The organism is Candidatus Ponderosibacter sp. Uisw_141_02 (genome assembly GCF_048087665.1).
GTDB lineage: Bacteria > Pseudomonadota > Alphaproteobacteria > Puniceispirillales > Puniceispirillaceae > UBA3439.
The window spans coordinates 115344-171695 of the sequence record NZ_CP159807.1 but is presented as its reverse complement, the minus strand read 5'-3'; the positions used below and the strand labels follow the sequence as shown (position 1 = coordinate 171695).

General features: G+C 51.2%; 57 protein-coding genes (2 of these 57 running past the window's edge). 28 read left to right on the top strand and 29 right to left on the bottom strand.

Going from position 1 to position 56352, the window contains the following annotated elements; genetic code table 11:
• The 4 genes from ABXT40_RS00865 to ABXT40_RS00850 all read right to left on the bottom strand — a co-directional run.
• Positions 1-666 carry the 5' portion of a quaternary amine ABC transporter ATP-binding protein gene (locus tag ABXT40_RS00865; RefSeq protein WP_443645961.1) on the bottom strand. 381 nt of this gene lie to the left of the window's left edge, so the window shows 666 of its 1047 coding nt (coding positions 1-666); it begins with the start codon at positions 664-666; the stop codon falls past the left edge of the window.
• Positions 659-1549, bottom strand: coding sequence for an ABC transporter permease (locus ABXT40_RS00860; RefSeq protein ID WP_443645960.1), 891 nt, complete (start codon positions 1547-1549; stop codon positions 659-661). The genes ABXT40_RS00865 and ABXT40_RS00860 overlap by 8 nt, the downstream gene beginning before the upstream one ends.
• A gap of 79 nt (positions 1550-1628) precedes the next feature.
• Positions 1629-2639: a glycine betaine ABC transporter substrate-binding protein gene (locus ABXT40_RS00855; RefSeq protein WP_443645959.1), complete on the bottom strand. Its 1011-nt coding sequence runs from the start codon at positions 2637-2639 to the stop codon at positions 1629-1631.
• 182 nt (positions 2640-2821) lie between these two features.
• Positions 2822-3556 (bottom strand): class II aldolase/adducin family protein, encoded by a 735-nt coding sequence (locus tag ABXT40_RS00850; protein WP_443645958.1) that lies wholly within the window; start codon positions 3554-3556, stop codon positions 2822-2824.
• Between the two features lie 184 nt (positions 3557-3740).
• Between ABXT40_RS00850 and betB the strand changes: the two genes are divergently transcribed.
• The 3 genes from betB (at position 3741) to ABXT40_RS00835 (ending at position 7463) form a co-directional block, all read left to right on the top strand.
• Positions 3741-5171 carry a betaine-aldehyde dehydrogenase gene (gene betB / locus ABXT40_RS00845; RefSeq protein ID WP_443645957.1) on the top strand — a complete coding sequence of 477 codons (1431 nt, stop codon included), beginning with the start codon at positions 3741-3743 and terminating at the stop codon, positions 5169-5171.
• A gap of 147 nt (positions 5172-5318) precedes the next feature.
• Entirely contained in the window at positions 5319-6254 is a 936-nt protein-coding gene (locus ABXT40_RS00840; RefSeq protein ID WP_443645956.1) for an NAD-dependent epimerase/dehydratase family protein, read from the top strand.
• A gap of 123 nt (positions 6255-6377) precedes the next feature.
• Entirely contained in the window at positions 6378-7463 is a 1086-nt protein-coding gene (locus tag ABXT40_RS00835; RefSeq protein WP_443645955.1) for a glycosyltransferase family 4 protein, read from the top strand.
• Here the strand turns inward: ABXT40_RS00835 and ABXT40_RS00830 are convergent.
• On the bottom strand, positions 7440-7901 hold the full coding sequence (locus tag ABXT40_RS00830; RefSeq protein ID WP_443646936.1) for an Lrp/AsnC family transcriptional regulator: 462 nt from the start codon (positions 7899-7901) through the stop codon (positions 7440-7442). The two genes, ABXT40_RS00835 and ABXT40_RS00830, sit on opposite strands and share 24 nt — an antisense overlap.
• Positions 7902-8203: 302 nt before the next feature.
• Here ABXT40_RS00830 and ABXT40_RS00825 point away from each other — a divergent pair, with 302 nt between their 5' ends.
• Positions 8204-9142: a class I SAM-dependent methyltransferase gene (locus ABXT40_RS00825; RefSeq protein ID WP_443645954.1), complete on the top strand. Its 939-nt coding sequence runs from the start codon at positions 8204-8206 to the stop codon at positions 9140-9142.
• Positions 9143-9180: 38 nt separating this feature from the next.
• Here the strand turns inward: ABXT40_RS00825 and ABXT40_RS00820 are convergent, their stop codons facing one another.
• Positions 9181-10008 carry a TrmH family RNA methyltransferase gene (locus ABXT40_RS00820; RefSeq protein ID WP_443645953.1) on the bottom strand — a complete coding sequence of 276 codons (828 nt, stop codon included), beginning with the start codon at positions 10006-10008 and terminating at the stop codon, positions 9181-9183.
• Between the two features lie 260 nt (positions 10009-10268).
• Between ABXT40_RS00820 and ABXT40_RS00815 the strand changes: the two genes are divergently transcribed.
• Positions 10269-11258, top strand: a complete 990-nt coding sequence (locus ABXT40_RS00815; protein WP_443645952.1) for a GlxA family transcriptional regulator — start codon at positions 10269-10271, stop codon at positions 11256-11258.
• 25 nt (positions 11259-11283) lie between these two features.
• On the opposite strand, the gene ABXT40_RS00810 is transcribed toward ABXT40_RS00815, so the two are convergent.
• The 3 genes from ABXT40_RS00810 to ABXT40_RS00800 form a co-directional block, all read right to left on the bottom strand.
• Positions 11284-11721 (bottom strand): SufE family protein, encoded by a 438-nt coding sequence (locus tag ABXT40_RS00810; RefSeq protein WP_443645951.1) that lies wholly within the window; start codon positions 11719-11721, stop codon positions 11284-11286.
• A 112-nt stretch (positions 11722-11833) separates the two neighbouring features.
• Entirely contained in the window at positions 11834-13990 is a 2157-nt protein-coding gene (scpA, locus tag ABXT40_RS00805) for a methylmalonyl-CoA mutase (protein ID WP_443645950.1), read from the bottom strand.
• Positions 13990-15717 carry a methylmalonyl-CoA mutase family protein gene (locus ABXT40_RS00800; protein WP_443645949.1) on the bottom strand — a complete coding sequence of 576 codons (1728 nt, stop codon included), beginning with the start codon at positions 15715-15717 and terminating at the stop codon, positions 13990-13992. Before ABXT40_RS00800 ends, scpA begins: the two co-directional genes overlap by 1 nt.
• 68 nt (positions 15718-15785) lie before the next feature.
• Between ABXT40_RS00800 and ABXT40_RS00795 the strand changes: the two genes are divergently transcribed.
• Positions 15786-17282 carry an ArnT family glycosyltransferase gene (locus tag ABXT40_RS00795; RefSeq protein WP_443645948.1) on the top strand — a complete coding sequence of 499 codons (1497 nt, stop codon included), beginning with the start codon at positions 15786-15788 and terminating at the stop codon, positions 17280-17282.
• A gap of 255 nt (positions 17283-17537) precedes the next feature.
• Here the strand turns inward: ABXT40_RS00795 and mntR are convergent, their stop codons facing one another.
• The gene (gene mntR / locus ABXT40_RS00790; RefSeq protein ID WP_443645947.1) at positions 17538-17957 is read right to left on the bottom strand and encodes a manganese-binding transcriptional regulator MntR; all 420 of its coding nucleotides are present in this window, start codon (positions 17955-17957) and stop codon (positions 17538-17540) included.
• Positions 17958-18229: 272 nt separating this feature from the next.
• Between mntR and ABXT40_RS00785 the strand changes: the two genes are divergently transcribed.
• The 5 genes from ABXT40_RS00785 (at position 18230) to ABXT40_RS00765 (ending at position 21717) form a co-directional block, all read left to right on the top strand.
• Positions 18230-18529 carry a DUF1244 domain-containing protein gene (locus ABXT40_RS00785; protein ID WP_443645946.1) on the top strand — a complete coding sequence of 100 codons (300 nt, stop codon included), beginning with the start codon at positions 18230-18232 and terminating at the stop codon, positions 18527-18529.
• A gap of 9 nt (positions 18530-18538) precedes the next feature.
• Entirely contained in the window at positions 18539-18790 is a 252-nt protein-coding gene (locus ABXT40_RS00780) for a DUF2312 domain-containing protein (RefSeq protein WP_443645945.1), read from the top strand.
• Between the two features lie 42 nt (positions 18791-18832).
• On the top strand, positions 18833-19735 hold the full coding sequence (gene pyrF, locus ABXT40_RS00775; RefSeq protein ID WP_443645944.1) for an orotidine-5'-phosphate decarboxylase: 903 nt from the start codon (positions 18833-18835) through the stop codon (positions 19733-19735).
• A 163-nt stretch (positions 19736-19898) separates the two neighbouring features.
• Positions 19899-20345: a cold-shock protein gene (locus ABXT40_RS00770; RefSeq protein WP_443645943.1), complete on the top strand. Its 447-nt coding sequence runs from the start codon at positions 19899-19901 to the stop codon at positions 20343-20345.
• A gap of 166 nt (positions 20346-20511) precedes the next feature.
• A complete protein-coding gene (locus ABXT40_RS00765; RefSeq protein ID WP_443645942.1) occupies positions 20512-21717 on the top strand; it encodes an MFS transporter in 1206 nt (401 codons plus the stop codon).
• Positions 21718-21805: 88 nt separating this feature from the next.
• Here ABXT40_RS00765 and trxB read toward each other — a convergent pair whose 3' ends face one another.
• Complete coding sequence (gene trxB, locus ABXT40_RS00760; protein ID WP_443645941.1) at positions 21806-22768, bottom strand: thioredoxin-disulfide reductase; 963 nt, start codon at positions 22766-22768, stop codon at positions 21806-21808.
• A 122-nt stretch (positions 22769-22890) separates the two neighbouring features.
• Between trxB and ABXT40_RS00755 the strand changes: the two genes are divergently transcribed.
• Both ABXT40_RS00755 and ABXT40_RS00750 read left to right on the top strand, forming a co-directional pair.
• Positions 22891-23766, top strand: coding sequence for a M23 family metallopeptidase (locus tag ABXT40_RS00755; protein ID WP_443645940.1), 876 nt, complete (start codon positions 22891-22893; stop codon positions 23764-23766).
• 23 nt (positions 23767-23789) lie between these two features.
• The gene (locus tag ABXT40_RS00750; RefSeq protein ID WP_443645939.1) at positions 23790-24638 is read left to right on the top strand and encodes an NAD(P)-binding domain-containing protein; all 849 of its coding nucleotides are present in this window, start codon (positions 23790-23792) and stop codon (positions 24636-24638) included.
• 3 nt (positions 24639-24641) lie between these two features.
• On the opposite strand, the gene fba is transcribed toward ABXT40_RS00750, so the two are convergent.
• The 6 genes from fba to ABXT40_RS00720 all read right to left on the bottom strand — a co-directional run bounded on the left by fba (position 24642) and on the right by ABXT40_RS00720 (position 30144).
• The gene (gene fba, locus ABXT40_RS00745) at positions 24642-25703 is read right to left on the bottom strand and encodes a class II fructose-bisphosphate aldolase (protein WP_443645938.1); all 1062 of its coding nucleotides are present in this window, start codon (positions 25701-25703) and stop codon (positions 24642-24644) included.
• A gap of 37 nt (positions 25704-25740) precedes the next feature.
• Positions 25741-26697 (bottom strand): class 1 fructose-bisphosphatase, encoded by a 957-nt coding sequence (locus ABXT40_RS00740; RefSeq protein WP_443645937.1) that lies wholly within the window; start codon positions 26695-26697, stop codon positions 25741-25743.
• A gap of 144 nt (positions 26698-26841) precedes the next feature.
• Positions 26842-27561 (bottom strand): Bax inhibitor-1/YccA family protein, encoded by a 720-nt coding sequence (locus ABXT40_RS00735; protein WP_443645936.1) that lies wholly within the window; start codon positions 27559-27561, stop codon positions 26842-26844.
• 134 nt (positions 27562-27695) lie between these two features.
• Positions 27696-28841: a 23S rRNA (adenine(2503)-C(2))-methyltransferase RlmN gene (gene rlmN, locus ABXT40_RS00730; protein WP_443645935.1), complete on the bottom strand. Its 1146-nt coding sequence runs from the start codon at positions 28839-28841 to the stop codon at positions 27696-27698.
• Positions 28838-29359 carry an invasion associated locus B family protein gene (locus tag ABXT40_RS00725; protein ID WP_443645934.1) on the bottom strand — a complete coding sequence of 174 codons (522 nt, stop codon included), beginning with the start codon at positions 29357-29359 and terminating at the stop codon, positions 28838-28840. The genes rlmN and ABXT40_RS00725 overlap by 4 nt, the downstream gene beginning before the upstream one ends.
• A 245-nt stretch (positions 29360-29604) precedes the next feature.
• Positions 29605-30144, bottom strand: coding sequence for an arylesterase (locus ABXT40_RS00720; protein ID WP_443645933.1), 540 nt, complete (start codon positions 30142-30144; stop codon positions 29605-29607).
• A gap of 32 nt (positions 30145-30176) precedes the next feature.
• Here ABXT40_RS00720 and ABXT40_RS00715 point away from each other — a divergent pair, with 32 nt between their 5' ends.
• The 4 genes from ABXT40_RS00715 (at position 30177) to ABXT40_RS00700 (ending at position 35094) form a co-directional block, all read left to right on the top strand.
• A complete protein-coding gene (locus ABXT40_RS00715) occupies positions 30177-30332 on the top strand; it encodes a hypothetical protein (protein ID WP_443645932.1) in 156 nt (51 codons plus the stop codon).
• Between the two features lie 163 nt (positions 30333-30495).
• Complete coding sequence (locus tag ABXT40_RS00710) at positions 30496-31218, top strand: ABC transporter ATP-binding protein (protein ID WP_443645931.1); 723 nt, start codon at positions 30496-30498, stop codon at positions 31216-31218.
• Positions 31215-33788, top strand: a complete 2574-nt coding sequence (locus ABXT40_RS00705) for an ABC transporter permease (protein WP_443645930.1) — start codon at positions 31215-31217, stop codon at positions 33786-33788. Before ABXT40_RS00710 ends, ABXT40_RS00705 begins: the two co-directional genes overlap by 4 nt.
• Positions 33789-33876: 88 nt before the next feature.
• Positions 33877-35094 carry an argininosuccinate synthase gene (locus tag ABXT40_RS00700; protein ID WP_443645929.1) on the top strand — a complete coding sequence of 406 codons (1218 nt, stop codon included), beginning with the start codon at positions 33877-33879 and terminating at the stop codon, positions 35092-35094.
• Positions 35095-35098: 4 nt separating this feature from the next.
• On the opposite strand, the gene ABXT40_RS00695 is transcribed toward ABXT40_RS00700, so the two are convergent.
• A complete protein-coding gene (locus tag ABXT40_RS00695) occupies positions 35099-35323 on the bottom strand; it encodes a hypothetical protein (protein WP_443645928.1) in 225 nt (74 codons plus the stop codon).
• A gap of 236 nt (positions 35324-35559) precedes the next feature.
• Positions 35560-36159, bottom strand: coding sequence for a superoxide dismutase (locus ABXT40_RS00690; protein ID WP_443645927.1), 600 nt, complete (start codon positions 36157-36159; stop codon positions 35560-35562).
• A 168-nt stretch (positions 36160-36327) separates the two neighbouring features.
• Between ABXT40_RS00690 and ABXT40_RS00685 the strand changes: the two genes are divergently transcribed.
• Positions 36328-36909 carry a gamma carbonic anhydrase family protein gene (locus ABXT40_RS00685; RefSeq protein WP_443645926.1) on the top strand — a complete coding sequence of 194 codons (582 nt, stop codon included), beginning with the start codon at positions 36328-36330 and terminating at the stop codon, positions 36907-36909.
• A 140-nt stretch (positions 36910-37049) separates the two neighbouring features.
• Positions 37050-38501 carry an NAD-dependent succinate-semialdehyde dehydrogenase gene (locus ABXT40_RS00680; protein ID WP_443645925.1) on the top strand — a complete coding sequence of 484 codons (1452 nt, stop codon included), beginning with the start codon at positions 37050-37052 and terminating at the stop codon, positions 38499-38501.
• Between the two features lie 81 nt (positions 38502-38582).
• Here ABXT40_RS00680 and ABXT40_RS00675 read toward each other — a convergent pair whose 3' ends face one another.
• Positions 38583-39452: an NAD(P)-dependent oxidoreductase gene (locus ABXT40_RS00675; RefSeq protein ID WP_443645924.1), complete on the bottom strand. Its 870-nt coding sequence runs from the start codon at positions 39450-39452 to the stop codon at positions 38583-38585.
• 176 nt (positions 39453-39628) lie between these two features.
• On the opposite strand from ABXT40_RS00675, the gene hpt reads away from it, so the two are divergent.
• Positions 39629-40174, top strand: coding sequence for a hypoxanthine phosphoribosyltransferase (gene hpt / locus ABXT40_RS00670; protein ID WP_443645923.1), 546 nt, complete (start codon positions 39629-39631; stop codon positions 40172-40174).
• Positions 40175-40206: 32 nt separating this feature from the next.
• Here the strand turns inward: hpt and ABXT40_RS00665 are convergent, their stop codons facing one another.
• On the bottom strand, positions 40207-41535 hold the full coding sequence (locus tag ABXT40_RS00665; protein WP_443645922.1) for a M24 family metallopeptidase: 1329 nt from the start codon (positions 41533-41535) through the stop codon (positions 40207-40209).
• Between the two features lie 121 nt (positions 41536-41656).
• Complete coding sequence (locus tag ABXT40_RS00660; protein ID WP_443645921.1) at positions 41657-42655, bottom strand: MDR family oxidoreductase; 999 nt, start codon at positions 42653-42655, stop codon at positions 41657-41659.
• A gap of 246 nt (positions 42656-42901) precedes the next feature.
• Between ABXT40_RS00660 and ABXT40_RS00655 the strand changes: the two genes are divergently transcribed.
• From ABXT40_RS00655 to ABXT40_RS00640, 4 genes are all read left to right on the top strand, one after another.
• Positions 42902-43303: a rhodanese-like domain-containing protein gene (locus ABXT40_RS00655; protein WP_443645920.1), complete on the top strand. Its 402-nt coding sequence runs from the start codon at positions 42902-42904 to the stop codon at positions 43301-43303.
• Positions 43263-43544 carry a hypothetical protein gene (locus ABXT40_RS00650; RefSeq protein ID WP_443645919.1) on the top strand — a complete coding sequence of 94 codons (282 nt, stop codon included), beginning with the start codon at positions 43263-43265 and terminating at the stop codon, positions 43542-43544. The genes ABXT40_RS00655 and ABXT40_RS00650 overlap by 41 nt, the downstream gene beginning before the upstream one ends.
• Positions 43545-43949: 405 nt before the next feature.
• Entirely contained in the window at positions 43950-44528 is a 579-nt protein-coding gene (locus ABXT40_RS00645) for a tetratricopeptide repeat protein (RefSeq protein WP_443645918.1), read from the top strand.
• Positions 44529-44690: 162 nt separating this feature from the next.
• Complete coding sequence (locus ABXT40_RS00640; protein WP_443645917.1) at positions 44691-45248, top strand: hypothetical protein; 558 nt, start codon at positions 44691-44693, stop codon at positions 45246-45248.
• Here ABXT40_RS00640 and ABXT40_RS00635 read toward each other — a convergent pair.
• Both ABXT40_RS00635 and pyk read right to left on the bottom strand, forming a co-directional pair.
• Positions 45232-46188, bottom strand: coding sequence for an NAD(P)-dependent oxidoreductase (locus tag ABXT40_RS00635; RefSeq protein WP_443645916.1), 957 nt, complete (start codon positions 46186-46188; stop codon positions 45232-45234). The genes ABXT40_RS00640 and ABXT40_RS00635 overlap by 17 nt on opposite strands.
• 103 nt (positions 46189-46291) lie before the next feature.
• Entirely contained in the window at positions 46292-47716 is a 1425-nt protein-coding gene (pyk, locus tag ABXT40_RS00630) for a pyruvate kinase (RefSeq protein WP_443645915.1), read from the bottom strand.
• Between the two features lie 391 nt (positions 47717-48107).
• Here pyk and ABXT40_RS00625 point away from each other — a divergent pair, with 391 nt between their 5' ends.
• Entirely contained in the window at positions 48108-49010 is a 903-nt protein-coding gene (locus ABXT40_RS00625) for a dihydrodipicolinate synthase family protein (protein WP_443645914.1), read from the top strand.
• Between the two features lie 45 nt (positions 49011-49055).
• On the top strand, positions 49056-49457 hold the full coding sequence (locus ABXT40_RS00620) for a hypothetical protein (protein WP_443645913.1): 402 nt from the start codon (positions 49056-49058) through the stop codon (positions 49455-49457).
• 16 nt (positions 49458-49473) lie between these two features.
• On the opposite strand, the gene ABXT40_RS00615 is transcribed toward ABXT40_RS00620, so the two are convergent.
• Positions 49474-50709, bottom strand: a complete 1236-nt coding sequence (locus ABXT40_RS00615) for a CaiB/BaiF CoA transferase family protein (RefSeq protein ID WP_443645912.1) — start codon at positions 50707-50709, stop codon at positions 49474-49476.
• A gap of 214 nt (positions 50710-50923) precedes the next feature.
• On the opposite strand from ABXT40_RS00615, the gene ABXT40_RS00610 reads away from it, so the two are divergent.
• Positions 50924-52084, top strand: coding sequence for an acyl-CoA dehydrogenase family protein (locus ABXT40_RS00610; protein ID WP_443645911.1), 1161 nt, complete (start codon positions 50924-50926; stop codon positions 52082-52084).
• Between the two features lie 3 nt (positions 52085-52087).
• On the opposite strand, the gene ABXT40_RS00605 is transcribed toward ABXT40_RS00610, so the two are convergent.
• The 3 genes from ABXT40_RS00605 to ABXT40_RS00595 are packed head-to-tail and all read right to left on the bottom strand — an operon-like array spanning position 52088 to position 54628.
• Entirely contained in the window at positions 52088-53167 is a 1080-nt protein-coding gene (locus ABXT40_RS00605; protein WP_443645910.1) for a dipeptidase, read from the bottom strand.
• On the bottom strand, positions 53164-53625 hold the full coding sequence (locus ABXT40_RS00600) for a YtoQ family protein (RefSeq protein WP_443645909.1): 462 nt from the start codon (positions 53623-53625) through the stop codon (positions 53164-53166). Before ABXT40_RS00600 ends, ABXT40_RS00605 begins: the two co-directional genes overlap by 4 nt.
• Positions 53626-53680: 55 nt before the next feature.
• Positions 53681-54628 (bottom strand): NAD(P)-dependent oxidoreductase, encoded by a 948-nt coding sequence (locus tag ABXT40_RS00595; RefSeq protein ID WP_443645908.1) that lies wholly within the window; start codon positions 54626-54628, stop codon positions 53681-53683.
• 248 nt (positions 54629-54876) lie between these two features.
• On the opposite strand from ABXT40_RS00595, the gene ABXT40_RS00590 reads away from it, so the two are divergent.
• Positions 54877-56202: an MFS transporter gene (locus tag ABXT40_RS00590; protein ID WP_443645907.1), complete on the top strand. Its 1326-nt coding sequence runs from the start codon at positions 54877-54879 to the stop codon at positions 56200-56202.
• Positions 56203-56243: 41 nt separating this feature from the next.
• Here the strand turns inward: ABXT40_RS00590 and ABXT40_RS00585 are convergent, their stop codons facing one another.
• Positions 56244-56352, bottom strand: partial view of a thiamine pyrophosphate-binding protein gene (locus tag ABXT40_RS00585; RefSeq protein WP_443645906.1) — the end only. 1553 nt of this gene lie beyond the right edge of the window; only the last 109 of its 1662 coding nucleotides appear in the window; the start codon falls outside the window, past its right edge; its stop codon occupies positions 56244-56246.

Sequence of the window (56352 nt, the reverse complement as noted above, 5' to 3'; positions counted from 1 at the left end):
GATAAAGACAATCGTTTTATGCAATTCTTCTTGAAGATCGAGAAGGATGTTCTGCATATCGGTTCGGATCAATGGATCAAGCGCCGAAAAGGCTTCGTCCATCAGCAGGATTTCCGCATCGGTTGCCAGCGCACGGGCAAGGCCGACACGCTGTTGCATTCCACCAGATAGCTGCGCTGGGAAATGCTGTTCAAAACCAGCAAGACCAACACGGTCAATCCAGCGCTGGCTTCGTTCGGTTGCTTCACCCTCACTAATGCCCTGAATGCTAAGGCCATACGCCACATTCTGCGACACTGTTCGATGCGGCAAAAGTCCAAAACGCTGAAACACCATTGATGCTTTATGACGCCGGAAGTCACGCAACTCCTCGATCGACATTGCCAACACATCGTCGCCATCGACAATGACTTCGCCTTCGGTTGGCTCGATCAGACGGTTAATATGCCGGATCAAGGTTGATTTCCCCGAACCTGACAATCCCATAATCACCTGAATCCGCTTCGACTTGATCTTGATATTAATATCGCGGAGGCCAAGAACATGACCATGCTTGTCAAGCAAATCTTGTTTGCTAAGACCAGCATGAACATGCTTCATTGCCGCTTCGGGATTGCTACCAAAAACTTTATACAGGTTCCGAATTTCAATTTTGGTATCAGTCATTGCTGTGTCCCTTGCGATAAGCCTGCAAACGCTGGCCATATTTCTGCGAAACACGGTCAAAGATAATGGCAATAGCAACAATGGCTAAGCCGTTCATCAAACCTAGCGCAAGATACTGGTTTGAAACCGCCTGCAAAACCGGCACTCCAAGTCCGCGAACACCAATCATTGATGCAATCACAACCATCGCAAGTGCCATCATAATTGTCTGGTTCACTCCAGCAAAAATATTCGGCAGAGCCAGCGGAATCTGAACACCCCAAAGACGTTGTTTATAGTTGGCTCCAAAAGCATCAGCTGCTTCGAGCACCTCTTCATCAACAAGCCGAATGCCAAGATTGGTCAGGCGCACAATTGGCGGGGCAGCATAAATACATACCGCAATCAGCCCAGGCACCTTGCCAATGCCCAAAAGCATCACAACAGGGATCAGATAAACAAAGCTTGGGATGGTCTGCATCACATCAAGAATAGGCGTGATAGTTGATTGAACACGGTTTGATTTGGCCATCCAGATACCAAGTGGAATTCCAAGCCCGATACAGATAAAGGTCGCCACCGAAATAATGGCAAGAGTGGCCATGGTGTTTTCCCACATGCCAAAATAGCCAATAATTATGAAACAAATAACTGACCCTAGAACCAGTTTCCAGCTTCGTGAGCCAAGCCAAGCCAGCGCAGCAATAACCGCCAGAATAACTGGCCAAGGCGAATTAATCAGAAGCTTTTCAAACCAGATCATAAAATGGAGCAATGGATCAAAAAAACTTTCAAGCTCGTCACCGTAAGCGCGCGAGAAACTGCGGAATCCAAAATCTACAGCCTTCTTGAAATCACGCAGGTCCTCTCGACCCAACTCTGGAAATTCGCTAAACAACTCCATAGATTTACCCTTCCCGTGGCGCGTTAATGCGCCTGCCAACATTTGCCAACGGGCGCATTTGAGTCGGTGTTATTTAGCCTTAGAGACCAGCTTTGATTTTCTTCGCGGCGTCTGAACTTACCCAATTCGTCCAGATGTTTTCATGCTTTGTCAAAAACTCAATAGCCGCATCTTCACCCGTGGCCTGTTGATCTGCCATGAATGAAAGTGTTGCATTCATGATCGGGCCTGGAAAGATTCTTTTTCCAAAGTAATCACTGACTTCTGAACCAGCACGCTTTTTGAAATCATCAGAAATGACTGTGTTAACCTCTGATTTGGTCCAAGCAGATGGTTTAGGATCGGAACAATCCTGCTCGGATTTAACGATACAGTTATCCCAGTTATCTTTTCCAGCAAACGGAATGCCAAAGTCCATCATATTCAAGCTATACTTGCCCACGATTGATGTAGGCGACCAGTAGTATCCAAACCAATTTTCTTTCCTGTCAGATGCTTTGGCAATTGATGCGTCAAGACCTGCTGCTGATCCCGGATCAACCAAACGCCAGCCCTTTTTTTCCATTTCAAAAGCGCGAAACAAATTTGCATTTGCCAACTGACAACCCCATCCTGACGGGCAAGTGTGGAAACCACCTTTTGATGGATCTTCAGGATGTGGGAACAAATCAGGGCGCTTTAATATGTCTTGAACTGTTTTCAGTTCTGGATGTTTTTCCATCGTGTGAGGAAGCAACCACCAGCCTTCACCAAGCCCAGTAATAGGATCGGAGACGGTGTGAAGACGACCTTCAGCTTTTGCTTTTTCAAGTGGGACAGCAACGGCATTAATCCACATTTCCCCGGCGACATCAGGCACGCCTTTCTCGTTCATTGAGGTGAACGTTGGCATAGTGTCACCTGGGACAATGTTCACGTCACAGCCGTATCCCTTGCTTAAAATGATTTTGTCAACATTGGCCAATAACTGTGCTGAAGCCCAGTTCATTTCAGCGATAGACACAGTGCCACACGCCGCCGAAGCCTGGCCTGAGACCCCTAAAATGGTTCCTGCAGCAACTGCCGACGCAATAAGTAATTTCTTCATCATAACCCCTCCCAAGGATTTTTGCATTTTTATTTCTACCAGATATGGAACTTTAAGCCACGCGTCCCAGTCTGTTCACAATGCGACATTTGTTAGATTAATAATAGTGTTTTTTCATTCAAATGTTGTTTGTCCTAAGCAAACCATCATCTTTTAATTTTTTATTTCCTAAGTTATTTTGTAACTCAAAGCCTGTAGTCAGGCTCTTCTTCATCCAAAATTCTGCGAATTGCGGCAAGATGTTGGTCAACTGTTTGATCCTGGGCTTCCCATTGTTTTGCAGTTTTCTCAGCAATTTCATTCGACAGGACAGACAGCTCTAACCCAGACCCTTTTGCAGTTAAATAAGTCCGACAAGCTCGCTCGTAATAATAGGCCAGATCGAAAGCTAAGGCTGGTGATTCGGCAACGGTCATGAAACCGTGATTGCCCATCATCACCATCCGTTTATTGCCAAGAATGGTTGATAACCTCTCAGCTTCATCATCCAGCCCCATGCCATCAAATCCAGAATCTACCGCAACACGGTTAAAGAATCGGCAACTCGTTTGATCTATCGGCAGCAAAGTCGGGTCTTTGAGTGCGCTAAGCGCAGTGGCATAATGCGAATGCAAATGCACAATACAACGCGCTTGCGGATTATTGCGATGCATTGCGCCATGAATCCACCATGCGGTTGGGTCAACCTTTTGCCCATAATCAGAAGGCGTTTTACCAGCATCGAGAAGCAGCAGATCACTTGCCCGCATTTTCGAAAAATGCACGCCATAAGGATTCATCAAAAACTGTTGGCCATCAGCCGATATGGCATAGGAAAAATGATTGGCAATGCCTTCATGCATCGATTCGTGTGCCGTCCAGCGAAAAATCGCCGCAAGATCACGGCGCGCTTCATCAGTATCAACAATGATTTCAGACATGATTACCCCCAATAGCCGCCACCAAACGGCATCAAAACCCGGCATCTAATCAAGCCTGACTGATTCACTGGCAAGATCAAATGCTTTTTTAAATTCTTTGAACTATGTTAGGCATCGATAGAAACAAAGTCATCCCTTGTGTCGATCGGTAAATTAGCTGACCAAAAAGGCGGAGGAATCGCGCATGCAAATCTGTCAGTCACTCATTGGCGGCAAGCCCGTAAAAAGCCATCTGCCAATCATCGAAAAGCGGTATCCGGCAACAGGCGAAGTGATTGCCCATATCGAACCGGCAAGTGATGCAATGCTGGATGAAGCAGTTGCGATTGCCAACCAAGCCCAGATTTCATGGGCCAAAACCGATGCATTTGACCGCGCCAAAATTCTGCATAAAGCTGCCAATCTGATGCGCGAGGCAAATGACGAATTAGCGCATCTTGAAGTGCGTGATGTTGGCAAGGTCTTTAGCGAAGCTGTCAGCGGCGATGTGCCATCAGGAACCGATGCGTTTGACTATTTTGCCGCCTGTATCACCGTACAAAATGGTGATTTCAACAAATGGGACAAGGCCATTGGCTATAGCGTGCGGGTGCCGCTTGGGGTTTGCGCTGGCATTGGCGCGTGGAATTATCCAATGCAGATTGCCTGCTGGAAATCAGCCCCAGCATTAGCCGCAGGCAATGCCTTCATTCTAAAGCCATCCGAAGAAACCCCCTTTGTTGCCCATAAGGTTGCCGAATTGCTGCAAGCCGCCGGCCTTCCTGACGGCTTGTTTCAAATCATTCATGGTGACCGTGACATTGGTGCTGCGTTATGCGCACATCCGGGCATTGCCAAAATATCGCTAACAGGCGGTGTTGAAACAGGGCGGTTGATCATGGCGCAATCAGCGCAATCACTCAAAAAGATCACGCTAGAGCTTGGCGGAAAATCGCCTTTGCTGGTGTTTGATGATTGCGATTTTGACCTTGCCGTTCAGACCGCGCTTGATGCGAATTTCTATACTGGTGGCGAGGTTTGCTCGAACGCCACACGGGTCTTTGTCCAGCGCAGCATTGCCGATGATTTCATCGCCGCCATGACCGCCCGCACCGAGGCCATGCGGGTTGGCGATCCAATGGCAAGCGATATCCAGATGGGGGCGCTGATCTCCAAGCGCCATCTTGCCAAGGTTCTCGATTACGTCAAAATTGGCGTGGCTGAAGGCGCAACAATCGCGACAGGCGGCAACGCGCTACAGCCACAAGGCTTTGAAAATGGCTATTTCATGCAGCCGACCATTTTGACCAATTGCCATGATGATATGCAGGTTGTTCGCGAAGAAATTTTTGGGCCGGTCATGTCGGTTCTGATCTTTGATGATGAGGATGAAGCCATCCGCCGCGCCAACAGCACCAATTTCGGTCTTGGCGCTGGGGTCATGACACAGGATCTGGCACGGGCGCACCGCGTTGCCGATGCGCTTGAATCCGGCAATGTCTGGGTGAATAGCTATAATCTATTGCCACCGGGCCTGCCATTTGGTGGGGCGAAACATTCCGGTTTTGGCCGTGAAAATAGCGCCTATACACTTGATGCCTATAGCGAAATCAAATCGGTTTATATTCAGCTGTAAAGCTTTTTGGACAATGACGGTATGATTTGCACCATCATGCAATCCGCTATGGCCAACCATAAGCCAGCCAAAATATTCAATGGCAAAATCAACGAGATATGTTTATGGTCTGCGAATTCGGAAATCATAGGGTTTAGGTAAGAAAAAATGCGATACGTTGTGACAGGTGGCTGCGGTTTTATCGGCGCTCACGTTGTTAATCTTTTACAGTCCAAGGGTAAAAAAGTTGCGATTGTCGATAAGATTACCAACCGGAAAACGATCGACAGCGCATTTCTGAACGAGGGCGCACAACATTTCTACATGGATATCAGCGACCCGCAACTGATGGAAAAGGCCTTATTGCCTGATGATGTGGTCATTCATCTTGCTGCCCAATCGCATGTTGATGTATCTTTCAAAAACCCTGTTTCAACAACCATTTCCAATGTTGTTGGCATTCATAGCCTGCTTGCCGCCTGCGTCAAAAAAGGTGTGAAAAAACTAATCGTCATGAGCACGGACGAGGTGTATGGGTCAACCGATGAGATTGTTGATGTTCGCCTGCTTGATCCGGCCAACCCCTATAGCGCATCCAAAGCCGCCGCCGACATGATTGTCAGCGCCTATCAAAAGATGCATCCCGAATTAACGATTACGACGCTGCGATCAAACAACATCGCTGGCCCGGGTCAGTTCATCAATAACATCATTCCCCGCTTTTCAGTTCTTGGGCTGCTTGACAGGAAATTCACCCTGCATGGCGATGGGTCCGTACGCCGGCGCTATCTATGGGTCAAGGATGCGGCGATGGCGATCTATCTTTTGGCGGAACATGCCACCAAAAGCCATATTTACCATATCGGCCATGAACAGTCATTTTCCAACCTGGAGATTGCCGAGACGATTGGTAGCTATCTAAAGCTAGAAGATTATATCTCATTTGAAAAAGACCGTCTGATCAATGACACGATCTATCCCGCTGATAGTCTGGATATGCTTCGTGATTTCGATTGGAAGCCAACGCGCGATCTTGACGATTTCCTGCCTGAAACAATTGAATGGTATCGAACGCATCTCGATCATTTTCGTGATCTGGTTTAATCGGTTCACGGCCAAGAAACTGCCGGTGGACAGGTTCGGTATCAGCGCCGGTGACGGGCACCCGATCGACCGCCAGGCCAAAATTAACCACCGTCAGGCCAAAAGCAAAGAATGGCGCAATCCATGAAAATTCTTCATATCATTGCTGGGGCAAAACAGGGCGGTGCCGAATCCTGTGCGGTTGATACGATCCGCGCACTTGCTGCCGCTGGCATTGAACAAATTGTGATTTGCCGCCCGCATCCAGCCTTTTTGAAATTGGTTGATGATTGCAATCTTGAGCATCATTTTTTGAGCTTTCACCCGATGTTGAAATGGGTTCAAAAGGCCAAAATCAACGCCATCATAAAGCGTGAAAAGCCCGATCTGGTGCATTCTTGGATGAATCGTGCTGCCAGCTTTACACCAAAACAAACCCAAATGCCGGTGCTTGGCTGGTTTGGCGGCTATTATGATTTGAAATATTACCAATCCTGCGATTTTCATATGGGCGTCACCAGGGATATTGTCGCGCATATCGCCGCTGCCACCAACCAGCCAGACAAGGCCTATGTTGGGCATGTCTTTGGCACTTTGGAACCAATGGGCGAGATTAAAAAATCGGACTACGGCATTTCCGAGGCGTCAAAAGTTGTTTTACTGCTGTCGCGAATGCACTGGAAAAAAGGTGTTGATCTTTTGATCGACGCGGCGGCAAAAATGGATAATGAGGTGGTTTTTCTGCTTGCTGGAGACGGGCCTGAAATCGACACATATAAAGCGCAAGCAAAGGCCCTAAATCTGGAAGATCGGGTCATTTTTGCCGGATGGTGTACCGACCGGCTGGGGCTTTTAGGCATTGCCGATGTGTGTGTTTTGCCATCGCGCTATGAACCTTTCGGGATTGTCATTGCCGAATCATGGTTTGCCAATGTCCCGCTTGTTGCCACCAAGGCCGCGGGTGCCAAACATTATGTCCATGATGGACAGGATGGCTTGCTTGTCGAAATTGATGATTGTGACGGGTTGGTAACAGCGCTTGACCGCGCACTGAATGACAAGCCCCTTCGCGCCGAGCTCGTCAAGGGCGGGCAGCAAACCTATGAAAAGCTGTTCAGCCGCGATTCAGTCATTGCGACCCTGATCGAGTCCTATAACAATATGATCAAACGATATGCCAAGGACAAAGCAGCCAGCACCGGCAAGCTAATTAATCTCGGGAAGCGGTAGCGCCGTTGTATATTTAATTTCTTCCATCGCAAATGAAGAGCTGACATCGGTTAGCTGCACATTGGCAATCAGCTTGCGATAAAAAGTGTCATAGGTCGCCATATCCGGAACCACAACCCGAAGCAAATAATCGACCTCGCCACTCATCCGGTAAAATTCGACAACTTCCGGCATATCAGCAACCATACTGGCAAAATCCTGCAACCATTCGGCATTATGCTGATCCGTCCGAACGGCAACAAATACCGACATGCCAACACCAATTTTCTGTGGGTCAAGCAAGGCAACGCGTTTGCGGATCAAACCAGTTTCTTCCATCCGTTGAATCCGGCGCCAGCAAGGCGTTACCGACAGCCCAACTTTGCGTGCGATATCGGCAACCGGCTGGGCGGCATTGACCTGTAATTGAGCAAGAATCTGTTTGTCTATCTGATCCATGGCATGTTCTGCTTTCATCTCCATGACAGCCTTGTCAGCGGCAGCCAGATTTTAATGGGGCGTTTACCGTGCCCAGAATAGTGATTTTTCCAAAAAATAAAAGCTTTCCCAAAATATTTTGCGTGATTTATTCCATTTTCTCAAAACCACGATAAATTTTACTAACTCAAATTAATTTTTTGAAAATTTTCTCTAGTGTCATAAATCTTGGTGATGATCATCATCACGATGGCAATAGCGCCCCCAAACATGGGCTGATTGATCGGTTGCAATCTTAATCGTCTATCGGCAATATCGCCCGCATGAAACAGCGTCAATTATCATTGATTACAAGCTCAAACTGGCAGGATTACGAATTGCTGGACAGCGGCAATTTGCGGAAATTCGAGCGGTTTGGCCAGCATCGTTTTATCCGCCCCGAACCACAGGCTATGTGGCAACCGCGACTTGGCGAAGATGATTGGGTTGCTGATGGCGTCTTTGTACCCGGCAAGAATGAACAGGATGACGGTGAAGGTGGCGGCTGGCAGCTTTCAAGCGGGTTGCCGCCAAACTGGCAGCTTGGTTATCACTCATTGCGTTTTCTGGCGCGGCCGACACCCTTTCGTCATTTGGGATTTTTTCCCGAACAGGCAGCGCATTGGGATTGGTGCGCCGCGGCAATCAAGGCTTTCATCCAAACGCATAAACGCCCGCCACGCATTTTGAATCTGTTTGCCTATTCCGGTCTTGCCAGTCTTCACGCCGCCGCCGCAGGTGCCGAAGTCACGCATCTTGATGCCAGCAAAAAAGCCGTGGCGCAGGCGTTTGAAAATCGTGATCTATGTGGCATGCAATCCGCCCCAATCCGGTTTATCACTGATGACGCAACCGGCTTTGTCGATCGCGAATTGCGCCGCCAGAAAAGCTATGACGGCATTATTCTTGACCCACCAAAATATGGGCGTGGGCCAAAAGGCGAATTTTGGCGCATCGAAGATGATTTGGCTCCCTTGCTGCAAAAATGCCACCAGCTTTTATCCGAAGATGCGCTGTTTATGGTTTTGACCATCTATGCCATTCGCGCCTCGTCACTTGCGGCGCATTATGCGCTTGCCGATCTTTTTGACAATCAACGTGGCTATCTTGAATCAGGTGAATTGGCGATCCAAGAAGCGCCACTGAAATCCGGCAAGACCGATTTATCACGCTATGTGGCACAGGCCAATTTTGCTCGCTGGTGTTCGGATATCGCCATCTAGCTTACATAATAACCTAGCGTGCAAATGGAGTATCGCCGCTAGTTACTGTGACCACGCTTGGCAAGCGCCTCATAAAGTGCAACGCCAGTAGCCACCGCAAGATTGAGCGAGTCAGACCGTCCCAGCATCGGAATCTTGATCAATTGCGTGCAAACCTTCATCAAATCGGGGGTTAGGCCAGCCTGTTCATTCCCCATCAACATGATCAATGATCCGGCGTAGTCAGCCGTGCGATAATCCACCGCTGCCGGAAGTGCCGTGCCGATAATATGGCCCGGCCAACCGGTGGTAAATTGTAAAAATTCAACCTCACTACAGGTAATGATCCGCACATTGAAAACCGCCCCCATTGACGCGCGCACCGCCTCAACCGAATAGGGGTCAGTGCAATCACCAACCAGAACCAGCCCCTTGGCACCAACCGCATCAGCCGTACGCATAACCGTGCCAAGATTGCCCGGATCACGAACCCGATCAAGCGCAACCCAACATTCGTCTGGCGTTCGGCCAACTTGATCCAGATCATCCCAGCGCTGGCCAAAGGCACCAAGCACCATTTGCGGATTATCTTTACGGCTGATTCGCTGCAACAGCGATTCGGTCATTGGCAAGGCGCGCCCCTTTGACTCGACAAGGCCAGATAGCAAGGTTCTGACCTGCCGGTCATCTTCGCGACCAGCAACAAATGCCAACCGATGCATCGCCCAACCAAGCGCAACCGCCTCATGGCAAATCCGCGCCCCTTCAGCCAGAAACCAACCCGTCTGTTTCCGAAATTTACGTTCGTGAAGCGCGCGAAGACGCTTCACCTCATCATTTGCAGCGCTGGTGATCATGTCAGGAATAGAGACGGGATATTGGCTCATAATGATCGCTGCATAGCAAAGTTTTGGCCGCAGGAATAGATTTGATTTCCAAACCCGCCTTGCAAAATTGTGTGAAATTGGCCAAACCACGATGTCAATGCATCAAAAAAATTTCAAAAAAGAAATATTTTGTTTCAATTCCGACAATTTGCAGCGTAATGAGAAGTTATACAAATTGCTGGCATGAAACCAGCTGGCTGGTGCAACATTTTAATTGGGGTGATGGGCCGATAAAATGCCCATTGCGGAAAAGATGCTATATGGGCGAAAACACGATTAAATCCTTGCTTCGCGCCGAAAACAATGCGGAGCCCCAAAAAATTGGATTTCTTCTTTTAAACGAATTTTCAATGATTGCCTTTGCATCGGCAATCGAGCCGCTTCGCGCCGCCAATCGCCAGTCCAATCAGGCATTGTTTGACTGGGTGGTGGCAAGCACAGAAGGTAATGCCAGCACCGCCAGCAACGGCATGACCGTACAAACCGCCACCGAACCTGACGCATTGCAAAGCTGCCGCATGGTTTTTGTTTGCTCGGGCGTCAGGGTGCGCGAAAACACCAATAAATCGATTTTGAATCTGATCCGCCGCCTTGATCGAAATGGCGCGATCATTGGTGCCATTTGCACCGGAACCTATGTGATGGCCGCTGCCGGTCTTCTTGATGGGCGGCGTTGCACCATCCATTGGGAAAATATCGACGGGCTTGCGGAAGAATTTCCGCATCTTGATATCACCAATGATCTATTTGAAATTGACGGCAACCGCGTCACCTGCTCAGGCGGCACGGCATCGCTTGATATGATGCTGAATCTAATTACGCAAACGCATGGATCAGCCTTGGCAGCCGAAGTTTCAGACCAGTTTATCCATGACCGAATCCGCGAACCAACCGATCGGCAGCGCATGGAGCTTCGCGCCCGCCTTGGGGTTAGTCACCCCAAATTGCTGGCGGTTGTCAAAACCATGGAAGACAATCTGGAAGAACCATTGGCGCAAACCGACATTGCCCGCATGACCAACCTGTCAACGCGCCAGCTCGAGAGATTGTTCCGCAAATATTTGGACACCACCCCAACCCGCTATTATCTGAATTTGCGGCTAGCTCGTGCGCGCCATCTGTTACGCCAGACATCAATGTCAATTCTATCTGTGGCTTTGGCTTGCGGATTTGTTTCTGCATCGCATTTTTCGAAATGTTACCGCGAATGCTATGGGCGGACACCACGCGCCGAACGCAGCCCAGAATAGACGCCCCCGCTTTTTGCCGGTGTGATTATTCAGCCGCCGCTGATTTAATCGCATTTAACATGCTGGCAAGGCCGTTTTTCCGCGTTGCCGATAAATGCGAGTCAAGACCGATCTTGGTTAGAAATTCAGGCTCAGTCTCACGAATCTCTTTTGCAGTTCGGCCTGAATAGACGCGCAAAAGCAATGCAACAAGCCCCTGAACAATGGCCGCATCTGATTGCGCCATGAAAGTTATTTTATCCGCGTCATCGCGTTCGGCGGCAAAATAGACAACCGATTGGCAACCGCGAAGCCGAAAATCATCATGCCGATACTTTTCGGGCAAAGGCGTCAATTTCCGACCCTGATCAATCAACATTTGATAGCGGTCTTCCCAATCGTCAAAAAAGCCAAATTCATCAGCAATCGCTTCGGCTTCGGCACTGGCATTATTGGTCGACATGATCAGATCCACTTTCAACATGATTCATTGCAACATGAGTCATCGCAATATGATTAATTACGGTACGGATTTCAAAACAGGCCATCAACAGTCATAGCCACCCTAAACGTCATTGGCTTTGCCGGACATAGGTCTAACTGATATTCCGCCGCCGCGCTAGAAGGTCAAGAAGTCGCATTGCCGCATCGGTTGATTTTGTACCGGGAAGAAATACCGCGGCGGCACCGTCACGCTCAAGAATCGGAATGTCACCTGGTGGAATAACCCCGCCAACGACAAGTTCGATATGACGGCCAGCCCCTGCATCCAGCTTTTTGCGAAGCTGGGGTACCTGACTTAAATGCGCCGCAGCAAGCGTGGAAATACCAACGGCGTCAACATCATGGCTGATGGCAAGGTCATAAACCTCGTCAGGCGTTTGGAATAAGGGACCGGTCACAACCTCAAATCCCAGATCGGCAAAGGCCGAGGCAATGACTTTTTGCCCACGGTCATGTCCATCCTGGCCAAGCTTGGCAACAAGAATACGCGGCGCACGGCCAAGCGCATTGCTAAATTCATCGACACGGTCTTTCAGTAAATCCATATCGGCGCTGGCTTGCATATGCTGTTTCCAGACACCTCGCACCCCTTGAATGGTGGCGCGGTGACGGCCAAATTCACGCGCCATCGCGTCGGACATTTCGCCAATTGTGGCACGCTGGCGCGCCGCTTCAATGGCAAAAGGCATCAAATTTTCAGTACCCGCAGCCGCTTTTTGCAAGGCATGTAATGCAGCATCAACCGCCGCCTGATTGCGCGTTTTGCGAAGCGTTTTCAACCGTGCAATTTGCTGGCTTCGCACTTCGGAATTGTCAATTCGCCTAACCTCGACTTGTTCTAACTCACCGCTATCTTGCGGCTGATATTTATTCACCCCAACAATTGTTTGGCTGCCCGAATCAATCCGCGCTTGTGTTGCCGTTGCCACCTCTTCAATTCGCAGCTTTGGCACGCCCGCCTCAATCGCTGCAGCCATCCCGCCAAGCCATTCGGCCTCGGCAATATGCTGGCGCGCTTTATCGACAAGCTGTTGGGTTAAATCTTCAACAAGATAACTGCCGCCAAAAGGATCGATAACATGCGCCATATTCCCTTCATGCTGAAGGTGAAGCTGGGTATTGCGGGCGATGCGAGCGGCATAATCGGTTGGCAGACCCAAAGCCTCATCAAGCGAATTTGTGTGCAAAGATTGCGTATGGCCAGCAACCGCCGCGGCCGCCTCGATACAGGTACGCGGCACATTATTGAACACATCCTGCGCCGCAAGCGACCAGCCAGATGTCTGGCAATGGGTGCGAAGCATCAGTGATTTTGGGTTTTTGGGGGCAAAATGCTGCTGCATCAATTCAGACCATAACAAACGCGCCGCCCGTAATTTTGCCACTTCCATGAAAAAATTCATGCTTGCGCCGAAAAAGAACGATAGGCGCGGCGCAAAATCATCAACATCAAGCCCCGCAGCGACACCCGCCCGAATATAGGCGAGCCCGTCAGCAAGCGTATAGGCAAGTTCAAGATCAGCCGAAGCACCGGCTTCTTGCATGTGATAACCCGAAACCGAAATGAAATTGAATTTGGGCATTTCGGCAGCGCAATAGGCAAAAATATCCGACACGATCCGCATTGATGGCACCGGCGGATAAATATAGGTGTTGCGCACCATAAATTCTTTTAACACGTCATTCTGGATTGTACCGGCCAATTGATCGGGGCGAACGCCCTGTTCCTCAGCCGCAACAATAAATAAGGCAAGTACCGGAAGCACCGCCCCGTTCATCGTCATCGACACGCTCATCCGGTCGAGTGGAATCGCGTCAAACAATTCGGCCATGTCGGCAATTGAATCAATCGCGACACCGGCAAGGCCAACATCATCCGCCACAAGCGGATTGTCCGAATCATAACCGCGATGCGTTGGCAGATCGAACGCCACCGACAGCCCCATTTGCCCAGCTGCCAAATTGCGGCGGTAAAAATGATTGGATTGCTGCGCTGTCGAAAAACCGGCATATTGCCGAATCGTCCAGGGGCGTGTTGCATACATGCTTGGATATGGGCCGCGCAAAAAAGGTGCAAATCCGGGCTGGCTATTGGCAGCAAATCCCTGCTGGTCGGCTTGGCCTACAGCAAGAGCAGGAACCACAATCTGTTCGGCATTTTCCGGCGTTGCAGGCAAGGCACCCGTTTGCACGCGCATCTCGTGCGATGGCGGTAAATCAATCTTAGTAAAATCGGGAAAATGCTGCATTACGCATCTCCTTTGCGAAACAAGTCAAGCGATAGCCCGACAAGGCTGGCCAGCCTTTCAATTGGCGCTGCATCACCAAGCAATGAATCACCAGTCAATGCCTTGCCAGCACCCAGCAGACCCGAAAGCGCCGTTTGCATTGCCTCATCAAGCGAGCCAAAATCACCATCAAGCAAGATTACCAGATCAGGCCGCGCCAGATCAACAGCATCAGCATTTGTGCCATCAAGCCGCATATGCACTGGCTGCATGCCGCCAATTGCAAAAAGCCCACGCAATTTGGCAAGCTGCGGCACCGGATCAGCCTGCTGCTGCAAAATCAGAATACGCGGCGGGTTTTGCGCCGCGGTGCGCCGAACCATCTCAACCGCCGCTGCCGGCCGCCGGATCATCTGCCAATAGGGCAGAACCGTGTCAAAGGCGCGGCTATCGGGCTGTAAATTCACCCCAACAAGCGTTAGATCACCAGCAGCAAACCTTGCATAACGCTGGCTTGCTGCGCGGCGCGCCATGGCGGTAAATTGACCTGTCTGATGCGCCGCGATCGCGCCGCCATCTGCCTCAATTTGCTGAAAGGCCGACCATGCCGCAAGGCCAAGCTGACCGGTACGATCTTCGATGAAGCCCGCCCCACCTGCCGGATCAAGGCTGCGCGATAGCCCGCTTTCATCAATCAGAAGATGCTGCTGCATGCGCGCCAAACGGCGACCCAGAAGATCATCCCCGGTCAAACAATTATGTGCATGCGCCGATAATTGATCTGCCCCGCCAATCGCCCCGCCAAGAAGCGCTGTTGTCGTGCGAAGCATATTGACCTCGCTATCGACCGTTGAAAACATGCGGATTGATACTGCCCCATGAATGCATAGACGATGCGCGTCGGGGTCAAGACCAAGTGCGCTGACAATGCCGCCCCAGCCACGCCGCAAAGCACGACATTTCGCGATGCCCTCAAATAAATCCGCCGGCAGCGCAAGCGATGCTGACATATGCTTTGCCAAATGCGCCGGATCAATATTTCTGTCCATGCCTTGGCGCAAAATCTCGGTCAGTGACGCCAGAATATAGGCAAGCTCCTGAACCGCGGTCATGCCCTGATTATGCCATTGCCATCCCTGGGCGCGAAACATATCGGGCGGCACATCACCAGCATTTGCCGACATGAAATAGGCAAGCGCGCTTGCCAGCAAATCAGTATCAGCTGCCGGGGCAAACGGATCAATATTGGCATGAAAGCGCGATGCCGCCAGATTGGTATCGGCCTTTTTGGCAAAATCGGCAAAGGCCACAATCTGCGCCATGACATCATTGCCAGCGTCAAGATGAATGCCTGCTGCCGCGAAAACAACATCCTGCATCATTGCTGGTAAATGACCCGCTAAATCGGCGGTTTGCAGGCTTTGAAGCCAGATCGTGCCAACCCCATCCTGCAATTCATCAAGAACCAGCCGGTTAACATCCTTTGCTGACCCATTGGCCATGACCGGTTGGCAGATATCCCATCCATGCGCAATATGGCTTGCCGGATTTACCGGCAGGCGGGTAATGGCACACGCATCGGGAGAGGCCACCGCATAAGAGGCAATGTCATATAGAGCCTTGATTGCAAGCCCGTCTTCATCAAGCCGATCAAGGCTTTGTGGGTCGCCACCTTTCAGGGCGGCACTGACCAGCGCATGCCAATCTTCACGGCTTGCAGACGGAAACTTACTTTGGGTAGATGACATGATAGACCTTTTTTCTCTATAGTCGCGCTGAAATTAGCAGCGCTGCCACCGCAAATCAAGGAAACTGCATGAAGGCCGATCACCAACAGACCAAGATAGAGCCGCCTATCGCTTTTGCTTCGAACCGCCTTGTTCTGCTGGTTCTGCTTGGGCTGACGTTGCTTCGCACCGCAGCGGTAGCAATCAGCCCGCTTGAGCTGGGGGTTGATGAAGCCCAATATTGGCTTTGGAGCCAAAGTCCTGATTTTGGCTATTTCACCAAACCGCCATTAATTGCTTGGATCATTGGCGCGGCGCATTGGGCGTTTGGTCATAGCGCCATGGCGGTTCGGCTTCCGGCCTGTTGGTTGCAGCTTGCAACCGCATTGGTGCTCTGGCAAACCGCATCATGGCTTTATGGGCCCCGCGCTGGCCGCCTGACCGCGCTGATCTGGATCAGCCTTCCCGCAGTCGGGCTTGGCAGTTTTCTGATCTCAACCGATACGCCGCTTTTGCTGGCAATCGCTCTGGCCTTGCTGGCGCTTGCTGGATCGGTTTGCGGGAAAATTCCACGAGCGCGCGCGATGATTTATGCCGGAATCGCGCTTGGGGTCGGCATGCTTGCCAAATATGCCGCCCTTTACGGCCTTTTCGGCTTCATGCTGATCTGGGCTTCGGGTCGTCACCATCCAAATCCAATCATCCAAGGGCGGCATCTTTTGCTGATCATCGCCGCCTGTCTGATCACGGTAAGCCCGAATCTTATCTGGAATGTGATGCATGATTTTTCGACCATGCGGCATCTTGGCGATAATGCCAATCTTGCCAAGCAAACGCATGATATACGGCAAATCCTGATCTTTTTGATTGGTCAAGCTGGCGTCGCCGGCCCATTAGTATTTTTCCTGATGCTTGGCATTATTTTTGCCGCACGCCGTGAAAAGCATGCTGGTTGGCTTGTCTGGATGGCGGTGCCGGTGATTGGCCTGATCAGCCTGCAAGCCTATCTAAGCGAGGCCAATGCCAATTGGGCGATGGCAGCCTATCCGGCACTATCGGTTTGGCTTGGCGGCTGGCTTGGCAGTGATGGCGCTCAAAAAACGCTTTTGCGGTTGCAGCGCAAATGGCTTGGGATTGCTGCGGTTGGTCTGAATTTTACCCTGACCATCGGGTTGTTGCTGGCCACAATGGCCGGCAGCCTTGGCTCTTTAACACCAGCATCCGATCCACTTCGCCGGTTACGCGGCTGGCAGGCATTGGCACAAGATATCGAGCCGCATCTTGCCGCGCATCAGGCAAGCCGCATCATCGCTGACCGCCGCGCCACCGCCGCGCTGTTAAGCTGGCATTTCCATGGTCAGGACGTGACCATCATGATCCATGATCGTGATGGCATGCCAAGCAATCATTTCGAAGCCAATCACAGCTGGCAAAATCGCGCCGGATCGCCATTATTGGTTTTATCTGGATCATCAACGCCGCCAATCATGCCGCCAATCAAATGGCAAGGCAGTCCAAGCCAAAGCAAAATTATGATCGGCCGCAATAAAAGCCGCGATCTTTACATTCATAAAGGCATTGAATAGTGGTCATGCCGATCTTGCCAGCCAGTCTTGCCAGCCAGTCTTGGCAGCTAGTCTTGGCAGCTAGTCTTGGCAGCTAGTCTTGGCAGCTAGTCTTGGCAGCTAGTCTTGGCAGCTAGTCTTGGCAGCTAGTCTTGGCAGCTAGTCTTGGCAGCTAGTCTTGGCAGCTAGTCTTGGCAGCTAGTCTTGGCAGCTAGTCTTGGCAGCTAGTCTTGGCAGCTAGTCTTGGCAGCTAGTCTTGGCAGCTAGTCTTGGCAGCTAGTCTTGGTTGGTAATTTTGGCAAACACCGTTAAGGTTTCGGCACTGACATGATGTTCGATTCCTTCGGCATCTTCCTCGGCAATCGTTTCGGGAACGCCGATCGCCACCAGAAAATCGCGAACAACGCGATGCCGGGCACGCGCTTCTTTGGCAAGCGCATGCCCGGCATCGGTTAAAAAGATTGAACGGTAAGGGCGGGTCTCAACAAGGTCTTCACGCTGTAACCGTTGGATGATGGCATTGACCGTCGGGCTGGTTACGCCAAAGCGCGCCGCAAGGTCAACCGTTCTGGCCTCGCCGGTTTCGGCAATCAGATCGGCAATCATTTCGACATAATCTTCGGCGACCTCGGATTGATGCGCCCGCCTGATCCGGTCAAATTTTGCAGCGCTTTCGGCAATGGCCTTGCGGGGCATGTTACGATCCTGTCTCGGCCTTGGCCGTATACTGACTTTGCTTTGATGAAAATATAAAGAAAACCAAAATTTTTAGCCATACCAAAATTTTTAATGGAACCATCGATTACTTGATTTCCAGCAAGATCAGCAAATCAGGCAGTTATCACCAATCAATGGCAGAAATAGCGCGGCAATTATGGGCAATTAGGTTGCACCAGCTAGTGGCAATGGGCTAGAGTGACGGCCGGTTTGATATCGATTTAACACCACAACAGACAAGCGGAACCATTATGGACAAAGCCACAACAACCGAGCTTGAAGCCGCCGCATTCCGGCGCCTTGTTGCCCATTTGCAAGAACGTACCGATGTTCAAAATATTGATATGATGAATCTTTCCGGATTTTGCCGGAATTGCATGTCGCGCTGGTATCGCCAAGCTGCGGAAACATCAGGCCTTGAAATGACCGACGGAGAAGCCCGCAAGCTTATCTACGGCATGGAATATGCTGATTGGAAAGCGCAATACCAAACCGAGGCAACGCCCGAACAAAAGGCGCAATATCTAAAAACCCATAACCACGACGATTAGGATAATCGCATGACCGTTATTCCCGGAGCTGGCGCAGGCGCCGAGCAGCTAAGCCAATATATTGAGCGTATCGAACGTCTCGAAGAAGAAAAGCGCGCCCTGATGGCTGATATCAAGGATGTCTATGCCGAAGCCAAAGCCACCGGATTTGAGCCAAAAATCATGCGCCAAGTTGTGCGATTGCGGGCTATGGATCGCGACCTTCTAAGCGAGCAGGATGCGCTTTTGGACACATATCGCGATGCGCTTGGCCTTCGCTAGCCACGGCATTATCCAGCCCTAACCAAACCGGAGCGTGATCTCATGACCCATTTTGGTGACCGCCTAACCGAGGCAAACCGCCGCACAGCCACTCCGCTTTGCATGGGAATCGACCCACATGCCAGCATGATTCCGGCTATTTTCGGCGATGCGCAAGACGGTGCCGCCAGTGATGCCGCCATACGCGCCATTAATGATTTTTCCATGGCTTGCCTTGAACAGGCCATTGGCCATGTTGCCGCAATCAAGCCGCAAGCTGCGTTTTTCGAACAGCAAGGCCCTGCTGGCATGCAGATTTTGCAAAATCTTGGCCGCGCTGCCATTGATGCTGGCCTGCTTGTTATCATGGATGCCAAACGCGGCGATATCGGCAGCACTTCCACCGCCTATGCCGCTGGCTGGATTGGGCATGACGCGCCATTTCCAAGTGATGCGCTGACGGTGAATCCATGGCTTGGCATCGACACGCTTGCGCCTTTTCTTGATCGTGCCGATGCAACCGGAAGCGGCCTTTTCATCTTGAACCGGACAAGTAATCCGGGGGCTGGCGATCTTCAGGATCAAATGGTTAATGGGCAACCGCTATACCGGCATCTTGCCGCCTTGCTGGCACCGCTTGCCACTGCGCGCAAGGGAACATTGGGCATATCGTCACTTGGCATCGTTGCTGGGGCGACATGGCCCGAAGAAGCCGAAGCGCTTCGCTCAGCACTTGTCGATGCCCCCTTTCTTATCCCCGGATTTGGCGCACAAGGCGCTGGCGCGGAAAAAGCCACAAGCGGCCTAACCCGTGGCAAGCATGGCTGGGAAGGCGGGCTGATCAATAGCACGCGCGGCCTGATCTTTCCAAAAAAGGCCGCTTCCGCAGGATCAATTGACGAATGGCGTCATGCAATTGCTGAAACCATCGCTGAAAATAAAACAATCTTGGATCGCGTTTTCTAAGCGGTGTTTTAACGCTTACCTTTTGACTAGCCGACAATAAATCACGCAATCTTGAATATCGTAAACGGTTTTTCGATTGGCGGTATTTGTTAACCCTTACCAAGATGTTCTGTTGTTTTAATCATTTGAAAAAAACTGTTCAGCCGTGGTTGAGAGGTTTAACGTGACAAAAAATGAAGTCAAAAATGGCGAAGTCATCTGGTATAATGAGCGCAATGGATATGGCTTTGTCAAAATTGATAATGCTGAAGTTTTTCTTCACCGTTCGACCCTAGACAGGTTTGGCCTTATTCGCTTGTTAACCGGTGATCAGGTTTCAGTTTCTCTTGCCACCAACGAACATGGTCAGGTCATTCAAGATTTATTGACCATTGAACGACCCGCCAATCCAGCACCACCCACCGCATCCGAACCTGACGAGGGCGAGATGCGCGCCGTGGTCAAATTCTTCAACGACATTCGTGGCTATGGTTTTGTGACCGCCGAAGATTTAAGCGAAGATGTTTTCGTTCATTCGCGGGTTTTGAATGATTGCGGATTTCACTCGTTGATGCAGGTACAAAAACTGCTGATCCGCATTGATGACTCAGGCCGCGGCCCGCAGGTTTAGGCCGTTCGGCTTCTCGATGATTAACTTGAGAAACAAAATCATCGCGTGTAGGTTTTTGAAGTCGCAATCGGAATTATTGTTGGCATAGCGCTATCCCGCTTGGCTTACTAGTTTGATTCCAAATATGCGTATCAAGCCTTTTTGCACGCTATGGGAAATGCCATCCATGTCATCAACAACACCGCAATTTCGCTGGGTCATGATCATGTTATCCGCCGCCGCTCTGGTGTCGGTAACCTTTGGTGTCAGACAGGTTTTTGGCCTGTTTCTTGTGCCGATTTCAACCGCGCTTGATGGCGGCGTCCAGATTTTTTCATTAGCCATTGCCGTGCAAAATCTGATCTGGGGGCTTTCATCACCCTTTTTTGGCGCGGCGGCCGACCGGTTTGGCGCATGGCGAGTGGCCGCTTTTGGCGTTTTGATCTATGCGGTAGGGCTTTTATCAATGGCCTTTGTCGTAACCGAATCCGGCATCTTTTTCGGACAGATTCTGATTGGCATGGGGCTTGGCAGTGCTGGCATTTCAATTGCCGTTGGCGCGGTTGCGCGCGCCGCACCGCCAGAAAAACGCTCATTGGCAATGGGGCTTGTCACCAGCTTTGGATCTTTTGGCCAATTCGCGCTGGTGCCGGTTGCGCAAATCATGATGAACGAACATGGCTGGCAATTCGCCATTGTGATTTTATCGGCAATTGTTGCCTCAATGGTGGCGGTGACGCTTGGCATGCGGGTACCGGCTGGCGGTGCGCGCCCGCTTGAAGGGATCACCCAAAGTGCCGGAAGCGCGCTTCGTCAAGCCACCAGCAGCCGTGATTATATCCTGCTGACAATCGGCTTTTTTGTATGTGGTTTGCAGCTGGTCTTTATCACAACCCATCTTCCGACCTATCTTCAAGATGCTGGCTTGAGCGCGGAAATCGCAAGCTGGTCGCTTGCGCTGATCGGGCTATTTAACATCATTGGGGCGTTTTTGTGCGGCTGGCTTGGCGGCATCGTGTCAAAGAAGAAAACCCTGGCAATTGTCTATCTTTTACGCGGGTTGATCATTGCTAGTTTTATCAGCCTGCCAGCAAGCCCAGCAATGGCGCTGTTTTTTGGGGCGGCAATGGGGCTTTTATGGCTTGGCACCATTCCGCTGACAAGCGGTTTGATCCTTGCCTTTTTCGGGCCACGCCATTTAAGCATGCTTTATGGTTTGGTGTTTTTATCGCATCAGATCGGGTCATTTGCCGGCGCGTGGCTTGGCGGCATCTGGTATGATGTTTTTGGCAATTACGAAGCCATGTGGTGGTTGAATGCTGCGGCTGGTTTTTTTGCCTTTGCGGTGAATTGGGCGATCCGCGAACCGAAACCTGCCGCCGTGCCAGCCTAGGCCATCACGCCTGACCGGCTCTTATTGTTTCGGCAAATTTATTGCCGCGCAAAGATCATTACCAAGCCGCCGTGATGAAACGGCAAGCCTATTCCTGCTCACCAAGCCAGCGTTCGGCATCAAGCGCGGCCATACAACCCATGCCAGCGGCCGTTACAGCCTGACGATAGATTTTATCAACACAATCGCCCGCAGCAAACACCCCATCAACCGAGGTTCGTGTGCCGCCTGCCTCGGCAATGATATAACCTTCATCATCCAATGCGACCGCATCAGCAAAGGCCTTGGTTGCCGGATCATGGCCAATCGCAACAAACATGCCATGAACCGAAATCACCTTGTCATCATCATTGCCGGTCGAGGATAAACGCAATCCGGTAACGCCAGTTTCATCGCCAAGAACCTCGGCAACGGCACGGTTCCATTCAACGGTGATATTATCCTTTTTCAACAACCGATCCTGCATGATCTGTTCAGCCCGAAGAGAATCACGCCGGTGAACCAGCGTTACCGACCGGCAAATATTGGCAAGATAAAGGGCTTCTTCAACAGCGGTATTGCCGCCGCCTATAACGGCGACATCGCGGTCTTTATAGAAAAACCCATCGCAAGTGGCACAGGCCGAAACGCCGCGGCCATTAAAGGCTGATTCAGACTCAAGGCCAAGCCAGCGCGCCTGCGCGCCGGTGGCAAGAATCACCACATCAGCGGTCATTACTTTTCCCGAATCCAGTTTCATGCGGAACGGCCGCGCCGATGTATCAAGATCAGTCACCAAATCATAAATGACACGCGCGCCAACATTTTCGGCTTGTGACTGCATTTCGGTCATCAGCCACGGCCCTTGAATAACCTCGGCAAAGCCCGGGTAATTTTCAACATCGGTGGTGATTGTCATCTGCCCACCCGGTTGCAATCCGGCAAGGATAACCGGCGACAGATTGGCGCGGGCAGTGTAAATGCCGGCGGTCAAACCGGCGGCACCTGCCCCGATGATAACAACATGTTCATGAAGGGCGGCGTCGGCTGTTGCGCTGGCATGATCGGTCATTTTCTGGCTACTCTTTCATCTTTGGCGTTCGGCTTTATCAAGGCAGGCTATGTGAAGGGGATAACACCCAACAGCTTGTGTTTTCAAGTGTCATTTACACAACATCATGTTAGCCTTTGCCCATGAAACTTCATAGCCCCATTGCCACTTATCTGTGTTTTTACCGCGTCCGGCTTGTCGCGGTCTTGGTTTTGCTGATTGCGCTTGCTGCCCCGGCAAAGGCACTAGATATTGATGGTGCCGAAATCCTGACGGGAAACGCGGTTGAAGGCGGGCTTATTATTGCCCGCACCGATCCAGCCAATCAGATCATGCTTGATGATAGCGCAGTTGAAATTGGTGAAAATGGCGTTTTCGTGATTGGGTTTCATCGCGATTCTGACGCGCCAGCGACGCTTCGCATCATTGCGCCAGATGGAAGCGTCAAAACCAACCTTTTGGCACCGCGCCAACGCGACTATAACATCCAGCGCATTGATGGGCTGAAATCAACAATGGTCACGCCGCCAGCTACCGTTCTGGCGCGAATCAAATCTGATGGTGACGCGGTTCGCGCCGCCCGCCAGCGCCAAACCCCGCTTGGCGATTTCTGGCGCGGTTTTGATTGGCCAGCCCTTGGGCGGATTTCAGGCATCTATGGCAGCCAGCGCATTTTAAACGGCCAGCCACGCCAGCCGCATTATGGCATTGATATTGCCGCCCCTACCGGCACGCCTGTTTACGCTCCGGCAAGCGGGGTTGTGACATTGGTAAAAGATTTATATTTTTCCGGCTGGACAGTGGTGATTGCCCATGGGCTTGGCGTGAATTCAAGCTTTTTACATCTTGATCGGGTTGATGTGAAAACCGGCATGCTGGTTGAACGTGGCGGTTTGATTGGCACGATTGGTGCCACCGGTCGCGCCACCGGCCCACATCTTGACTGGCGAATTGATTGGCAGGGGCGGCGCATTGATCCCGGGCTTTTGGTTGGCGCGATGCCCGATCCAGCGTCATAGATGATCGATCAAAAGGCGATAATATGAAAACGGTTTTTATTTTTGGTCTTGGATATGTTGGCGTGCCATTGGCACAAACGCTTGCCGATCAGGGCTGGCAAATTCGTGGCACCACCCGCACACCATCCAAGCTTGCCGATAAGGCCGATCAGGGCTGGCAAATCCTGCCGTTTCAAGCAGGCCAACCGCTTGCCGATCCGGCCGCCGCTTTTGGTGATATTGATGCGATTATCAGCACGATTACCGCCATCGGCGGCTCAGATCCAGTGCTTGATGCACATGGTGATAACCTTGCCAATTTTTCTGGCTGGAGCGGTTATGTATCAGCAACATCGGTCTATCCCGATATGCCGCATGATATCTGCTATGAGGACACCGAAGTTGCCCCGGCAACCGCCCGTGGCAAAGCGCGCGTTGTTGCCGAAGCCCGTTGGCAAGAGGCTTTTGGGACAGAAATTTTCCGTGCCGCTGGTATCTATGGCGTTGGGCGAAGCCCCTTTGATGCGCTTCGCGATGGTACGGCGCGCATCATTGAACGCGAGGGACAGGTCTTTAACCGCATTCATGTTGACGATATCTGCCGGATTATCATTGCCGCTATGGCCAAGCCGCGATCAGGCCGGATCATTAATCTGGCCGATCATAAACCCGCACCTCAAGGCGATGTTGTTCGGCATGCTGCAGGCTTGATTGGCGTGGAACCACCCACGCCGCAAAAGCTGGAAGATGCGAATCTATCACCAATGGCACAAAGCTTTTATGTGTCGCGGCGGCGCGTTGGGTCGCGCATTATCAAACCCGAATTAGGGATTGATCTTCTCTATCCTGATTATGAAACCGGCCTTGCCGCCATTCTGGCGGCGGGCGGATAAGCTTTAGCCGATTGATGGGTCAAGATCACCGCTAGCATAGCGTGATGCCATTGCCGACAGGGATAACGGCCTGATTCGCGCCGCATTGCCAGCCGTGCCAAACCGTTCAAACCGGTCAGCGCACAGGCTTTCCATCGCATCCATTGCTGGCTTGAGAAATTTCCGCGGGTCAAATTCGGCCTTATTTTCATTGGCAATCTTACGAATGACGCCAAGCATGGCAAGGCGGCAATCAGTATCAATATTCACCTTGCGAACGCCATATTTGATGCCGCGCTCGATCTCTTCAAGCGGCACGCCCCATGTTTGTGGCATTTCCCCACCATGCGCATTGAAGACATCTTGCAACTCCTGTGGCACGCTTGATGATCCATGCATAACAAGATGGATATTCGGCAGGCGGCGATTGATTTCTTCAACCACATTCATCGCCAGAATTTCACCATCTGGCTTGCGGGTGAATTTATAGGCGCCATGGCTTGTTCCCATGGCAATGGCAAGCGCATCAACTTTGGTGTCTTTGACAAATTCAACCGCCTGATCAGGATCGGTTAGCAATTGATCTTCGGATAATTTTCCGGTTGCACCATGACCGTCTTCCTGCTCACCCTCGCCAGTTTCCAATGAACCAAGAACGCCAAGTTCGCCCTCAACCGACACACCAGCATGATGCGCCATTTCGGTTACGCGGCGGGTGATATCCAGATTATAGTCATAAGACGCCGGTGTTGACGCATCAGATTCAAGCGAGCCATCCATCATCACCGAGGTAAAGCCATATTGAATGGCTGTCATGCAGGTCGCTTCGTTATTGCCATGGTCTTGATGCATACAGACCGGAATATGCGGATACATTTCCGCCAAGGCCTTGACCATCGCCTGTAACATGACATCGCCAGCATAATTACGCGCACCCCGACTGGCCTGAATAATCACTGGCGCATCGACACGGTCAGCCGCCTTCAAAATGGCCAAGCCCTGTTCCATATTGTTAATGTTAAAGGCCGGAACGCCATAGCCATACTCGGCGGCGTCATCAAGAAGTTGGCGAAGGGAAATCAGCATGCAATCATCCTATGTCAAAGCAAAATTCAGGGTCTATTTATGACCTATAGCGGGTAAATGCGTCAACTTCATTAGCAGAGCCAAAAATAAATGGCACACGGGCATGAAGCGTTTGCGGCACCAAATCAAGAATAGGGCTATCACCGTCAATGGCCTTGCCGCCAGCGGCCTCAACCAGAAACGCCACCGGATTGGCTTCATAAACCAGCCGAAGCCGCCCAGCCTCATAGCCCAAACGCGCATCAGCTGGATAAAGAAAAATGCCGCCGCGCCGGAAAATGCGCCATGCATCGGCAACAAGCGAGCCAATCCAGCGCATGTTGAAAATAACTTTTCGTGGGCCAGCCTCACCGCCAAGGCAATCAGCGATATAACCTGCAACATCAGACTGCCAATGCCGCATATTTGACGCATTGATTGCAAATTCGCGCGTATCAGACGGGATTGTGACCGCCCATCCCATATCGTGAAACACGCTATCATCACCAAGCTGGAAAGCGGCAACCGCTTTGCCAAAACTAACAAGTAAAGTTGTTTGCGGCCCATAAACAAAAAATCCGGCGGCAAGCTGATTGCGGCCGGGCTGCAAGACACCGCCTGAGGCTGGTAAAATCGAAAAGATTGTTCCCACCGAAACATTCGTATCAATATTTGACGACCCATCCAAAGGATCGCTGGCAACGATCACCGTCCCATGATCATGAAGCTGAACCGCGTCATCCTGTTCTTCGGAAAGATAGGCAGCCACCGCTGGCACATCTGCCAATGCAGCTTCGATCATTTCATCTGCCAGAACATCAAGCGCCTTTTGGTCATCACCGTCGGCATTGGCACTGCCGCGAATGGCACCAAGCGCTGCACCAGCATCGGGCTGGCGGATCACCGCCGCAATTGACGCGGCTGCGGCTGCCAGTCCAGCAATTGCCTCACACGCAGCCGCCTTGGCTGGCTCCTTGCTGGCAATCGATTCAAGCATGGCAGATAAATGAGGCATAATGCGGCACTCGGCTAGATGTGAAGACTGAATTCAAGCCGGCAAATATTGGCTTTTGACTGATTTAGATATTAGCAAAAACAAAACGCCCGCACCATAGCGGTACGGGCGTTTCAATCATTTCCTAATGCGGCAACATTGCGACTATTCGCGGTTTCCGAAAAGACGCAGGATGAACAGGAACATATTAATGAAATCAAGATAAAGCGTTAACGCCCCAAAAATTGATTTCTTCGCTGCCACTTCACGGCTGTCACCAGCCATATACATGGATTTGATGCGCTGTGTATCCCAAGCGGTCAAACCGGCAAAAATCAACACACCACCAACCGAAATCACAAATTCCATCTGGGTTGATGCCATAAAGATATTCACGATTGACGCAATGATCAGACCGAACAGGCCAATAATCATGAATGATCCCATCGCCGACAGGCTGCGCTTAGTGGTATAGCCGTATAGGCTAAGACCGGCAAAGGCGCCTGCAGTGATAAAGAAGGCCCGCGCAACACTGGCACCGGTATAGACAAACAGAATCGACGCAAGCGACAAACCCATAATGGCACCATAGACATAGAACAGGTTCCGCGCCTTGGTGGCTGACATGCGGTTAATCCGCGCAGATAGCCAAAGCACCATGCCAAGCGGTGCGAGCATAATGACCCATTTCAATGGTGTGCCATATAAAAGCTGGCCGAGACCAGCAACATTCAGCACGGCCCATTTTGTTGCAAAGGCAAAAAAGCCTGTCAGCAAAAGAGCTGTGGTCATGTGGTTATACACGCCAAGCATATAAGCCCGCAGCCCGACATCGGTCTGGGCAGCGGTCGCTGCGGCGGTATTCATAAAACGATTATCCTGCATTTTGTAACTCCCAAAATGACATTGCCAAAAATTGACGATGATTGTGGTTTAGATATAAGGATTAAAACCAAATGATTCAAGCGCAGACTTGGAATTTTCGTAATGAATAGATGCCTTTTGCCAAGCCGCGCCCGCTAACCAGCAATTCCAGTTTTCTGCCGCCGCGCCCGCTGTGATTCAGATTTTAACTGCCCACAGGCAGCCAGAATATCACGGCCACGCGGCGTGCGAACCGGTGATGCATAGCCAGCATTCAAAACGCGTTTGGCAAAAGATTTGATCCGTTCGTCTGACGAGCATATATAGGGGCTGCCAGGCCATGGGTTAAACGGGATCAAGTTCAACTTTGACGGTATGCCCTTGATAAGCGCCAATAATGCGCGGCAATCCTCATCACTGTCATTCACCGCGTCAAGCATCACATATTCCCATGTAATCCGCCGTGCATTGGATAAGCCGGGATAATTACGGCACGCATCAATCAATTCAGCAAGCGGGTATTTCCGGTTGATTGGCACCAGCTTATCACGAAGCTCGTCGCGCGTTGCATGAAGCGAAATTGCCAGATTAACCCCTAATTCTTCGCCGCAACGTTTGATTTCGGGAACAACACCCGATGTTGACAAAGTAATGCGGCGTTTTGAAATCGCCACACCTTCGCCGCTCATGATGATGCGCATCGCCGTGGCAACATTTTCATAATTAAACAACGGCTCGCCCATGCCCATCAAAACGATATTGGTAAGGCGGCGTTCTGGCTTGCCCGATGGCCAGTCATTCAATTCATCCATCGCCAGCAAAACCTGACCGCAAATTTCGGCAATGGTTAGATTGCGAACCAGTTTTTGTGTTCCCGTGTGACAAAAGCTACATGTCAGGGTACAGCCAACCTGTGATGATATACATAAGGTGCCACGCGTCTTATCAGGGATATAGACACATTCGGCCTCATTGCCATCGGCAAAACGGATCAGCCATTTGATCGTGCCATCAACCGACTGTAACCGCCGCGAAACTGCTGGCCGATCGGCCAAAAAATGCGCTGCCAGCAATTCGCGAACCGGTTTACCAAGATCGCTCATCTCGTCAAAGCTGCTGAGGCCATGACGCCAAACCCAACGCCAAACCTGCCGCGCACGAAATTTTGGCAGACCAAGCGCCACCATTTCCGCCTCAAGATCGGCAAGCGCCAAACCAAGAAGATTGATTTTTTGCAGCGGCGCATCCATGGCAATGGGCGCAGGCTGATCCGCCGCAGCTAGCTCGGGAACAACGGTCATTTGCAGGTCTTGTCAATAACAGCTTTGGTCTTGGTAAAGCCTGCCAGTGAATAGGTGTCGGTGGTTTTCGTGCCACGGCTAGAGGTGCCAATGACGGTCATTTTGTTACCACGTTTCATCTGCACGATAATTCGCCGGTCATCTTCTTCGCTTTCGGCATAGGCGCGGTCTTCAAGGGTGAATAATTTAAAGCTTTTGCCGTCAATCGACAGGGTTACATCCGACTGCGCCTTATAGCGATAGCCAGCAATCACCTGAACAACATCACGTTCAGCCTTGCCCGGGCCATGCGACACAAAAACCCTTATATCACCACGGTTTTCAGGATCATATTTGCCTTTGCTTGAATTTGGCACGCTGCTGACAAAACAAATGCGGCTGCCATCATTATCATAGCGATAGGCGCCCCAGTCCTTTTCAATGAGCATCTGTACCGGTTCGGCAAAGGCAGGCGCTGCTGCAAAACTGGTCGCGATCACCAATGTGAAAACACCCATCATTCTGCTGAGTCTGAACATTTATTCACTCTTCCTTTATTCGCTTATCTGGTCTGACTGACACAATAATGGCCCCGTCGGGGCGTGTCTTTAGCAATGTGTCATCGGTTTATGGCATCAATATGAAACCGACACCAAACCCGCATGCGGCGACACAGATTGTTTTAGGATACCTCGCGCCGTGATGCAAAGACTTTCCAAAAGCTGCCAGTCGAAAACGTAACTGCTAAAAATGTAACGGCGCGGACGCTTTCGCCGCACCATAACTATGGTTTACCGGTTTTAGATAGCAAGGTTTTCACCAGCGGCAAAATCTTTGTCGCAATATGCGCCACCCCTTGCTCGTTTGGATGCATTCCATCAGGCTGGTTCATCGCTGACTGCAAGGCCACGCCATCCAGAAAAAAAGGATAGAACAAAATCTTGTGGCGCTTTGCCAACCGGTCATAGATCGCATCAAATTCATTTGCATAATCAGCACCCAGATTGCGCGGTGCCTGCATTCCAGCAAGAAGCACCTCAACTTGATTTGCCGCAAGCTGTTCGATGATGCCCTCAAGATTGCGATAGCTTGCCGCAGGCTCGAGGCCACGAAGCAAATCATTGCCCCCGAGAACAATGATCGCAGCATCAGGTTTGGCAGCAAGCGACCAATCGAGACGCGCCAGCCCGCCAGCGGTGGTATCACCCGAAACCCCTGCATTGACGATCTCGACATCAACGCCGTCTTTTTTTAACAACCGGCCTAGCTCATCAGGAAAAGCTTCGCCCTGCGGCAAACCATGACCGGCGACTAACGAGTTCACCAAGAACCATCAAAACTGGTTGATCCGAGGCCATGACTGACGATCCCGGCATCAGCGCCATCATGCTGGCCAATGCCATCGGCTTCACAAAATGGCAACAACCGCCAAATAGCCCCAAAAGGCGGCAGAAAAATTCAGCTATCATCGTCGCGTTTCCCTTGATCTCGGCACAAGGCCAACCCATATGACCCCTCTAGGATCGTAACCGCCTACGGCACGGTCGCGCCGTGATTTGGTAACCAGCCTTACCTGCATGTAGGAGATACAAGCCGGTTTTTCCAGAGTGCGCAGATTATCAATGACCCACCAGCCCATCTTGCGGGCATCACGATCAAGGATTGGACTAGTTTCATGGCATCATCATCCAAAGCTGCAAATGAACCAGCCACAATTGACCCAGCCGTAATTGATCTCAACGCCGCGCATCTAACTCTTGGCACAGCGGCGGCAAAAGTCAAAATTCTGAAAGGCATCAATTTGCAAATTGGCGCTGGTGAAACCGTTGGCGTTTTGGGACCAAGTGGCGCTGGCAAAACCAGCCTGTTGATGGTGATGGCCGGTCTTGAAACCCTGACCAAGGGGCGCATTGCATTGGCCGGAACCGATATTACCAATATGCAAGAAGACCCGCTTGCCGCTTTGCGCCGTGACATGGTTGGCATTGTGTTTCAGGCGTTTCGCCTGATCCCGTCACTCACCGCCTTGCAAAATGTGTCGATCCCGCTTGAGCTGGCTGGCCGTGCCGATGCCGAAACAAGTGCGGCAGCGGCGCTTCGGTCGGTTGGATTGGGGCACCGCTTGACGCATCTTCCTGATCAAATGTCGGGCGGCGAACAACAGCGCGTTGCGATTGCCCGCGCCATTGCCCCCAAACCCCGCATTCTTTTGGCCGATGAGCCAACCGGAAATCTTGACAGTGCCACTGGCGAAAAAGTCGTCAATATTCTGTTCAAAAGTGCGCAAGAGGCTGGTGCCGCGCTGGTCCTTGTCACGCATGATGCATCGCTTGCCGCCCGCTGTTCGCGCGTTCTTGAAATCGAAGATGGCTTGATTGCCGGAGACACCAAACAGTGACCAAGACCGATAAAAATACGCGCCCCGCTCACCGCGATGACATAAGCCCGATTACCGCAAGCCGTGACGGATGGGGCTTTGCTTGGCAGCTTGCAAAACGCGAAATGCGCGGCAGCCTTGGCCGGTTTCGGGTCTTTCTAGGAGCCTTGCTTCTTGGCGTTGCCGCGATTGGCACCGTTGGTTCGGTTGCTGAATCAATGCGAAGCGGGATTAGTGATAATGCGCGTATTCTGCTTGGTGGCGATATTGAAATCAGCAGTCTTCATACCGCGCCAAACCCCGAAATTATCGAGGCCGCCAGCCGTTTTGGCACAGTGTCAAAAGTGGTTCAGATGCGTGCCATGCTGCAGGCAAGCGACCGGCGAAAGCTGGTTGAATTAAAAGCCGTTGACAGCAAATGGCCACTTGTCGGCACTGCCGCAACGGCGCCGTCAATGCCGCTTGCTGATGCGCTTGATCAGACAGGAATTGTCGCCGATGACGCTTTGCTTCGCAGTCTTGGCTTGAAACCGGGTGATCGCGCCCGTCTTGGCAATCTTGATGTCGAGGTGCGCGCGGCGCTGACCAGCGAGCCTGACCGGTCAATCAGCTTTGTTAGTTTTGGCCCGCGCGTGCTGATCTCAGATGCGACTTTGGCCGCCACTGGCCTTCAGCAACCGGGGTCATTTATCACCTATCGTTATCGGCTTTTGCTTGATAATTCCCAAGACCGCGATGCGGCGATGACCACATTAAACCGGCTTACCGCGCCAACCCATGCGAGGGTGCGCGAAGTTGCCAGCGCCGCCCCCGGATTTGACCGTTTTGTCAATCAGGCAGAAATTTTTCTGGTGCTTGTTGGCCTGACCGCGCTTCTTATTGGCGGGCTTGGGGTTGCTGGTGCTGTTCGCGCATGGCTGGCAAGCCGGATGCCGGTGATCGCCACGCTGAAATGTCTTGGCGCACCATCAATTTTGATTTTCCGAATCTATCTTTTGCAAATATTTGTGGTTGCCGCTTGCGGGGTTGCGGCAGGGTTGATCGTTGCGGCGATTGCCCCGCTTTTTGCCATTCACATCCTGTCTGGCTATGTCACTGTTCCGCTTGAAATGACAATCTATCCGGTGCCATTGATCATTGCTGCCGGTTTCGGGCTTGGCACTGCTTTTCTGTTTGCTGTTTGGCCGCTTGCCAAGGCCGAAGAAGTGCGCGCTGGCGATCTGTTTCGCAGCTTGATCGAAATGCCCGATGGCTGGCCCAAACCGCGCTATCTTGTGATGATGATCACAGCGGCCATTGGCCTGACATGGCTGGCCTATCTTGCAACGCATAATCTTGGCATTACCGCCAGCTTTATCGGCGGCTCGCTTGCCGCATTATTGCTATTATCGGTTCTTGGCAACATTCTGGTGCGGCTATTACGCCTTGCGCCCTTGCCGCGATTTGTTCCTGCCCGTTTGGCATTGTCCAATATTACCCGCCCCGGTTCACCGGTGCGCGCGGTCATCATTGCCTTTGGGCTTGGGCTTTCGGTTCTGGTCACAGTATCGGTAAGCGAGTCCAATCTTGGCCGTCAAATTGATAACCGCGTTGCCGAAGATGCGCCGGCCTGGTTCTTTATTGACATTCAGCCACGCCAGATTGACGCCTTTGAAAAGCTGGCCAGATCAATTGATGGCATTTCACAAATCACCAAAACGCCAATGCTTCGTGGCCGCGTTTCCAAGATCAATGACATTCCAGCAGCGGAAATTACCCCGCCTGAAGGATCGGCATGGATTCTGCGCGGTGACCGCGCTTTGACATGGTCAGCATCGGCACCCAAAGGAAGCGAGATTGTCGCTGGCGATTGGTGGCCAAGCGATTACAGTGGCCCGCCACTTGTTTCCATGTCCGAAGATGCGGCTGGTGATTTCGGCCTAACGATTGGCGATACGGTTAGCATCAATGTTCTTGGCCGCGAAATCACCGCAACAATCGCCAATCTTCGCGAAGTGGATTGGCAAAGCTTTCAGATCAATTTTGTTTTCGTGCTGAATCCGGGCGTTCTGGATGCCGCCCCGCATAGCTGGATTGCAACCACCCATGCCGATAGTGACGCTGCTGCCGATGCGGTTGAACGCGCCGTTACCAGCAACTTTTCAAACATCTCGGCGGTCTCGGTGAAAGAAGCGGTGGCAACCGCGCAGCGCGTCATTGGCCTACTTGGCGGTGCGGTGCGGTTAACAGCCCTTGTCACCCTGATCGCCGGCATTGCGGTTCTTGCCGGAACCGTTGCCAGCAGCGAATCACAACGGCTTGCTGACTCGGTGATTTTAAAAGTGCTTGGTGCAACACGGCTGTCGATTGGCCTTGCTTGGTTTCTTGAATATGCGTTTTTAGGACTGCTGACCGCCATTGCCGCGGCGTTTATTGGCAGTCTTGCAAGCTGGGCTTTGGTTCATGGATTTTTGGGCGCAGAATTCATTCTTGATGGCTGGCTGGTTTTTGGCACCACCCTTGCCGGCGCTGTGGCAACGGCGGTTTTGGGGCTGACTGGCGCGATGAAAACCCTTGGCCGCAAACCGGCGCCGCTGCTTCGCGAGCTGTAAACCGGGCCAAAAACAGCCTCGTGCAAAAATGCACCAACGGCAAAAACGTCATTGCGAGGCCACCAGTGATCGGATATAGCAATCTCTTATGAGCAAGCAAGATATTAAAAAAGTCGTCCTCGCCTATTCAGGCGGCCTTGATACTTCGGTGATCCTGCGCTGGTTGCAAGACCATTACCGCGCTGAGGTGGTTACGTTCACGGCCGATATCGGTCAGGGCGAAGACATCGAGCCGGCACGCGCCAAGGCCGAGATGATGGGAATCAAGCAAATCTATATCGAAGATTTGCGTGAAGAATTTGTACGTGATTATGTTTTTCCCATGTTTCGGGCAAACCCGCTTTATGAAGGTGCCTATCTTCTTGGTACGTCAATTGCGCGGCCTTTGATTGCCAAACGGCAAATCGAGATTGCCCGTGACGTTGGCGCTGAGGCGGTCTCACATGGCGCCACTGGTAAAGGCAATGATCAGGTTCGGTTTGAATTGGCCTATTATGCCCAGCAGCCCGATATCAAGGTCATTGCGCCTTGGCGTGAATGGGACTTGAGCAGCCGGACAAAACTGATTGCCTATGCCGAAGCCAACCAGATTCCAATTCCAAAAGACAAACGCGGCGAAGCCCCCTTCAGTGTTGATGCGAATCTTCTGCATATTTCAGCCGAAGGTAAAGTGCTTGAAGACCCATGGGTTGCCCCGGAAGAATATGTGTTTTCCCGAAGCGTATCGCCCGAAGATGCGCCGGATAAACCAACCGAAATCGAAATCACTTTCAAATCAGGTGATCCGGTGGCGATTGATGGCAAGGCGCTGTCACCTGCCAATTTGCTGGCAGCATTAAACAAGCTTGGCGGCGATAATGGTATTGGCCGTCTTGATCTTGTTGAAAACCGGTTTGTTGGCATGAAATCACGCGGTGTTTACGAAACACCTGGCGGCACGATTTTGCTGACAGCCCGCCGCGCCATGGAATCAATCACGCTTGATCGCGGTGCCATGCATACCAAAGATGAATTGATGCCACGCTATGCCGAGCTGGTTTATAATGGTTTCTGGTTCTCGCCTGAACGCGAAATGCTGCAAGCAGCGATTGATAGCTGTCGTGATGCCGTTAATGGTGTTGTGCGGTTAAAGCTGTATAAAGGCAATGTGATCGTCACTGGCCGCAAATCACCAAATTCGCTGTATAATGCCGATCTGGTGACGTTTGAAGATGGCGCGGTTGATTATGACCATAGTGACGCACATGGCTTTATCCGGCTGAATGCGCTTCGCCTTCGCGTCAAGAAGATGGTTCAGGACGGCTAGGGTTTTACGGACGGCAAATATCGCCAACCGTGCCATCACGATTGACCTGTTTCAAATAAAGCTTGCCTGTGGGCACCATCGAATAGCCTGATGATTTCAGGCCTGAGGCGCATGGCACGCCCCTGACAATTTTATAGACTGGATTGTGATTGCTATTGGCGCGGAATTCCTGCACCGAATCAGTTTGATAAATCCCAAATGCAACCAGTATGACAAATGCTACAACCATTTTAATGCCTTTTGTCTTAATGCTGTTTTGATTGGCGTCAGGCTGTCATCTCAGCCTTGCTACGATTGCATTTATGACGCCGAATTAAGGCCGATTTTTGCCTAAATTCTGGCTATTCAAAGAGCCATAAAAAAACCGCCACCTAAAATTAAGGTGACGGTTTTCATATTTGACGGCAAGCCAAAGGCGGGTCTCTAAACGGATAGTGCCTTTCGCAGTACGATCTTGTTTATTGCCTAGAGCTGCGCTGCAACATAATCCCAATCGACCAGATTCTCGAGGAAATTAGCCAAATAATCAGGGCGCTTGTTGCGGAAATCAATATAGTAGGAATGTTCCCAAACGTCACAACCAAGAAGCGCTGTCTGGCCAAAGCAAAGCGGGTTTACCCCATTTTCGGTTTTGGTCACGGCAAGCCCGCCATCGCTGTTTTTCACAAGCCAGCACCAGCCAGAACCAAACTGGCCTGCACCCGCTGCCTTGAACGCATCTTTAAACGCGTCAACTGAACCGAATGATTCGGTAAGCGCTTTTTCCAGCTCGGTTGGCATTGCATTGCCTTTTGGCCCCATCATTTCCCAGAATTTCATATGATTCCAATGCTGCGAGGCGTTATTGAAAATGCCATTTTGCGCAACGGCTTTCGAATCATAGGTGCCGGTGATGATATCTTCGAGTGACTTGCCTTCCCATTCGGTACCAGCAATCAGATTATTACCATTAACCACATAGGCGTTGTGATGCAAATCATGATGATATTCAAGGGTTTCGGCACTCATGCCAAAATTTGCCAACGCATCATGCGCATAAGGTAGGTCAGGTAGTTCAAATGCCATTTCGGCCTCCACAATTATCTTTGCTGATTGATATGTCTCTACACAGATATAGTCACGATTTTTCAAATGCCAACAAAATAAAACTGACAGTTGGCATCAGCATGCTAAATTGGCATCACAAGACCGCTTGATCGTCACCATTATACCCCATTCGCAAAGGATTACAGCATGGCTGGCCGAAATGCCTATATCGCCCCTTTTTTGGATCATCACCCCGAAATTGATGACAGCGCCTATATCGCCCAGACCGCCGCAATTGTTGGCGCGGTTCGCATTGGCAAAAACAGCACGATCTGGCATCAGGTGACGCTGCGCGGCGATAATAATTTCATCACCATTGGCGAAGGAACCAATATTCAGGATAATAGCTGTGTCCATATCAACAGCCGCGACTATCCAACGATCATTGGCAATCACGTCAATATCGGCCATTGCGCGCTGGTTCACGCCTGTCATTTGCATGATCACGCCTTTATTGGCATGGGGTCGATTGTCATGGATGGTGCGGTGATTGAATCTGACGGCATGCTGGCGGCAGGGGCGATGCTGACCCCGCGCAAACGAATCCCGTCCGGCGAATTATGGGCTGGGCGTCCAGCCCGCAAAATGCGAGACCTAACCGCCGATGAAATTGCCGATAACCGCCGCATTGCCCGCCATTATGTCGAGGTCGGACGGGCGCATCGGCTTGGGGCGGCTGGCGGCCCTTTCATTGACATGCATAGCCACCCCTTGCCACCGCGCGATTAATTCAACAAAGCAAACAGGCTAGCCAATTGAAAGGCAGCCACAATTAATGCTAATCAGACTATCTGAAATCACAGGCCAGCCCGCTTCTGGCAAATCCGTAATCAATTTATATTCTGCTAGTGGCATTGGAGGCCGGTAAAATGAAATTAAAAGATCCCTCACTTCTTCGCAGTCAGGCCTATATTAATGGGGCGTGGATTGACGCTGCTGATGGCCGCGTTTTTGCCGTCAATAACCCTGCTGATGGCAGCCTGATCGCCGAAGTTGCCGATCTTGGTGCCGATTCGATTACCGCCGCGATTGATGCCGCTGTTCCAGCGCAAAAGGCCTGGGCAGCAACCCCTGCCAAAACCCGCGCAATGATCCTTCGCCGCTGGTATGATCTGGTGATCGAAAATACCGATGACCTTGCCACGATCCTGACCACTGAAATGGGCAAGCCGCTTGCCGAAGCCAAAGGGGAAATTGCCTATGGCGCCAGCTTTATTGACTGGTTTGGTGAAGAAGCGCGGCGCGTTTGCGGCGATGTTATGGAAAGCCCACAGGCCGATAAACGCCTGTTGACCTTTAAACAGCCGATTGGCGTTTTTGGTGCCATCACCCCGTGGAATTTTCCAATTGCAATGATCACCCGCAAGGTGGCACCCGGCCTTGCTGCGGGTTGTGCTTGTGTTTTGAAGCCGGCTGAACAGACCCCGCTTTCGGCGCTGGCACTTGCCGAATTGGCAACGCGCGCTGGCATTCCGGCAGGCGTGATGAATATTGTTACCGGCCTTGACGCACCAGCCATTGGTCAGGCGCTTTGCGCCGATAACCGTATTCGCAAAATGACCTTCACCGGATCAACCGAAGTTGGCCGCATTCTGATGCGCCAAAGTGCCGATTCGGTCAAGAAGATGAGCCTTGAGCTTGGCGGCAATGCGCCATTGCTGGTGTTTGATGATGCCAATCTTGATGTCGCTGTTGAAGGCGCGATGCTGTCGAAATACCGCAATGCCGGACAGACTTGTGTTTGTGCAAACCGAATTTTTGTGCAGGACGGCATCTATGATGAATTTGCCAAACGTCTTGCCGAAAAATCGGCTGCGATGAAAGTTGGCAACGGTCTTGACGCCGGTGTCGAGCAAGGCCCGCTGATTGATCAACAGGGATTTGACAAGGTAACAGCGCATGTTGATGACGCATTGGCAAAAGGCGCAACAGCATTGGTCGGTGGCAAACCGCATGAATTGGGTGGCACCTATTATGAACCAACCGTTCTAACGAATATGGATTCATCAATGCGGATGTTCCGCGAAGAAACCTTTGGGCCAGTGGCTGGCCTGTTCCGCTTTACCGACGAAGCCGAAGCCATCGAAGCGGCAAATGATACTGAATTCGGTTTGGCAGCCTATCTGTTTACCGAAAATGCCTCACGCCTGTTCCGTGTCAGCGAAGCGTTGGAATATGGAATCGTTGCGGCCAATACCGGCATTTTCTCATCCGAGGTTGGCCCGTTTGGCGGCGTCAAGAATTCAGGCCTTGGGCGTGAAGGCTCTAAATATGGCATTGATGAATTTCTTGAAATCAAATTTGTTTGTATCGGCCTGTAGCGGCCATTTAGCCATGAAAAAGGCCGGGGCAATCCCGGCCTTTTTTGATTCATCACCCATCCAGACTAGATTGACACCAGACTAAAATTGACGCAATCGGCGGATCAGGCTTGATGTATCATTCCGGCCGAAACCATCGGCGCTTAGCTCGGCATAATAGCCAGCAACAATTTCCGTCAAGGGCAAATCAGCGCCATTACGTTTGGCTTCTTCCAGACAAATCCGCAAATCCTTGCGCATCCAATCAATGGCAAAGCCAAAATCAAATTCGCCTTTGACCATGGTTTCGCCGCGATTAACCATCTGCCATGATTGCGCTGCGCCGCCGGAAATAGCCTCAAGCAGCTTATCGGTATCAAGACCAGCATCCATCGCAAAGCTCAACCCTTCGGACAAGGCCTGAACAAGGCCGGCAATACAAATCTGGTTGACCATCTTGGCCTGTTGGCCTTTGCCAGCACCGCCCATATGAACAACCCGCGCCCCATAGCATTCCATCAAAGGCAAAGCGGCGGCAAAAGCAGCATCGTCACCCCCAACCATAACGGTCAATTTGCCATTTTCCGCGCCAGCCTGACCACCTGATACCGGCGCATCAAGCGTGTGAACACCCATGGCCTTGGCTGCATCATAAACCTGACGCGCGACATCGGCCGAAACGGTACTATTATCGATAAAGACCGCGCCAGTTTTCATTGCCGGAATGGCACCATCATCGCCAAGCGCAACCGACAAGACATCGGGATCATCGCCAACACAACAAAACACAAAATCGGCATCCGCCGCCGCCGCCGCCGGTGTTAACGCCGCCGCCCCACCATGCTGGGCAGCCCATGCTTCGGATTTGGCCGCCGTCCGGTTATAGACAGTCACCTCATGACCAGCGGCAGCGATATGGCCAGCCATTGGATAGCCCATTACGCCCATACCTAAAAATGCTACTTTCGACATAGAATATTCCTTTTCAATTTACCAGCCTGAACCGAAATGACATTTCTGTCACCGTAATTTGCCATAGCCATTTCTGTCAGCACGATTATACTGCAACAGGTTCGGCGGCGTGAAATTAAGTAGCGGCCGATATAACAATCAAAGACCACTTGCGACGACAGGGGTAATCTTAGCGCATGACCGTATTATCAAGCCAGCAGGAAATCGACATTCTGATTACCGAAGCCGAAATTGCCGCCCGCACAAATAATCTCGCCCGCCAAATCACCGATCATTACAAAGGCACTGAACAGCTTGTTGTTGTCGGGCTGTTGCGCGGTTCATTTGTTTTCATTGCCGATCTTGTGCGCCGCCTTGCGCTTCCGGTCGAAGTTGATTTCATGACCGTATCTTCCTATGGCAATGACACGGTTTCATCGCGTCAGGTGCGAATCATTCAAGATCTTGAAACGGTCATTAAAAATCGTGATGTGCTGATTGTTGAAGATATCGTTGATACCGGCCATACATTATCGCAGGTTCAAAAAATCCTGCTAACACGATCACCAAAAAGCCTGTCGATCTGCACCTTGCTGAACAAACCATCGCGCCGCGAAGTTGATGTCGATGTTGATTGGGTCGGGTTTGATATCCCTGACGCCTTTGTGATCGGCTATGGCATTGACTATGCCCAGCAGGGGCGCAACCTGCCGCATATTGGTGTTGTCAAAGCGGTGAAATAGCCAGCCAGCTTTTCACCCCCCCAATCAATTAATCAATCAAGAAAAGCCGCCTCATAGCGATAAGTAGATAAGGGCACTGCACCCGAATCGGTGATAAGCACCTGTTCTTCGAGCTTGACCCCATCATGCCCGCCAACCGCGCCAATATAGGCCTCGACACAAAGTGTCATGCCAACTTCAAAACAACCGCCATAGCCATGCGCCTCGACATCTTCTGGATAGCGCACCGACGGATATTCATCACATAGCCCAACACCATGCGCCAAGACGCCATAGCGAAGCGGGCGAAACATTTCGGGAAAGCGGTGCGAAACCCGCGTCATATCGGCAAAGCTCATGCCGGCTTCGATCAGCCCGATATTGGTCATCACATGATCATAGGCGGTTTGATAGAGATGTTTTTGCCGGTCATTCGGCGCGGCATCACCAATGATCCATGTTCGTGAAATATCGCAGCAATAGCCATAAGTACCAACAAGATCAGTATCAAAGGCCATCAGATCCCCAGCCTGCATAAGCCGCGGGCCACATTCCTGAAACCACGGATTTGTTCGCGGACCAGAGGCAAGAATCCGTGTTTCAATCCATTCACCACCGCGTTTGATATTGCCAGCATGCAAGGCCGACCATAATTCATTTTCGCTTAGCCCCGGCCGCATGACCGCGCGCATTTCATCAATGGAGGCTTCACACGCGTGAATGGCACAGCGCATGGCATTTAATTCATTGTCATTCTTGATTGATCGCGCATGTTCGGTCAAAACCTGCCCTTCAAGAACCGTGACACCAAGATCGCATAGCGCGGCATAGCCAACATGTTCGATTCGGTCGACGGCCAGCCGTTTATTGGCACCAGCATGCTTTGCCATGACATCGATGATCTGCTTGGCAAAATCCTTGGCCGCCTTGGCCGTTTGATCGCCTGTTTCAAAATAGAAAAAACTAGCACCGCCCCGCAATTCGCCAATCAGTGGCAAATGCGCTGACAAATGTTCGCAATTGTGAAAATCCCATAGGATCAGTTTGCCTTCGGGCGGCACAAAAACGGCGCGTGCCGGATTATGCGCAATCCAAAGCTGCATATTGGTGCAATCGGTTGCATAGCGGATATTCAGCGGGTCAAATAACAGCAATCCAGCACAATCATGTTTCCGGATCTGTTCCTGCAATCGCGACAGACGATAGGCGCGCAACGCCGGAATATCGGGTGGGGTGATGCCAGCCAATTGCCATTCGGCAAAAGCCAATGCGGTTGGCCCAATTTCAACACGATCATTATCGTCAGGCGTCAAATCAGCCTTTAAATGCGCCCGCCGGTTCGGATCAATCTTTCGGTTTGAGCCAATGATGGTTTGATCCATCGCCGCCTCCATGCAGATATTGCCGATAATGATTGTCAGCTAAACCGCAAAAAAACTTTTTGGCAAACACTTTCTCATTATCAAATGGCGGCCATTATTCGCGCCAAATCATCAGGCCAATCTAGGCATTCACATCGACAACCAATCGGCCCTGCACTTTACCAGCCAGAATATCAGCCCCAGCCGACGGCACATCATCAAGCCCGATAACCGTCGTCGCAGCCAATAATTGCGGCTTTGGCAAATCGCTTGCCAGCCGGTTCCATGCCACAATACGCCGATCATAAGATGCCATCACCGAATCAATCCCCAAAAGCGATACGCCGCGAATGATAAAGGGAATCACCGTTGTTGGCAGATCAGCCCCGCCAGCAAGCCCAACGGTTGCCACCGCGCCGCCATATTGCATTTGCGCCAAAGCCCGCGCCAAGATGGTGCTGCCAACCGAATCGATACATCCAGCCCAGCTTTCTGATTCGAGTGGCCGTCCGCCCCCTTCCAGCATTTCGGCCCGCGCCAAAATATCATTTGCACCCAGCCCGCGAAGATAGTCGGCACTTTCGGGTCGTCCAGTAACAGCGGTCACAGCATAGCCACGCGCCGCCAATAGCGCCGTTGCCACCGACCCAACGCCGCCTGCCGCCCCCGTCACCAGAACCGGCCCCTTATCAGGGGTGACGCCGGCATCTTCAAGCGCCAGAACCGACAACATGGCAGTCATGCCAGCGGTGCCAATCGCCATTGCCTGCTGGCAATCAAGCCCATCAACCAAAGGCACCAGCCAATCGGCACGCACCTTGGCAAATTGCGCATAGCCGCCCCACCAGATTTCGCCAACACGCCATCCGGTTAGCGCCACAAGATCGCCTTGCTTGTATCGTTTGTCCGAACTGCTGACCACCTCGCCAGCAAAATCAATGCCCGGAATATGCGGATAGTTTCGCACCAGCCCGCCCTTGCCCGACAGACACAGCCCATCCTTGTAATTGACGGTTGAATATTTGACCGCAACCAACACCTCGCCATCGGCAGGCAAATCACCATGCTGTAATTCGGTCATTTCATGGCGAATGGTTTTATCTTCGTCACGATGCACCATAAGGGCTTTGAAACTAGACATGGCGTGGCTCCTTGATTTCAATTGTTCTACCCTCAATAGCATTTTTCGCCAAAGCCAGACAGCCCAAAACCAAACCCCGAATCATCACAAGCAACCAATCGCCGTCTTTCTCAGTCAATAACGCCAATCAAGACAATGCCATTGCAGGACAGGACAGGCGACAAACACTGGTAAAATGAGGCTTGGCAACAACAAAGCAATCGCCAATACTGGCCTTTGCACCACTTGATCAGGACAAGCAAAACCATGATGCAAATGACCGCTGCCGAGGCTTGGGCCTATTTAGCTGCCAATCCGAATGCCCAGCTTGTTGATGTACGAACCAAAGTTGAATGGCATTTTGTTGGGATTACCAATCTGGATGCGCTTGACCGGCAGCCAGTGCTAATCGAATGGGTTGACATGGACGGCACCCCCAATGCCGATTTTACCCAACAGCTTGGGGCAGCGGTTTCGCCCGATACAAGCCTGTTGATGCTATGCCGGTCGGGCGTTCGATCATTGGCCGCTGGTAATGCGGCTTTGGCGGCTGGCTATCAAACCGTCATCAATATTTGTGACGGCTTTGAAGGCGATCTTGACGCCGATCAGCAACGCGGTCACTTGAATGGCTGGCGCAATGCTGGCCTTGCTTGGCGGCAAAGCTAAATCCGGCCAAAAACACCCCAACATTTATGCCCCTTATCCTCTCATAAAAGATATCAATTTGAGCGAATTCTTAATTAGCAGCATTCTTGCGGCTTGTTCTATTTGTTCAAGGGTTTTTTTGATGGAATTTGATCGGTTCCACCAATTTGGTTCATTACTGTTACACGATGATTTTGTTCTCAGTTACAGCGGATATGTAACCGAGGATATTTTGGAAGCCGTGGGTACGACTTTGCGCTAACACCTCGCCTTTCAATATAGCGGAACCCGCCCTCATCATCAGACGCATTAACAATAAAGCGGATCATCGTTGCCTGTAGTGCCGCCTTTAACGACGCATCAAGCCGGTCAGAATTTGCCATGGCTGGCATCATGCCGCTGACAAGCCAAAAGCCAGGAACAGCCGCATAAAGACATTATCTGAATCCAAACCGGCTGTTCGTCTGATCAATCAAAACATATTCCCCACAAAATCATGCAAAGCGTGAACAAAACCCTGCAAATCTTAAAATGCTATTTGCTTAATTTTATCTCAATTAGGATTTGCCGCAGAATCACAAGCTGGCTTGGACGGCATGAAATGTCATCGCTTGGCAAGCGCATGATGAGGCGATAGTCTTTTCGGATGAGGAATCAACAAACCAAAATGACCAGCCCCAAGCCGATTAGGTCAAAAATCATCATGTTTCTGGCAACAGCTATGCTTTTGCTTGCTTATGCGCCCGCCAATGCCGACCAAACTGATCCAAAGCTGGACAAGCTATTTGCCGCATTGCAAACAAGCCTATCAAATGCCAGTGCTTCCAGTCTTGAACGTGAAATCTGGGCTATCTGGACGCGCTATCCGGATGATCAGGCGATCAATCGTCAGATGGATAGGGCTATCAAAATGATGAATGCTGGCCGGCTTGATGATGCCGAAGCCATGTTCAGCGCTATCATTTCGCGCAAGCCTGCCTTTGCCGAAGCCTGGAACAAACGCGCCACGGTTCGGTTTTTTCGCGGTGATGATGCTGGATCGGCAAATGATATTCTGCAAGTGATCAAATTAGAGCCGCGCCATTTTGGCGCGCTGTCAGGGCTTGGCATGATCAAGGTTCGCGAAGGTGATCTTCAGGGTGCCTTGCAGGCCTATCGCGCCGCCCAGCGCATCAACCCGTTTTTGCCGAATATCGAAGTGATCATTGACAGGCTTGGGCAAAGGTTGAAGGGTCGCGCCCTCTAGCAATGCCATTGCATTTGCCTAGTGATCCGCGCTCAATTGTTTGTTAGCATCATCCATGCGGTGCCATATCAGACCCCTAAATAGTACAGTAGAAAGGGTATGGTATGAAAGCGGTGTTTGAGGCATTCACAACGATCAGGGATCTAAGGCGGAGTAGAAAAAATGACACATAATGACAGCATCATGAACCATTGTCCGCATTGTGACAGCCTTTGCCTTTTGTCACAAAGCGAGGTTGATACGGCGGAGGCCGCCAACAAAGCAGTTGCCATTACCTGTCATCAATGTAACGCACAATTCGGTCTTGAGCATAATTGCCCCACCGGCACAAAACCTGCCCGACCAGCCGAGATGAAAATTGTCGATTGCCCGTCATGCAAAATGGCAATCACCATTCCCACACGTCTTTCAAGCGATGCAAAAATTGATTTATTCTGCTCCTTATGTGACAGCGCAATCCAGCAAGCTGATCAAGACAATCAGGCCGCAACAACCCCAAACGCAACAATCCAAGCCACAAAAACACCAGCCACACCGCCAGAGACGCCAAGTCCTGTTGCCGAAATCAGCACTGATAATGCCAGCAAGCCAGACCGCGACACTAGCGTGAACCGGATGCCGCTTTATTTGCTGATTCTGGTCTGTCTTGCGGTTTATCTTTATTGGGCGCGCGAAACCGGCCAATTGCCTATTGATCAATGGCTTAAGATTTTGGGATAACCTCATAGCCCGGCTCTTCAGGCTCATCATCGGTCATTTCTGCTGGAAATCCAGCCGCCAGAATTTCGGTATTGCAGGCTTCTTCCAGCCTTTTGATGATATTCGGCGACCATTCACGCGGGCCGAATCGTGCCTGACCATCCTCGAAAATTTTGATCAAAAGTGGCGAGACTTCAAGCGGCACATTATGCTGTTCGGCAATCGATTGAAAAAGGCCAATATCCTTTAGCACCAAATCCATGGTGAAATTGATATCGCGGCTGCCATTCAAAATGACCTGACTTTCGGTTTCATGGACAAAGGAATTTCCCGATGAAATGCGGATCGCCTCATAGGTGGTGTTCAAATCCATTCCGGCCATTTTTGATGTCACAAGCGCCTCGCAAAGCGTGATCAAATTCGCTGTTGCCAGATAATTGGTCATCACTTTCAACACCGATGCCGTGCCAAGCGGGCCGGTATGCAGAACGCGGCGACCAAGGATCGTCAAAACCGGCAATAGCCGCTCGAAAACCGGCCTGTCGCATCCAGCGAAAATAGCAATGTTACCTGTCGCTGCACGATGACAACCACCCGATACGGGACAATCAACTGGGCTGGCGCCTTTGGCTTCGACAAGCGCGCCAAGACGCGCAACTTCGGCAGCATCGGTTGTACTCATTTCCGCCCAGATTTTGCCAGCGCTTAGGCCTGCAAGAACACCGTCATCGGCTTCCATAACCGCAGCGCATGCCGCTGGTGACGGCAAACAAGTAATGATGATGTCACAAGCTTCGGCCATTGCTTTTGGGCTGTCAGCCCATTTTGCGCCAGCTTCTAGAAACGGCGCTGCAACATCATGATCAAGATCACGAACCATGACGTCACATTTGTTGCGAAGCAAACTGCCAGCTAGTTTGCCACCAACATTGCCTAGTCCAATAAATCCAACTGAATGCATTTCCATCTCCCCCATGGCTTTGCTCAGGACAACCAAATGGCAGCCAACCAGTTGCTGGCAATACCCTAAAGACAGAGTAAATTAAAATGCAACCAAATTTCGTCTAAAGCGTCACCACCCGCATTGAATTTGTTGTGCCAACAATGCCAAAAGGCATTCCGGCCACAACAACAACCTGCTGTCCAGTGCTGGCCATGCCGCGGTTTCGGATTTCGGCAATAGCTTCGGTAATCGCTGATTCGAAATCTTCACTATAGGCACTGGCACCAGTATGGGTTCCCCATAGCAAACATAATTTCCGCTGAACATCCAGATGCGGGGTCATCACCAGAAACGGAATTCCAGGTCGTTCACGCGCAATCCGAACCGCGGTATTGCCCGAACTTGAAAAGGCAACCATCGCCGTGGCCTCAACCGTTTCGGCAAGTGCAACACTGGTTTTTGCAACCGCGTGATAGACGCTATGTTCAACTGGCAATTCGCCTGGCCCAGATGCTGGATCCAATCTGATATGCGCCTCGGCCGAACTGACGATCCGCGCCATGAATTCTACCGACTCAACCGGATAGTGGCCTGCTGCTGTTTCGGCAGACAGCATTACCGCATCAGCACCATCAAATACCGCACCGGCAACATCTGATGCTTCAGCGCGCGTTGGTGTGGGTGCCTCGATCATTGATTCCAGCATCTGCGTTGCAACCACCACCGGCTTGCCAACCATGCGGCATTTGGAAATGATGGTTTTTTGCCAGCCCGGCACCTGCTCGGGCGGTAATTCAACACCAAGATCGCCCCGTGCAACCATTACACCATCAGATGCGGCAATAATATCATCAAGGTCATTCAGCGCCGCTGGCTTTTCGATTTTCGACATCAATGCCGCCTGTTTGCCAACAATGGTTCGCGCCGCAATCACATCGCTGGCGCGTTGCACAAATGACAAGGCAACCCAATCAACCCCTTTTTCCAACGCATAGGAAAGATCGGCCAAATCCTTTTCGGTTAGCGGTGTTGTATCAAGAATAATATCGGGAAGATTAACCCCTTTCCGGCTTTTCAACGGGCCGCCAACAACAACTTCAGCGTCAAAGCTCTGCGTATCAACCGACACCACTTTGAAAACCAGCTTGCCGTCATCCATCAATAACCTGGCACCCGGATACATCGCCTTGAAGATTTCTGCATGTGGCAGGCCAACAATGCTGGCATTGCCCATATCGGTGTTCAGGTCAAACGTAATACGATCACCATTTTTGACGATTGTCTCATCGGCAACTTTACCAACGCGGAATTTCGGCCCTTGCAAATCGGCAAGAATACAGCATGGCGTGCCAGTTTTGGTTTCAAGCGCCCGAATGGAATCAATGCGTGCACCCTGTTCTTCGCGTGTGCCATGCGAAAAATTCAACCGGAAGACATTCACGCCAGCAGTCACTAATTTGCCAAGCATGTCAGGGCTTGATGACACATCGCCAAGGGTAGCAACAATTTTTGTGGCTCGCTGCGGGTGGGGGGTTTCAACACTCATTGAACTATATATCTTTCTTGTAAATTCGGTTTGAAGGTCGATTTGGGGTCGACCCATGCCAACAACAGCTTTGAAATGGGGATGACAAGCCAATTGGCGGCATTGCGCTGATTCTACGGCCGAAACCAGCGAAAGCAAAGCGACATCTTTGATTTCACAGAAATTTCACAAATGCCCAAACGATGAGGGGAACGATGGGGCGCATCATAAACCGCTGAAAACCATCAGCGTAAAACAGCCCTTGTTGATTGGCTTGGTCGAGTGGCTTGAGAAAGCGTCAATTTACCGTCATAATCATGCCTTGGTAAAACCCTCTGGCGAAACCCTTTGGGTCTGTTTCTTTTCTTTCCGGCCGGTCAGTCGATCAGGCTAATTCACGACAGAAAGCACGATGATGATCAAAGGTCTTATTGCCCCTCTTCTTACCCCGTTTGACGATAATCTAAATCTTGACCAGTCGCTGTATAACGATCTTGCCAAACATCTTCTTGCCACTGGCGTTAGCGGGCTTGCCCCTTTCGGGACAACTGGCGAGGCACTGTCGGTTAGTCATAGCGAGCGCAAAGCCGCGCTTGAGGGTTTGGTCAAGGCGGGCATCGATCCGGCAGTGATGATTCCCGGAACCGGCCTTTGCAACCTTCCCGATACGATTGATCTTTGCCAGCATGCTGTCGGGCTTGGCTGTGCTGGTGTTATGGTTTTGCCGCCTTTCTATTTTAAAGGCATGAGCGATTCTGGCCTGTATGATTATTACGCCCAGCTTATTGACGGTGTGAATGATCAAAGGCTGAAAATCTATCTTTATCATATTCCACAAGTATCGGGTGTCGGGCTGTCGATTGATCTTGTGAAAAAACTGCATGCTGATTTCCCTAAAGCAATTGTTGGCATCAAGGACAGTTCGGGTGTTTGGGACAATACCAAGGCGCTTCTTGAGATTTACGGATTGATTGTCTATCCAGGTGCCGAATTGCCGATTATCGAAGCCATCCGGCTTGGCGCGCCCGGTTGCATTTCAGCAACGGCAAATTTGAACGGAACCGATATCGCCGAAGTGATTGACCTATGTCTTGCTGGCAATTGGGAATTGGCCGAAACCAAACATAAAAAGGTCTGTGCGGTGCGCTTGATGTTCCAAGATTATGCGCCAATCCCCGCACAAAAGGCACTTCTTGCGCGATCAACCGGCCATAGCGCATGGGGCAATCTTCGTGCGCCGATGCGGCCAATGGACAAGAACAAGCTTGACGCGCTTGCCGATGGGCTTGCCAGTGAATTTGGCATGCATTTCTAGCCTTGGTCACATTAATCTATTGTGCAGTTTAAAGGCGGAGCTGTGATGAAAATCTTTGTGTCATTGATTCTTGTTGGCCTTACCATTGCCGGAATATTTGCCCTGTTATGGTTTGTCATGCCAAGCTTTAGCACCCAGTTTGAGCCGCCAAAAACCATTCAAGTCAAAGCCTATCTCGATAATCGCTGTACAGTGACAAATGACGCCTTTGTTGCCGAAGCCCCCGAACAGGGGCGAACAGCGAAATTTCGCGATGGGGTTGCCATCATGCGGCTGCCGGAAAATGCCAAAATCAGGCTTGCCGTTTCACGCGCCTTTCCGGCGTTTACCTATGAAGACACGCCGCAAGATGTGGCACCAATCGTCACCTTGATTGCCGATTGTTCGGTTTCGCCCAAATTGCGGTCAATTTTCGGATCAATGAAAGAACGGTTCCAACAGCAATAGCGGCTGGCAATTTTGATCACATCACCTTGGCGGCACGCAATGCCGCAACCGCATCGGCACCAAGACCCGCCCATTCCTGCATGACCTGATCATTATGCTGGCCAAGGCGTGGCGGCGCGGTGCGATATTGCGCTGGTGTCACTCCAAGTTTGGCGGCAAAGGCGGTTGACGAAATCTGGCTGCCATCGCCACGTTGCTGATCAATGCGCGCGCCGCGTGCCTTGACATGCGGATCGGCAAATACTTCGGCAATATCATTAATCGGGCCACAAGACACACCGGCTGTTTCCAGCTTGTCGATCACCTGAACACGATCCAGCTTGGCAATGATATCACCAAGCATAGCATCAAGACGATCGCGGTTTTTGATGCGGGCTTCGTTGCTGGCAAAATCATCATCATCCGCCAGCGCCGGAATGCCAAGCGCCGCTGTCAAACGGATGAATTGCTTGTCATTTCCGCAGGCGATAATCACAAATCCGTCCTTGGCCTCATAAACAGTGTAGGGAACAACACTTGGATGGCTGTTGCCCATACGATCAGGGCATATTTCGGCATTCAGCCAATTTGCCGATTGGTTTGCCAGCATCGAAATCTGGCTATCAAGAAGCGCGCAATCAATATGCTGGCCAATGCCGGTACGGCTGCGATAGGCCAAGGCTGCAAGGGCTGCATTGGCGGCAAACATTCCGGTGAATAAATCACAGACCGCAACCCCCACCTTCATCGGGCCGCCGCCCGGGCTGCCATCGGGCTGGCCAGTAATGCTCATCAACCCGCCCATGCCCTGAATTAAAAAATCATATCCTGATCGGTGCGAATAGGGGCCGGTCTGGCCAAAGCCCGTAATCGAACAATAGATGATCCCCGGATTAAAGGCGGCGATTGACGCGTAATCAAGGCCGTATTTTTGCAATCCACCAGGTTTGAAATTCTCGATCAAAATATCGGCTTTAGCCGCCAATTGCCGAACAAGATCTGCACCGTCTTTGGTTGAAAAATCAATCGTCACTGACCGTTTATTGCGGTTACATGCGCTGAAATAGGCAGCATCATCGCGGCTGCCATCGGCATTTTTGGTAAAAGGCGGCCCCCATTTGCGCGTGTCATCGCCGCCATCGGGGTTTTCAACCTTCACCACATCTGCGCCGAGATCGGCAAACATCTGAGCAGCATAGGGGCCAGCCAGAATCCGGCTAAGATCAAGCACTTTAATGCCGGCAAGCGCCATCGGCGTATCGCTATTCGTCATCATTCATCCTGTTGTGCTGGCCAGCTTGACTGGCATCTGCTGATTTGCCGTCTTTGGGCGATGTGGGCAAAGCATCTCAAACTGACCATATTGCGTAAACTTGCTGATTTTCAATTTACAGCCTATGGGAAAATTGGCAGGCTTACCATTAGCTAATTTACAAAATATGGTGGTGCTGTCCGGCCTGCCATCATCTCAAATACATGGATATATTATGGATTTTTCGCTTACCGCTGAACAGAAAATGCTTCAAGACACCGCACGCCGCTTTGCCGCGGATGAATTGCCAGCCCATGCAAAAGCCATTGAAGAAAATGATACGCCGCCAACGCTGGCGCTTCGCAAACGCTTTGCCGAAATGGGCTTTATGGGCATCAATCTGCCAACCGAATATGGCGGTGCTGGCCTTGGGCATTTTGAGGCAGTGCTGATCCTCGAAGAATTGGCAAAAATTTCGGTTGCGGTGGCCTTCCCGGTATTTGAGGCCAGCTTTGGTCCAGCTTTGGCCATTGCGCATTTTGCACCCGAGGCGCTTCGCCAGCGCATCCTTCCCAAAGTCTGTTCAGGTGAAATGGTTGTTGCCGTGTCAATGTCGGAACCGCAGGCTGGTACCGCGCTAACAGATTTGAAAACAACCGGCAAACGCGATGGTGATAAAATCATTTTGAACGGCAATAAACGCTGGTGTTCAGGCGGCGGTCATGCTGACGCCTATGTTGTCTATTGCCGCCTTTCCGATGCGCCCGGTGCCAAGGGCATTGGCGCGGTTCTGGTTGAAAAAGGCACGGATGGATTTAGCTTTGGTGCACCGGAATCACATATGGGCTGGCGCGGCATTTCAAGCGCCGATATGTATTTCGATAATGTTGAAGTGCCTGCCGACAATATCATTGTTTCGGCGGGTGGCTTTAAACAATTGATGGAAGCCTTTGACCTTGAGCGTTGCGGCAATACAACAATGAGCCTTGCTTGTGGTCAATCTGCCTTTGATTACGCGCTTGCCTATGTTCAAGAACGCGAACAATTTGGTAAGCCAATCATTGATTTTCAGGCTGTCCAATTGCAAATTGCACAGATGAAGATGAAGCTTGATGCGGCGCGGCTGTTGCTTTACCGCGCGGTCAATAATGCCGAACAGGAACTGCCGTCAATTGCCGATAGTTCGATCGCGAAATGCTATGCCAATGAAATTGCCCGCGAGGTTGCCAGCGCCGCCGTACAGCTTATGGGTGGCTATGGCTATTCGAAATCATATCCGATGGAACAGAAAATGCGTGACGCATGGGGATGGGGCATTGCTGGCGGATCAATTGATATTCAGAAAATCAATATCGCCGCCGCGCTTGTTGGCAGACGGTTCAATCAACGTGCCTAGCCGCTAGTCGTGCCAAATGCGGCCAAGCGCATTCACCCAATTCGCATGGCATAATTTGGTCATTAAATCGGCATTATATCCATGCGCGCTCATGGCGCTTCGCAGCGCTGGCAGACCCGCAGCATTGCCAATCGCCTGCGGCACCGTCGTGCCGTCAAAATCTGATCCAAGCCCAACGCGGTCTTCGCCAAGATGTTCGATCAAATGATCAAGATGGCGAAGCATGACGTCAAAACCCGTATCGGCTTCCATTCGGCCATCAGGGCGCAAAAAGGCAACCGCAAAATTCAACCCAACCATGCCGTCACTTTCGGCAATCGCTGCAAGCTGGCGATCGGTAAGGTTGCGCGAATGCGGGCTGATTTCATAAGCATTGGAATGCGTTGCCACCAATGGCTTTTGCGAAATTTTGGTAACATCCCAAAATCCCGCCTCATTCAAATGCGACAGGTCAATCAAGATGCCATTCGCATCACAATAGGTGACAAGCCGTTTGCCATCATCGGTTAGACCCGGGCCGATATCGCCGCTGCTTGGATAGCGAAATGGCACACCATGACCAAATCTGTTTGGCCTGCTCCAGACCGGCCCGATTGATCGCAATCCGGCGCGGCGAAACATATCGAGATGATAGAAATCCCGATCAATTGGTTCGGCACCTTCAATATGCATGATGGCCGCAATCTTACCATGATCCAGACAGGATTGAAGCATGGCCGTGCTGGTGCAAATTTGCAGATATCCTGCCGCTTCCATGCGATGCAGAATTGCCGCCTGCGCCAAGGCCACCGGCACAGCTTGATCAAGCGCAATTTCTGGCGGCAATGGCAAATCATAAACCGGCAAATTCATTTGTGTGGTTTTGACATCCATATCGATTGGCGATGGCACCCAGATCGCAAAAAAGCCCCCAGCAAACCCGCCTTTGCGCATTTTATCCGCATCAAGATGCCCAGACATTCCGGTGATAAATCTGTCGATATCAACCGGCGCATCCATTGATAGGCCAGTATCATATAACAGCGATAAAATATCGTTATGGCCGTCGAGAATAGGCGGCGTTATGGGCGCATTATCACTCATGATGCCGCCGGTAATTTGCCTGTGATGACATAATCCAAAATGGCCGCCACCTGATCGGCGGTTTCGACAGTCGCCAGCGCTGCCCCATCAACCTCTTTCAAGGCATGCTGGTGATCACTTCCATGCATAATGATAAGCGCCTTGCCAAGTGCGGCAGCATAGCCGGCATCAAAAGCCGCATTCCATTGTTTGTATTTTTCACCAAAGCGTACAACAACAACATCGGCCCGGCCAATCGCGGTTCGGGTGCGGATTGCGTTCAGCTTGGCACCTTTATGATCATGCCAGAATTTATCGGGTTCGGCACCCATGATTTCAACACCGCAATCATCCGATGCCGCATGGTCGGTCACTGGCCCCAAGAACATGATATCAAGATTTTGCTTGGCACAGGCCGCAGCCACCTCATCACGCCAATCGGTATGAATTTCGCCCGATAGGTAAACGGTTAGTTTCATCTGTTTATCTCCTTTTTGAATTATCTGCTTTGGCTGTTCACCATATGATTACCGGTTATTCAGGCCGGATGCGCGCGCCCGTTTTCGCCTCATAGCTAAGGGCGACAAGGCTCATATCAGCCGCATCACCATGCGTGTTAATCGCATCTTGCAGCGCGTCAAAAGCCGATGCGCCAAGCGGCATATCCTGAGCCATCGCCGCCGCCATGCCAAGCGCTAATCCAGCATCTTTTTGCATCAGCGCCATGGAAAATCCCTGATGCATTTTTCCCGACAGAATATTGTCAGGCAACGTGATTTCAGTCGCATAGTTTCGACCCGAACTTTTTTGCAAAATATCGACCGCGCGACCAGCGTCAACACCGGCATTTACCAAGAGGGATACAACCTCAAAACTGGCCATCCGGCAAATCAGATTTAATAGATTATTGCCTGCCTTTAGCGCATGCCCCGCCCCAACCGGCCCGGCATGGAAACAATTGCTGCTGATACGGCCAAGCAAAGGCAATAGCTGCGCATAGAGTGCCGCATCACCGCCAACCATAATGGCAATCACCCCTTCACGCGCGCCACGCGGGCCGCCGCTTACCGGTGCATCGACAAAATCAATGCCGGCCTGTTTCAGACGCGCCGCCTGATCACGGCTTATCGCCGGATCGCCCGATGTCATGTCAATGAAAATCTGACCGGGTTTCATATGGCCTGCCATGCCGTCATCCCCAAATAACACCATCTCAGTGACCGCCGAGGTTGGCAGGCAGGCAAAAATAATATCGCATTGCCTCGCCATTGCCGCAAGGTCACTGGCCGCGATTGCTCCGCCATCAATAAAGGGTTTCATCGCCGTTTGATCGGGATCATAAACCATCAAACCCGGATCGAGTAACCGCATCGCAAGTGCCGCCCCCATATTGCCAAGCCCGATAAAGCCAATTTTTGGATTTGTAGGAAAAGACGTCACTGCATCACGAACATTCATGGGTTTTAATCCTGTTTCAGCCATTGGCAAGATTGCCTTATGGCGTCGGTTAATCATCATCTATGAGGCGCGATTTGGCGCAAAAAATCCAGCCAACTTTGTAAATTTTATTTTATTTTTGATGAAAAAGTCAGTTGCAATTTGAGAGATGCAGGCCAAAACTAAAGACTCTTATATGGCCAATTATCCGCTGGCCATAGATCATTTTATTATCAGGCTTACCCATTTCGGGTTGCCGGTTCCAGAACGGGCCATTTGGACGAATCTTTGCCATGGCATCGCATAAAAAACATGGACCGACACGGTTTTTACCAGCATTGGCGGTTTTTGCCTTTTGTCTGATGATGATTGCCGCCAGCCGCGGCATGGGCGAGACCTATGCAATTTTCCTGTTGCCACTTAGCGATAGCTTTGGCTGGAATCGTGCCAGCGTAACCTCGATCTATTCAATCTATATGGTTGCATTCGGCTTTGGCTCGCTATTATCGGGTTTGGTTTTTGACCGGCTTGGCCCGCGTTTCAATTATATGATTGGCCTTGGCATGCTTGCCGGTTGTTACGGCTTTGCTGGCAAGCTGGAATCGATCCTGTCTTTCTATCTTGTGATTGGCATTTGCGGCGGTGTTGGCGCGGCGATGGTGGGGATTGTGCCAACGCAAAGCCTGATCGCGCGCTGGTTTGTGCGCGGTCGAACAACGGCATTATCGATTGCCTATTCGGGGCAAGGCATTGGCGTGATGTTGCTGGCACCGGCAGCGCAAATCACTATCGAAGCGGTTGGCTGGCAAGATGCGTATATGCTGGCAAGCTATGGCTTTATTGGGACTTTTATCTTGATCTTATTGCTGCCATGGACGCAGATTGCCGCCGGTGTCACTGGGGCGGCATCATCACCTGAAACCAATGCCTCCGCCGATCAGCATGATGCCCTTTCAACGAATACCCTTCCAGATAATGCCCGGGCACATAAAGCCAAAACTGGATTGTCATTGGGCGAGGCGATAAAGCGACCCGAATTTTGGGGATTTTTCACCATTTTCGGCGCCTCTGCCGTCGCTGTTTTTTCCGTCTCTTTGCAGGCTGTTGCCTATTTGATCGAGCGAGGCTTCAGCACGGTACAGGCAGCCTTTGCCTTTGGCTGTATTGGCATGCTGACGATCCTTGGCATTGCCCTTACCGGCATTCTGGCCGAACGATTTTCGCGCCATCTTATCGCAACCCTTAGCTATGGTTTGACGATCATTGGCATTCTTGCGCTTGCCGCACTGCAGCTTTATCCGAGCTGGTGGATGCTGGCATTATTTGTTGTGCCTTTCGGGCTGTCAGCTGGCGCACGCGGGCCGATCATCACCGCGCAAATGGCCGAGCTTTTTGCCGGACAGGGACTTGCCTCTATTTTTGGTGCCACCAATATTGGCCAAGGCTGCGGTGCCGCGCTTGGCGCATTTCTGGCCGGATATCTCTATGACATCACTGGCGGCTATAATACCGGCTTTGCCATTAGTCTTGGCTTTGCCTGTCTTGGCCTGTCAATGTTCTGGTTTGTCCCTGCCATCCGGCATGGCAAACAAAATCCTGACACCCGATCGAACGGTTAGACGCCGACATTAATCCTTGCCAACCTTATTTTTTGCCAGCCTTATTTTTTGGCAGCGGTCAGACGACGCATCACTGGCGAGACCACCTGATCCGAAATATGAAAATCCCATAAAGCCGCTTTATCCGATGCGATAAATTCATCATAAGCC

What these genes read in the sequence shown, in the direction of transcription:
- ABXT40_RS00785 (WP_443645946.1), top strand. Translation starts at nt 18,230, where the DNA reads ATGGACAAAGCCACAACAACCGAGCTTGAAGCCGCCGCATTCCGGCGC.
- ABXT40_RS00605 (WP_443645910.1), bottom strand. Translation starts at nt 53,167, where the DNA reads ATGAGTGATAATGCGCCCATAACGCCGCCTATTCTCGACGGCCATAAC.
- pyrF (WP_443645944.1), top strand. Translation starts at nt 18,833, where the DNA reads ATGACCCATTTTGGTGACCGCCTAACCGAGGCAAACCGCCGCACAGCC.
- ABXT40_RS00825 (WP_443645954.1), top strand. Translation starts at nt 8,204, where the DNA reads ATGAAACAGCGTCAATTATCATTGATTACAAGCTCAAACTGGCAGGAT.
- ABXT40_RS00610 (WP_443645911.1), top strand. Translation starts at nt 50,924, where the DNA reads ATGGATTTTTCGCTTACCGCTGAACAGAAAATGCTTCAAGACACCGCA.
- ABXT40_RS00780 (WP_443645945.1), top strand. Translation starts at nt 18,539, where the DNA reads ATGACCGTTATTCCCGGAGCTGGCGCAGGCGCCGAGCAGCTAAGCCAA.
- trxB (WP_443645941.1), bottom strand. Translation starts at nt 22,768, where the DNA reads ATGACCGATCATGCCAGCGCAACAGCCGACGCCGCCCTTCATGAACAT.
- ABXT40_RS00835 (WP_443645955.1), top strand. Translation starts at nt 6,378, where the DNA reads ATGAAAATTCTTCATATCATTGCTGGGGCAAAACAGGGCGGTGCCGAA.
- ABXT40_RS00740 (WP_443645937.1), bottom strand. Translation starts at nt 26,697, where the DNA reads ATGCCTCATTTATCTGCCATGCTTGAATCGATTGCCAGCAAGGAGCCA.
- pyk (WP_443645915.1), bottom strand. Translation starts at nt 47,716, where the DNA reads ATGAGTGTTGAAACCCCCCACCCGCAGCGAGCCACAAAAATTGTTGCT.
- ABXT40_RS00765 (WP_443645942.1), top strand. Translation starts at nt 20,512, where the DNA reads ATGTCATCAACAACACCGCAATTTCGCTGGGTCATGATCATGTTATCC.
- ABXT40_RS00620 (WP_443645913.1), top strand. Translation starts at nt 49,056, where the DNA reads ATGAAAATCTTTGTGTCATTGATTCTTGTTGGCCTTACCATTGCCGGA.
- ABXT40_RS00860 (WP_443645960.1), bottom strand. Translation starts at nt 1,549, where the DNA reads ATGGAGTTGTTTAGCGAATTTCCAGAGTTGGGTCGAGAGGACCTGCGT.
- ABXT40_RS00755 (WP_443645940.1), top strand. Translation starts at nt 22,891, where the DNA reads ATGAAACTTCATAGCCCCATTGCCACTTATCTGTGTTTTTACCGCGTC.
- fba (WP_443645938.1), bottom strand. Translation starts at nt 25,703, where the DNA reads ATGCTGATTTCCCTTCGCCAACTTCTTGATGACGCCGCCGAGTATGGC.
- scpA (WP_443645950.1), bottom strand. Translation starts at nt 13,990, where the DNA reads ATGCAGCATTTTCCCGATTTTACTAAGATTGATTTACCGCCATCGCAC.
- betB (WP_443645957.1), top strand. Translation starts at nt 3,741, where the DNA reads ATGCAAATCTGTCAGTCACTCATTGGCGGCAAGCCCGTAAAAAGCCAT.
- ABXT40_RS00660 (WP_443645921.1), bottom strand. Translation starts at nt 42,655, where the DNA reads ATGTCTAGTTTCAAAGCCCTTATGGTGCATCGTGACGAAGATAAAACC.
- ABXT40_RS00735 (WP_443645936.1), bottom strand. Translation starts at nt 27,561, where the DNA reads ATGCAGGATAATCGTTTTATGAATACCGCCGCAGCGACCGCTGCCCAG.
- ABXT40_RS00695 (WP_443645928.1), bottom strand. Translation starts at nt 35,323, where the DNA reads ATGGTTGTAGCATTTGTCATACTGGTTGCATTTGGGATTTATCAAACT.
- ABXT40_RS00800 (WP_443645949.1), bottom strand. Translation starts at nt 15,717, where the DNA reads ATGTCATCTACCCAAAGTAAGTTTCCGTCTGCAAGCCGTGAAGATTGG.
- ABXT40_RS00700 (WP_443645929.1), top strand. Translation starts at nt 33,877, where the DNA reads ATGAGCAAGCAAGATATTAAAAAAGTCGTCCTCGCCTATTCAGGCGGC.
- ABXT40_RS00750 (WP_443645939.1), top strand. Translation starts at nt 23,790, where the DNA reads ATGAAAACGGTTTTTATTTTTGGTCTTGGATATGTTGGCGTGCCATTG.
- ABXT40_RS00655 (WP_443645920.1), top strand. Translation starts at nt 42,902, where the DNA reads ATGATGCAAATGACCGCTGCCGAGGCTTGGGCCTATTTAGCTGCCAAT.
- ABXT40_RS00850 (WP_443645958.1), bottom strand. Translation starts at nt 3,556, where the DNA reads ATGTCTGAAATCATTGTTGATACTGATGAAGCGCGCCGTGATCTTGCG.
- ABXT40_RS00725 (WP_443645934.1), bottom strand. Translation starts at nt 29,359, where the DNA reads ATGTTCAGACTCAGCAGAATGATGGGTGTTTTCACATTGGTGATCGCG.
- hpt (WP_443645923.1), top strand. Translation starts at nt 39,629, where the DNA reads ATGACCGTATTATCAAGCCAGCAGGAAATCGACATTCTGATTACCGAA.
- ABXT40_RS00685 (WP_443645926.1), top strand. Translation starts at nt 36,328, where the DNA reads ATGGCTGGCCGAAATGCCTATATCGCCCCTTTTTTGGATCATCACCCC.
- ABXT40_RS00600 (WP_443645909.1), bottom strand. Translation starts at nt 53,625, where the DNA reads ATGAAACTAACCGTTTACCTATCGGGCGAAATTCATACCGATTGGCGT.
- ABXT40_RS00640 (WP_443645917.1), top strand. Translation starts at nt 44,691, where the DNA reads ATGACACATAATGACAGCATCATGAACCATTGTCCGCATTGTGACAGC.
- ABXT40_RS00795 (WP_443645948.1), top strand. Translation starts at nt 15,786, where the DNA reads ATGAAGGCCGATCACCAACAGACCAAGATAGAGCCGCCTATCGCTTTT.
- ABXT40_RS00590 (WP_443645907.1), top strand. Translation starts at nt 54,877, where the DNA reads ATGGCATCGCATAAAAAACATGGACCGACACGGTTTTTACCAGCATTG.
- ABXT40_RS00625 (WP_443645914.1), top strand. Translation starts at nt 48,108, where the DNA reads ATGATGATCAAAGGTCTTATTGCCCCTCTTCTTACCCCGTTTGACGAT.
- ABXT40_RS00830 (WP_443646936.1), bottom strand. Translation starts at nt 7,901, where the DNA reads ATGGATCAGATAGACAAACAGATTCTTGCTCAATTACAGGTCAATGCC.
- ABXT40_RS00710 (WP_443645931.1), top strand. Translation starts at nt 30,496, where the DNA reads ATGGCATCATCATCCAAAGCTGCAAATGAACCAGCCACAATTGACCCA.
- ABXT40_RS00840 (WP_443645956.1), top strand. Translation starts at nt 5,319, where the DNA reads ATGCGATACGTTGTGACAGGTGGCTGCGGTTTTATCGGCGCTCACGTT.
- ABXT40_RS00715 (WP_443645932.1), top strand. Translation starts at nt 30,177, where the DNA reads ATGACTGACGATCCCGGCATCAGCGCCATCATGCTGGCCAATGCCATC.
- ABXT40_RS00810 (WP_443645951.1), bottom strand. Translation starts at nt 11,721, where the DNA reads ATGTTGAAAGTGGATCTGATCATGTCGACCAATAATGCCAGTGCCGAA.
- ABXT40_RS00595 (WP_443645908.1), bottom strand. Translation starts at nt 54,628, where the DNA reads ATGGCTGAAACAGGATTAAAACCCATGAATGTTCGTGATGCAGTGACG.
- ABXT40_RS00665 (WP_443645922.1), bottom strand. Translation starts at nt 41,535, where the DNA reads ATGGATCAAACCATCATTGGCTCAAACCGAAAGATTGATCCGAACCGG.
- ABXT40_RS00635 (WP_443645916.1), bottom strand. Translation starts at nt 46,188, where the DNA reads ATGCATTCAGTTGGATTTATTGGACTAGGCAATGTTGGTGGCAAACTA.
- rlmN (WP_443645935.1), bottom strand. Translation starts at nt 28,841, where the DNA reads ATGACCGTTGTTCCCGAGCTAGCTGCGGCGGATCAGCCTGCGCCCATT.
- ABXT40_RS00820 (WP_443645953.1), bottom strand. Translation starts at nt 10,008, where the DNA reads ATGAGCCAATATCCCGTCTCTATTCCTGACATGATCACCAGCGCTGCA.
- ABXT40_RS00815 (WP_443645952.1), top strand. Translation starts at nt 10,269, where the DNA reads ATGGGCGAAAACACGATTAAATCCTTGCTTCGCGCCGAAAACAATGCG.
- ABXT40_RS00645 (WP_443645918.1), top strand. Translation starts at nt 43,950, where the DNA reads ATGACCAGCCCCAAGCCGATTAGGTCAAAAATCATCATGTTTCTGGCA.
- ABXT40_RS00855 (WP_443645959.1), bottom strand. Translation starts at nt 2,639, where the DNA reads ATGATGAAGAAATTACTTATTGCGTCGGCAGTTGCTGCAGGAACCATT.
- ABXT40_RS00680 (WP_443645925.1), top strand. Translation starts at nt 37,050, where the DNA reads ATGAAATTAAAAGATCCCTCACTTCTTCGCAGTCAGGCCTATATTAAT.
- ABXT40_RS00675 (WP_443645924.1), bottom strand. Translation starts at nt 39,452, where the DNA reads ATGTCGAAAGTAGCATTTTTAGGTATGGGCGTAATGGGCTATCCAATG.
- ABXT40_RS00615 (WP_443645912.1), bottom strand. Translation starts at nt 50,709, where the DNA reads ATGACGAATAGCGATACGCCGATGGCGCTTGCCGGCATTAAAGTGCTT.
- ABXT40_RS00690 (WP_443645927.1), bottom strand. Translation starts at nt 36,159, where the DNA reads ATGGCATTTGAACTACCTGACCTACCTTATGCGCATGATGCGTTGGCA.
- ABXT40_RS00650 (WP_443645919.1), top strand. Translation starts at nt 43,263, where the DNA reads ATGGCTGGCGCAATGCTGGCCTTGCTTGGCGGCAAAGCTAAATCCGGC.
- mntR (WP_443645947.1), bottom strand. Translation starts at nt 17,957, where the DNA reads ATGCCCCGCAAGGCCATTGCCGAAAGCGCTGCAAAATTTGACCGGATC.